Here is a 57,671-nt window from a genome sequence, read left to right on the forward strand (position 1 = left end):
CTGTCACAGCCCCAGCTTGATGAGTTAGAGGCCCTATATCGCAGTCTCAACCCCGCTCAACTGACCCGGCAGATCTTGACCTACCAGGACCGGTTGATGAGCCGGGCTAAAGATAAAACCCTGGCCATGGTCGCCAACATCGAAGACAAACAACACGCCCGCACCGCCCGCCAGAAAACTGGGGTCAAAACCAAAACCGCCTGACCCGGCCATTTCGCGCTCAAATACTGTGAGGCACAACAACCCGCTCACTTGAGCCTTGGCGCTCACGATCTATGAGGCACCACTTAGCGTTCGCGCTCACCTTGACATGAGGCACTCCGGGTTGGTGTAGATTCCTGCAGGGGCCGGAGCTTGTGCTCCACTTGGGCAAGGAGCCTAATGAAGAACGGGGTAGGTGGCGTTATGCAGTATTAGTCTTCGTCGGTATCCGCAGAATCGCCGTCTGAGCTGCTTCCGTCGCCGGAGATGTCATAGCGCGACATGTCCTCGGGGTCGTCGTGAGGCGAGTCCTCTGGTTCGGTGAATTCCTCGGTTGGATATTCTGGGGCGACCTCGTTCATGTACTTCAGCCACATTGGACCGGCTAATTCCGAGCCCCACAGGTTCTCGTAGTATTCTCCGCCAATGGTCGAACCGCGTAGAGATTCGAGATCGGTGTAGCGTCCAGCCCACGCCGAGGTGGACAGTCCAGTGGTGTAACCGTTAAACCATGTGGAGGATTCGAAGTTATTCGTTCCCGTCTTGCCAGCCATTGGGTATTGCGGGTTACCGTCGGCCGTGCGCTCCTCCGCGATGGCTATGAGTGTCTCATTCAATTGTGCAACGATGTCGGAATCAAGGGCCTGTTCACAGCTTGCTTCTGGAACCTGGTATTCGTTGCCTCGAGCGTCGGTGACCTCCACCAAGGCCCGTGGGGTGCAATATTCTCCGTCGTTGGCAAGCGCTGCGAAAGCCGAGGCCTGGGTCAACGGTGACACTTCCGTACTGCCCAATACGAACGACGGGTGCGCTGGACTGATCTCGGTGCCATCATCGCCCCGGACGTAGCCAACTCTGCTGAGCAGATCCGTGATATCACACAGATCTGTTGCTTCGGCGACTGCCGTGGTGGCTGTGTTGATGGACCAGTAGAGGCCAAAATCGGCCGTCATGTCGCGTTTCATATCCTCGATGGCGTTATTGACTGTCCAGCCGTCCTCGTCATGGATCTGCACGCTGCCACCATCCTGGCAAGAGGCGGTCCACTCGTTGCCTCGTTCCCATTCATCTTTGGACGCGTCCACCATATCGGTCATGGAATTGCCGTCTTCCAGCCAGGCTGCGAAGACGAAGGGCTTTAGCGTCGATCCGCCCTGGAAGCCGTTGCCGCCCCCATCAGCAGAGTCGACGTTGAAGTTGAGTTCTGTGTTTCCATCGCCCTCTTCCGGGGTGTAGTTGGTGTTCTGCGCCATGGCACGAATCTCACCGCTACCGGGCTCGACACTGACCAGTGCGGAGCCCGCGCCGGAGGGGTCAGCGTTTGGAACGGCGTTCAACACTTGTTCTTGAGCTACTTCTTGAGTCGTCGAATCCAAGGTGGTGGTGATTTCCATGCCGCCGCGGTTGAGTAAACGTTCGCGGGCCTCCCGGTCTTCGCCGTACGCATCATCGGCAAGGATCTGTTTGATGACATAGTCGCAGAAATACGGGGCGGTCGTGGCTGCAACACAGCCAGCGTCTGCGGCGTGGATGTCGAGGTTCAGGTCTGACGCCACTGCCTGATCATATTCTTCTTGTGTGATGAAGTCGTTGCGCAACATCGCACCCAAGACCGTATTGCGTCGCTCCTGTGCTGCTTCGGGATTCGTTTCGGGGTTGTAGCCATTGGGGTTCTGCACAAGCCCGGCGAGGGTGGCGGATTGTTGGATGTTTAGCTCAGCAGCCGAAATGCCCCAGTAGTGCTGGGCTGCGGCCTCAATGCCGTAGTTTCGGCCACCAAAAAAGGCCAGGTTGAGATATCCTTCTAAAATCTCTTCCTTGGACATCTTTTCCTCGAGATCGGTAGCGACCCGCGCTTCATTCAACCGATCCGCTATCGAGGTGGTGCCACCGGCGATGAGCTCATCCTTGCCGCGCAGGTAGTCGGCGTTGAGCAATTCGAGGCTGACATATTGGTGAGTCAGCGTTGAAGCGCCCTGCATCGAGTCGCCGATGAGATTATTGATCATCGCGCGGCCAATCGACCGCAGGTCGGTCCCATCGTGTTCGTAGAATCGTTCATCTTCAATCGCGACGATGGCATCTTGCATCTCTTGTGAGATCTCGTCAATTTCGACAGGGTCACGGTTCTCCGCATAGAACTGCGCTATTTCAGTTTTGCCGTCAGCCGCGTAGAGCGTCGACGGTTCAGATAGCGGTTCTTGTCGAAATTCTGGCGGATGCGCTGCGAGCAGCTCTGAACCGGTCGTGGCTGTTCCGCTAACAATCGTTGCCACAGGCCATAACGATCCAGCGGCAACTGCACCGCCAACAACGCTCAAACCCACAAACAACAGCAGTCGCCATATCGTCGTCCTCGGGGTGGGGGCCCCTGAACCGCGATCATCATGCACGGGCGTGCCTACTGGGAGCTGCATTCGGTGGTCTCACCTCGGTGAACGGCTACATCTATCTATGTTCATTGTGACAGGTATCGCTCCATTTACCTATACGACGAGTGGCCACAAGCTACCTGCGAGAACGCGTTTGGGTGGGGTCCCTCGGCGATATTGGTCAGCTCCCCAACGCACTATTGATAATGAGACTCAATTGCAGTAAGCTCTAGTTGCGCCGACGGTGGTTGTCGTTCAGGCGTCGCAAATCGCTCACAATTTCGTCCATTCATTAGACCTCAGGAGTACTATGCTTTCCCGTTCGAAAAACTCTCTAGCTGTGGTGGGAACTTCCGTTGCGGCAGCCCTGCTTCTTGCTGCTTGTTCAAGTGATGCAGGGGAAGCGACGGGGGACGCCCGGGAAAGCTCGTCAGCGAATGTGGTGGCCACAACCACCCAGGTAGGCTCATTGGTTGAACAAATTACAGCGTGCGGCGGTGGTGAGGCCCAGACATTGATGACTGCAGGCGATGATCCGCACCAGTTTGAAGTGTCGAGTGCACAAGTTGCTGACATGGTGAGCGCGGATCTTGTCATTTCCAACGGGCTGGGCTTGGAGTCTGCAATGCAGCGCTCGCTTGATAATGCTGTTTCGGATGGCGCAGAGCTATTTGAACTTGCACCAGAACTAGACCCCTTGCCGTATGGCGGCGATCACGAACATCACGGCGAAGAACACGATCATGATGAGCATGATCACGACCACGGAGAATACGACTCGCACGTCTGGTTAGATGTCTCGCGGATGGCAGATGGTGCAGAGTTGATCGGTCAGCAAATCGCTGCAGCTAGCGGTGACGACGCCTACATTGACTGTGGTCAAGAAGTGGCGACCGAATTACGTGAGGTCGATGCCGAGGTCGAGGGGATTCTCTCGGCTCTTGACACCCCTCGTCTTGTCACGGATCACGCGGCGTATGGGTACTTCGCAGACCGTTACGGGGTGGAAATCTCGGGGGTGGTCATCCCAGGTGGCTCCACGGATGGCGAGCCATCATCGAAAGAGCTGGCCGAGCTGACGAATCTACTCAATGAGCAAGGGGCTGATGCGTTGGTGACTTCGCAAGCCAATACAAATCCGTTAGTTACTGCCCTAGCTGAAGAGACAACAAATGATGTGCCTGTCGTAGCGCTATATGAAGGCGGCATTGGGGAACCCGGATCGGAAGCCGACACTTACCAGGACGCTATGTTGTACAACGCCAAAGCGCTCGTTGATGCTCTGCAGTGATTGATCATCCGCCCATGAGTCTGCCAACGGGTTCAACGACGGCTTGGTGGTCTGACCCCATTTTTTAGGTCCAATCGTTATGTGAGTCCATAAACCCCGTATTTTCGGGGAGAATGGACCATACCATGAGTAGACAACGAAAGCGCCACACGCCGGAACAGATCGTTCGGAAACTTGGCCAAGCAGACCGCCTTCTCGGTGAAGGCCAAACCGTGGCTGACGTGTGCCGCGAACTTGAGGTTGCTGAGCAAACCTATTATCGGTGGCGCAACCAATACGGTGGTATGAAAGCCGACGACGTCAAGCGACTCAAAGAGCTTGAAAAGCAAAACGCTTCGCTGAAACGGCTCCTGGCCGAGGCAGAGCTAGAGAAGGCTGCGTTGAAAGAGCTTGCGGAGGGAAACTTCTAGGCCCAGGCAGACGCCGCGCCGCGATTGCTCACTTACTCCGGTCGTTTTCGAACAGTGAGCGTATGGCATGCCGTGTGGCTGGGCTGTCCCGATCTGCCTGGCGCAGACCCCTGAACCTGTGAGCAAGGCAAAGTGCTCAAGATCTGCTCGATCGTGGATGAACACACCCGCGAATGCATCGGCGGACTAGTCGAACGATCCATCACGGCAGACCAATTCATCGACCCCCTCGAAGAACTCATCGTCCAACGCGGCACTCCTGCAGTGCTGCGAAGCGACAACGGGCCAGAGTTCATCTCTCAAGCGGTGCTGTCCTGGGCAGCCGACCGGACAGCGTTGTCATATATCCCGCCAGGCCAGCCATGGCAGAACGGTACGTTGAATCATTCAACGCCAGATTGCGTGATGAGTGTTTGAATATCAAGAGTTTCTACTCGCTGCTGCATGCCCAAGTCATCATCGGCGACAGGAAACAACAATACAACCACCAGCGAAAACATTCATCACTGGGACATCGGACTCCACAGCCGACTATGCTCAACTCTGTACCCACGTAAGAAGAATAAATTGACTCACATACCGCCTGGACCTAAACGCGGGGGCGGCTCACTTGCGAGCGAAGTTCTAGGACAAACTTCGCTCGAATGCTCCGTATCATTATATGAGATTCCCTCCGTCACGTGGAATTGACACATTGCGGCAGGAGCTTAGATCTGGGTGGCTCTGAAAGCCACCATTGATAGCTCCGAACGAGCTCAACGGTTAAATTAAACCGTGGCTCTCACCGGCACCATGAGTGGACTCCAGTACTGCAAATATTCAATAGGACGCGACGCAGCTGTCAGTATATTCTGTTCGTGCCCAGGTTTCTTGAAAACGTTTGACGAACTGTAGACTTTCGACTTTTGGGCATAAATTTACCGGCACCATCAAGACTCTCCGCCTTGTCAGATGCCGGTTTGTGGTGCGCCCTCCGGGACTCGAACCCGGGACCTACTGATTATCGGTTAGCCGACAAGTGGATAGTGGCAATGTCAAAAATGTTGCTCTGGACGTTGGAAACTTCTTTGCATGTCAACTACAGTTGACATATGGTTGAGGTTGTTAGATCGGTGACTTTTGATCGATGGTTACGAAAGCTAAAGGACCGTCGGGCGGTTACTCGAATCCGGATTCGGGTTGACAGGTTGGTGGCTGGAAACCCCGGTGATGTGAAACCAGTCGGTCGAGGAATTTCTGAATTGCGTATTCACTATGGTCCGGGATATCGCGTGTATTTTTTACAGGACGGCGAGCACTTAATCTTATTACTGGCCGGAGGGGACAAATCAAGTCAGAGTGCAGATATCGTAATGGCTCGAGCCATAGCAGAAACATGGCAACGAAGACGAGGAGGGACACCATGAATCACGACGCTGAAACTTTTGACCGTTATGACTCGGCGGACTATGTGAATACTTTTGACGACGTCGCTTTTTACCTAGAGGCTCTCATTGATGAGGGCGAGGATGACCCGCGTATGATTGCACACGCGTTAGGTACCATTGCTCGATCACAGAACTTTAGTGAGATTGCACGTCAGGCTGGTATGAGCCGCGAGGGGTTATATAAGGCGCTCTCGCCTGATGGCAATCCAACGCTGGGGACTGTGGTAAAAGTAGCTCATGCTCTTGGGCTTCGCTTGCGTTTCGAAGCTATTGCATAACGGGGTATTAACTGAACACCCACGTCTCATTCAGCTAGCACAACTCGATAGTTAGCAGATTAGATAGCCATACTGGCACTTCGGACTCATGAGCAGCCACAGAAATACCTCGCAAAACCAGAGTTTTGCGAGGTATTTATTTGTGATGAACTCTCTGGAAATCGAACCCGAAACCTGCCGATTCAGTGAAAGATAATCATCACTTTAGAACCCTTCTTGAGATCGTTGTTACGAACGTCATTTATGATCTAATCTTGATCTTTCCTTGGTTGCAACTGGTTCGCTGCGAATTTTTCTACGTAGGCTGCGTACTCATACGCACGTTGCATGTTGCCGGGCAGCGGAGGATCCACTGGCTTCCATGGAGTGGCGCGGTCTTCTGCTACTTGTGTTAACAGGGGCAGCCATACAGAGTCGAGCACACTTCGTGCCCACTGAATTGCAGCGGCTTTGGAAGCGACTTTGCCCGTCATCATGGTATAGAGCACCCGACTATAGGTCTGCACGATATACTTCTGCGTCCAAGTATGATTCATATCAGCCCACTCGCGTATCCCTTCCAACATGCCAGGCAGGGCCTGACGTGCTGCTTCCCGCATAGCTTTTTCTGAAATGGGGTCGATTAGATAGCGGGTCGGAGGACCGCCAAGCACGATACCATGATTGCGTAGGATCCATCGTGTATGGAGGTTGTTGCAGTGTTCGTCCCAAGTCATGTCTCGATGAGCCCGATCAACGAACAGCCATTCCTTGCCCAGACCTCCAACCCCACGCAATGAGTCTGCATCGGCGTAGGAACCCTCGATATTGTCCGACCAAAAGCCTGGGCGCGTGGGTATAGCGGCGTGCAAGCGTCGTAAGTCAGCTTCTATCTGCCCGCTGGGAGTTTCGGTTGTGACGATAATGAAGTCCGCGTCGCTTTGTGCATCGCCGCTGCCGAGCGCAAAAGAACCTTGCAAATACCCGCCAACGTAGGTGTCTTGTAAAATTTCACGCGCGGTCTCGTTCAAGTCGCGTAACAGAGCATTCAGTTCTGGAAAAGGTGTAAACAAAAGATTTGCTCCTCGACACTCGTGGAATGACAGATCGCGTTCAACGGGCACGACGAGGCGTGTAAGGTATCGCCGCCCCGTTAGGAGCAGCGATGACGCGCAGCAAAGAAGCAAGAGAAAGTCATAATGACATGCTAGCAATCAGTGCCGAACGGAGTGAGCCATTGTCGTGATTCGGAGCCTTGCGCTTCGTAAGAGAAACTCGTTGGGACGTTGACTCTTGGTCTGTGGTTCCTGGCTCGGGCATGGAAGTGCTGCATTTGGCTGGGGGCTTGCCGAACCTCACCTCTATTTGTCCGGAGGCGAAGGATCGAGATCATTACTCCGGAAATACTGTTCCAGCTCGAAGACAAGGAGTCTTGTGACGTGCGAAAGGTCTAGGACGAAGATTGATTTGTCAGCTCCGCGCCGACCGAGAACAGCGACATGTTCGATCGTCGAAAGCCTACCTGCGGTCGTGCGTCACTGCGCCTTGTACCGACCTTGTTTTTGTTCGGAACCCTAGAGTACTCGTTACCCAGACTGGTAATGCCGATAGTCGCTAAGTCATTTTGTCTGCACGCAGCTTTTGGGTATAAATTTACCGGCATCTGCAAGATTGTTTTATGTTGTCAGATGACAAATTATTGTGCGCCCTCCGGGACTCGAACCCGGAACCTACTGATTAAGAGTCAGGTGCTCTACCAATTGAGCTAAGAGCGCTAATCGCCTTTTGGCAACGAAAAGAGACTTTATCAAAGAATTGCCAAGAGGCAAAATCCATACAGCACTTCGATGGTGCCGAGTATACCGACTTCCCACAAGGCCTTGTTCCTAGCCTGTTGTGTGAGACACGATCGGTCACGTGAAGAGTTGTAGGACAGTGGCTTAGTAAGATTTGGTCCATGACGTCTAAAAACCCAGAAATTGACATGAAGCCGCGTTCTCGCGATGTAACCGATGGATACGAACGTGCTCCGGCACGCGGGATGCTGCGTGCGGTAGGTATGGGCGATGGTGACTGGGACAAGCCACTGATCGGTGTTGCTTCGTCCTGGAACGAAGTCACCCCGTGCAACCTTTCGCTGGACCGCTTGGCTGAAGCCGCCAAGACGGGTGTGCACGCAGCCGGTGGGTACCCGCTGCAGTTCGGTACTATCTCGGTTTCTGATGGTATTTCCATGGGCCACGATGGCATGCACTTTTCGCTGGTCTCCCGTGAAGTTATTGCAGACTCGGTTGAAACCGTGATGATGGCCGAGCGCCTTGACGGCTCGGTCCTGTTGGCAGGGTGTGACAAGTCGCTGCCGGGCATGCTCGTTGCTGCAGCTCGACTGGATCTGGCATCGGTATTTGTCTATGCCGGTTCGATTGCCCCGGGCTATGCAACGCTGTCCGATGGGGTGGAGCGCCAGGTGACACTGATTGACGCTTTCGAAGCGGTCGGTGCCTGTGCTCGCGGCACCATGTCGCTGGAAGATTTGGACACGATCGAACGCGCTATCTGCCCGGGCGAAGGGGCCTGTGGCGGTATGTATACCGCGAACTCGATGGCATCGGTGGGCGAGGCCTTGGGTATGTCTCTGCCAGGCTCGGCTGCGCCACCGTCCTATGACCGCCGTCGTGATTATGATGCTCGTCGGGCTGGCGAGGCCGTCATCAACATGCTTGAAAAGGGCATTACCGCCCGCGACATTTTGACGAAGAAGGCGTTTGAGAACGCGATTGCCGTCATGATGGCCTTCGGTGGTTCTTCCAACACTGTGCTGCACCTCTTGGCGATTGCCTACGAAGCCGGCGTCGATCTATCGCTGCACGACTTCAATCGCATTGGTGACAAGATCCCACACATCGCCGATATGAAGCCGTTTGGCGAATACGTTATGACCGACCTGGATCGTATCGGCGGTGTTCCTGTTGTGATGCAGGCGCTGCTGGATGCCGGTCTACTGCACGGTGACGCACTGACCGTTACCGGTAAAACCGTGGCCGAAAATCTGGAGGACCTCAAGCCGAAGAAGCTTGACGGTGCCGTCCTGCGTGAACTGGACAACCCGATTCATAAAACCGGTGGTCTGACCATCCTGCACGGTTCAATGGCCCCAGAAGGTGCCGTTGTGAAATCAGCAGGCTTCGACGCTGAAGTCTTCGAAGGTACCGCACGCGTTTTTGAGCGTGAGCAGCACGCCATGGATGCCCTGGCCGCCAATGAGCTGAAGAAGGGCGACGTCGTCGTCATTCGTTACGAAGGGCCAAAGGGCGGGCCGGGCATGCGTGAAATGCTGGCCATTACCGGTGCCATTAAAGGCGCAGGGCTCGGCTCCGATGTTCTGTTGCTCACCGATGGTCGCTTCTCCGGTGGTACCACCGGGTTGTGCATTGGTCACATTGCTCCAGAAGCAGCAGTGGGCGGCCCGATCGGGCTGGTTGAAGACGGCGATATCATTCGCGTCGACATTGCAGACCGCTCGATTGAACTCGATGTCTCCGACGAAGAGTTAGCTCGCCGGAAAGAAAACTGGCAGCCCATTGAACCGAAGTTCACCACCGGTGTACTTGGAAAATTCGCGTCACTTGTACAGTCGGCCGCAGAAGGCGCACACTGTAATGTGAAGGTAGAACTCTAAGCGCTTGTTGCTCGGGGAGCCTGATTTGACTTTTTCAGGCAAAACGACCATTATTAGGGCATGTCGAAGACCCTAGTAGTCGTTATTTAGCAGCGCATGGACTGAAGTATTCAGACGGCGGCAACGCCCTCCATGCGCTGAACCCCGAGCAGGCAAACCCGCCGAAGCCGGGGTTTTTTTATGGGTACCGCACACCGCGAAGCACCCTACGACGTGAACGACGTCGACAGCAATAACTGCACAACTTACGACTGATCGAGGCGCACTAAATGAGTTCCGGATCAAATATCACCCCCTCGGTGATGCCATCTCATCCGCCACAGCGGGAGAAAACCGTACCCGACACCGACGTACAAGCCGTTCCAGGCTCAAATCAGGTAGTCGAACCCACCAGCATGACCGGCGCCCAAGCCATCGTCCGCTCGCTCGAAGAGCTGGACGTGACCGACGTCTTCGGACTGCCAGGCGGCGCAATTCTGCCCACCTACGACCCACTGATGGATACCTCGCGAATCCGCCACATCCTAGTGCGGCACGAACAAGGTGCAGGCCACGCAGCCCAGGGCTACTACCTGGCCACCGGCAAAACCGGTGTCGCCATTGCAACCTCCGGCCCCGGTGCCACCAACCTGGTGACCGCCATAGCCGATGCCAACATGGACTCCGAAGCCGTCGTCTTCATCACCGGCCAGGTCGGATCCAAGCTCATTGGCTCGGATGCGTTCCAAGAAGCAGACATCGTGGGTATCACCATGCCCATCACCAAACACTCCTTCCTGGTACGCCGTGCAGAGGACATCCCGCAGGCCCTGGCAGAAGCGTTCTATATTGCCAACACCGGCCGGCCGGGTCCAGTGATCGTCGATATCACCAAGGACGCACAGGAATCCCAGATGGAATTCTCCTGGCCGCCAGTCATGGATCTGCCAGGCTATCGACCAGTAACCCGCGGGCACTCCCGCCAGGTTCGCGAAGCAGCAAAACTCATCCAGGATGCCAACCGTCCAGTCCTGTATGTCGGCGGCGGTACGATGCGCGCACAAGCATCCGAAGAGCTCGCCGAACTGGCCAAACTCACCGGGGCTCCCGTCGTTACCACGTTGAACGCCCGCGGTGTTTTCCCAGACAACGACCCACAGAACCTCGGTATGCCGGGGATGCACGGGACCGTATCGGCGGTATCGGCACTGCAGATGTCTGACCTGCTGATCACCCTCGGCGCGCGCTTTGACGACCGCGTGACCGGGCAGCTCACCTCATTTGCTCCGAATGCCAAAGTGATTCACGCGGATATCGACCCCGCTGAAATCTCCAAGAACCGCACCGCAGATGTCCCGATTGTCGGTAACGTGAAATCGATCCTGCCTGAGCTGACCGAACAACTGCGGGAAAGTTTCGCAGCGCGCGGTACACCGGATCTGACCGAGTGGTGGAAGATCGTCAACCATACACGCGAGACGTACCCGCTGGGCTACACCCCAACTGAAGACGGGTTGGTGGCGCCGCAAAAGGTTATCGAAACCCTTTCCGACATTGCCGGACCCGAAGCCATTTATGTCGCCGGCGTGGGCCAGCACCAAATGTGGGGCGCACAGTTTGTGGGGTATCAGCGACCCAACCAGTGGATGAACTCTGCTGGTCTGGGCACCATGGGTTTTGCTGTTCCAGCAGCCATGGGTGCACAGGTTGCCGAACCCGACCGTGCGGTCTGGGCCATCGACGGCGATGGCTGTTTCCAGATGACCAACCAAGAATTGGCCACTTGTGTGATCAACGAAATCCCCATCAAGGTTGCGCTGATTAACAACTCGTCGCTGGGCATGGTCCGGCAGTGGCAGACCTTGTTCTACGATTCCCGGTACTCCAACACCGATCTGAACACCGGCGCAGACTCGATTCGCGTGCCCGACTTCGTGAAACTCGCTGAGGCTTACGGCGCCGTCGGTATTCGAGTCGAAACAGAAGAAGACATCGCCCCGGCCATCCGGAAGGCCATGGAAATTAACGATCGCCCCGTCGTCGTCGACTTCGTGGTCTCCGCAGACTCCATGGTGTGGCCGATGGTCCCATCCGGTGTTTCGAACGATCAAATTCAAGTAGCCCGGGACATGACCCCGGAGTGGGACGAGGAGGACTAACATGCAACGCCACACCCTTTCGGTACTGGTCCAAGACGTCCCGGGTGTCCTCACCCGTGTCGCCGGACTCTTCGCCCGCCGCGCATTCAACATCGAATCGTTGACCGTTGGTCAATCCGAAGTCGAAGGCCTCTCTCGTATGACCGTCGTGGTCGAAGCAGAAGGCGACGCCCTAGAGCAGGTCACCAAACAGCTCAACAAATTGGTCAACGTCATCAAAATCGTTGAACTCATACCGGAACAGTCCTCCCAGCGCGACCACATCCTGGTCAAAGTCCGCTCCGATGCCTCCACCCGCGCATCGGTAGTCCAAGCTGTAGAACTGTTCCGCGCCAACGTGGTGGACGTATCCACCGACGCAGTCACAGTAGAAGCAACCGGTGCCGCACAGAAACTGGAAGCCCTGCTGGAAGTACTCGAACCCTTTGGCATCCGCGAACTCGTGCGCTCCGGCACCATCGCAGTTGCCCGCGGCGGCAAATCCATGACCGACCGTGCACTGACCAAATAACCAACCCACCAAGGAGAATGACACTCTCATGGCCAAAAAATACTACGACGACGACGCCGACCTCTCACTACTGCAGAACCGCAAAGTAGCCGTCATTGGTTACGGCTCCCAGGGCCACGCCCACTCGCTGTCCCTGCGCGACTCCGGCGTCGACGTACGCATCGGCCTGGCCGAAGGCTCCAAGTCCAAGGCCAAAGCTGAAGCCGAAGGCCTGAAGGTCCTCACCGTAGCTGAAGCCGCCAAAGAAGCCGACGTCATCATGATCCTGGTCCCAGACCAGCACCAGGCCAAGGTCTTTTCCGAATCCATCGAACCACACCTCGAAGAAGGCAACGCCATCTTCTTCGCCCACGGTTTCAACATCCGCTACGAATTCATCAAGGCTCCAGCCGGTGTTGACGTTGCCATGGTTGCACCAAAGGGCCCAGGCCACGTTGTTCGTCGCGAATTCGAAGCCGGCCGTGGTGTGCCAGCGCTGATCGCCGTTGAAGAAGACGCATCAGGCAACGCCAAAAACCTCGCTCTTGCATACGCTAAGGGTGTCGGTGGAACCCGTGCAGGCGTCATCGAGACGACCTTCACCGAAGAAACCGAAACCGACCTGTTCGGTGAACAGGCTGTACTGTGCGGTGGCGCATCCCACCTGGTCCAGGCAGGATTCGAAGTGCTGACCGAGGCCGGCTACCAGCCTGAAATTGCGTACTTCGAGGTACTGCACGAACTGAAACTGATCGTTGACCTCATGGTCGAAGGTGGCCTGGCCAAGCAGCGCTGGTCCATCTCTGACACCGCTGAGTTCGGTGACTACGTTTCCGGTCCACGCGTCATTGATGCTCGTGTTAAAGAAAACATGCAGGAAGTCCTCAAAGACGTCCAAGACGGTACCTTTGCCAAACGCTTCATGGACGACCAGGCCGCGGGCGCGCCAGAGTTCAAGAAGCTTCGCGAACAAGAAGAAGCACACCCAATCGAAGAAACCGGCCGTGAACTTCGCAAGATGTTCTCCTGGCTGGCAGAAACCGACGACGACTACACCGAGGGCACAGCCGCTCGCTAAGACGTCACGGTACAACACCGCATATTCGAAGGACGCCGGCCGCATCATAACGTTGATGGGTCGGCGTCCGGCGTTCAAGGTTATCTAGAATCGGTCGAGATGCCCGAGCCTATAGCTAATAGGGTGGGAGTCCGAATGCGCTAGCTAACGGACCACGACTTGAGCGTTAATGGGGGATTCTCACTCGCGTCAATAATGATGACGGTGGGATATCGAGATCTGTCTCCGATAATTCCTTCATGATTTTCCCAGCGGTACTGTGACTCCTGGGTTGTCCTGCTTTCACCGCCCAGTCGCTGGGCATTTTTACCAACCGTTGGGCGGTCACCCCAGATTCTAGGGATGCCACCCTGATCGACTCGGTGATGAGGCGGATGTGCATAATCGAGGCCTGAACGAGTACTGGGATATCTCTGCGGTTACTGAACGTCAGAAGATCTTGCATCAGCTGTGGAATCTCTTGCGGTGGTGGCGGAACATGTAAAGCGCCCCGTGGCGAGTAGTCCGAACCTGCAATCCAGTTCTGCACCTTTCGGTACCTGCTTGCATACATGGCCTCTACGCCCGCATTTGCCATGAACATTCTGTGCGATTCCAGTAGGGTCGCATCACTTATGCTGTTGTTCAAGAGGTAATCGATTGCGTCGGTTGCGTGGACCATGGCTAAGGCCGAACGATTTGACCTGCGCTCTGATGTTGCGTCTGTGGTAGGTAGTTGTGAGTCCTCATCGGTCATAGTCGGACGAGAGCTCATAAGTCCCAGATATCAAAGAAAGTGGGACTATAAAAAGTTTAGTCCCACTTTCCAAGGTTCACGGGTGAGCTGACAGGTCCAGGTGCAGATAACTCAGTAGATGTCAGTGGTGTGAGAGGTGGGCAATAAGCTCGCCCGCCGATTCGATGGTTGAAGGCTCAGGACGTGGGTGCCTTGCTCGCGTATTCTTTGAGCGAGGTCAACGCATTGTCCCAGGTGTCATAGAAAGCTCCGTCACCAGGTTCACCCGACACTCCTTTGAGTTCGAAGGTCACGTAACAGCCGTCGTCGATTTCTTCGATCAGCACCGTCACGACCGGAAGATCCTCTGGGTCGAACCCCGGGGCGCCCCATGTAAAGACGAGGCGCTCAGGTGGTGAAACCTCTTGGAACGTACCACCAGAGACTGAACGCTTATGCGTCTCGTTATCGATGCTGGTGTAAATGTATGAACCGCCAACTTGGACATCGTATTCTAGCTCTTCACGCGGGGTCGTGGTATTCGGCAAGTGCCACCACTGGGCTATAGCTTGCGGCGCCGTCCAAGCGTGCCAGACATCCTCCGGGGTAGCAAGTACGTAGCGGATGATGGAAAATCGTTGCTGCATATCGGTCTGGACCATCGGGACATTCCTAATCAAGTCGAATGTGAGCTGCACAATATGTACATTTTGCGCTCGACCAAGGAGTGAAGCAAGACTTGGTGCCTGATTGTCAGCCCACTCAAGAGTGCCTTATGTCAGGTGTTCTTCTAGCACATCGAGCGCTTCAGCCCAGCCGTCATAGACGAAACCATCGCCCGGTTGACCAGCGAAGCCCCGGAGTTCAAATCTCATCTGGGTGCCACTTCCGGAAGGCTCTAACGTCACCGTAACAACTGGTGTGTCTTCCGGGTCTGAGCCTGGTTCGCCCCAGGTAAATACCAGCCGTTGAACAGGGGAGACCTCCTTATAGACTCCAGCTGTCACGACTCGCTCACCAGTGTCGTCATTGACCATCGTGTAGGTGTAGTGCCCGCCCACTCTTACATCAACGTCGACTTCTTCGCGTGGTGTGCTCGTATTATATGGATGCCACCAATCAGCAATTGCATCTGGATCAGTCCAAGCGTGCCAGACCTGTTCTGGAGTCGCATCAAGTGTGCGGGTGATCGTAAATCTTTGGGTCAAGTCGGTGTTACTCATCGGATTTCTCCTTTTCGAGGTGTCCCTCGAGTCGATCGAACCGTTCATTCCACACCGTCTGTTGAACAGCAAGCCAGCTGGCTACGTCCAGGAGACCCTCGGGCGTCAGGGCGCACTCGCTCCACTGAGCCCGTCGATTCCGCTGTACTAGTCCAGCCCTCTCCAGAACTGAGAGGTGCTGTGAGATAGCAGGTCGGCTGATGGGATAGTGCGCTGCAAGCTCGCTTACCGTCAGGGGCCCCGCCCGTAGGCGATGCAGAATATTTCGACGAGTCACGTCCGCCAAAGCAGCAAACGCCGAACTCAGTCGTTCATCGTCATTCATGGTAAGTAACCTCTTACGTAAGTGATTACTTACACGATACTCAGAGGTGACGTTCAACACAAGAGTTTTTGTGTGGATCTGGGACTGGCATGCCACGCGCAGTACAGGCTCCGTGGACCACGTACTTGCCATGCGGAATATGATGGGTATATGAACCCGTCCAATATGAGTGCAGACGACCTGAACGACCCCACTATCGATGCTGAAACGCTGCGGCAGATTGCACTGGCGAGACCAGACCTGCGTGGCCTAATTCTGCAGCACCCCAACTGTCACGCGGAATTGGCGAACTTTATAGAAAACCTGCCGGAAGGTTCTCAGTCGGGCTACCCGGGGGAGCAGGCGTACTCTGGACACCCGCCGTATGGTTACGGCGCAGGTCCTTATATGTCGTACGCGCCACAACCGCCCGTTTCTATAAGCGACGAGAAGACCTGGGGCGTGCTCATGCACGTCGGCAGTCTCTTTATCGGCTTCCTCGCACCTCTGATCGTTTGGCTGATTTATCGTGAACGCAGCCAGACCTTAGATCAACAGGGCCGTACCGCACTGAACTGGCAAATCAGTGCTCTGATCTATGCGATCGTATCGTCAGTGCTGATGATTGTTTTGGTCGGATTCTTCACTATTTTTGCGGTGGCCATCCTGGACATCGTCTTCTGCATCATTGCGGCGGTGAAAGCAGGGGACCGCGAGGCATGGAGATACCCGCTGTCCATTCCGTTTTTTCAGGACAATATTGAGTCTCCACCACAAAACGCCCAATATTACTAAGGCTGGACGATAGTGCGGCGATACACATGCGGCGGCGAAGAATCAGTACAAGCTGTTCTTCGGCGCCGCATGTTCTGTCAGGGGTTGTGCCCTGATTTAGTCTGCGAATGCTGCCTCCATGCAGCGCATGGCTGACAGGGTTTTCGGTACACCGATGTAGGGCATCAAATGCACGAAGCATTCGGCGACCTCTTCTTTGGTCATGCCAGCAACGTCGACGGCAGTTTTGATGTGGCCGGTGAGCTGAGGCTCGGTGCCACCCATCGCGGCAAGTGCCGCCATGTTCAGCATCTGACGGTCGCGGAGTTCGATGCCTTCGCGCTGGTACGTTCCACCAAATACGGCGCCGACCACCCAGTCGGACGCACCCGGCGCATATGCATCAAGCTGCTGTTTCCACGCCGCTGAACTTTCCGGGGATTGAGTGTCCTCGACGAACTGGTTGCCTTTATCCATGCTGAGTTCCATGGTCCTCCTTCTTGAGATGGATGAATCACCAGAAGGCTATCACCGAGTCCATCTCGATCGACCGTAGGTGTAGTTCGTTCGCGCGTGATACGATCCACGAAGGTGACGTAGGCCATATTCGGTATTCATGTGGAGGGCTCGAGATTGGCACAGATAGCTGGCGTGAACACGGTGCAACTTCAGCAACTCATTGAGTCGGTCAGTCAGGGGACTGTTATAACCAATCCGGCTACGCTTGATAACTACCGTTGGGACCGAGCCAATGACCCCAGCGCCGGAACGCCGCTTGCCGTGGTGCGGGCTGCATCGGCTCATGATGTCCAGGCAACGCTGCGTTTCGCCAATGTCCACGACATTCCCGTTGTGCCCCGAGGTGCAGGTTCAGGCCTTTCGGGTGGCAGTTCAGCTGTCGAGGGCGGCATCGTCTTATCGCTGGAAAACATGCGTGAGATTGACGTCGATCCACTCACGCGCACTGCCGTCGTACAGCCTGGAGCATTGAATACTGAGGTGAAGGCCGCCGCGGCCGAACATGGCCTGTGGTATCCGCCGGATCCGTCATCATTTGAGTTCTGCTCGATCGGCGGCAATATCGCCACGAACGCGGGTGGCCTGTGCTGCGTAAAATACGGCGTCACCGCCGACTATGTGCTGGGGCTACGCGTCGTACTCGCTGACGGCAAAGAAATTACACTGGGCGGCCCCCGACTCAAAGACGTGGCGGGCCTGAACCTAACCCAACTGTTTGTCGGCAGTGAAGGAACACTGGGTGTGATCACCGAGGTCACACTCCGACTGGTGCCCGCGCAACGTCCGCCGACAACGCTGGTTGCCACTTTTGCAACACTGGATGACGCAACCAGTAGCGTATTGGCGATTGCTTCAACGATGCGACCGTCGATGCTGGAGTTCATGGATCGCCCCACGATTAACGCGGTCGAAGATGCCACCGGTATGGGGTTGGACCGCGAGGCAGCTGCAATGTTGATCGTCCAATCCGACGAGCCCGCAGAGTATGCAGCTCATGAGATCGCAGAAATCGACGCGCTGTGTCAGCGGCACAACGCATCCGAAGTTTTCGCTACCTCCGATCCAGAGGAAGCCGAAGCCATTATTGTGGCGCGCAGAATGGCGATACCTGCGGTCGAGCGACACGGGACTCTGTTGCTCGAAGATGTCGGCGTTCCACTACCTCGCCTCGGCGATCTTGTGCGCGGGATTGAGGGCATTGCGAAGCAGCAGAATGTGACCATAGCGGTCATCGCCCACGCCGGCGACGGAAACACGCATCCACTGTTGGTCTTCGACCCTACCGACGACGAGCAAAAACAACGAGCACATGATGCTTACGGTGATGTCATGGATCTGGCGGTACAGCTTGGCGGGACCATAACCGGGGAACATGGGGTGGGACGACTCAAGCGACCATGGCTGGTGGACTCGATTGGTGACGACGCTCTGGAACTGAATTATCAGGTAAAGAAAGCATTCGACCCCAAGAACATTCTCAACCCCGGGGCCATCTATGACCCCGCGGTGCTACAGGAGAAATAACGTTAACGTCCGAGATGTCCATCACGTGCGTCAGAATTTCACGACCTCGAACGGCTTCACCGAAAGTACCAGTGCAAAACCAGCGAGCTATACGCCGTAAGATATGTGCGGTGAGCAGTGCGCTCACGACAATGTTTTCCTATTATTGAAAGTGTGTCGTTCGTGTCCAAACCAGTAGTGCTAATCGCAGAAGAACTCTCTCCGGCCACCATGGATGCCCTTGGGACCGACTTCGAGATTCGCCACACCGATGGTTCCGACCGTGACCAGCTGCTGCCAGCACTCGCTGAAGCTGAAGCTGTGCTGATTCGTTCAGCTACCACGATGGACGCTGAAGCAATTGGTGCGGCAAACAACCTCAAGGTCATTGCACGCGCCGGGGTAGGGCTCGACAACGTCGACACACAAGCCGCCACCGAAGCCGGCGTCATGGTCGTCAATGCGCCAACGTCGAACATCATCTCTGCCGCAGAACTGACCTGTGGCCACATTCTGTCGGCGGCACGCAATATTGCCCCGGCCAACGCTGCGCTCAAAGATGGCGAGTGGAAGCGCTCGGCATATAAGGGCATCGAACTCTATGAGAAGACCCTGGGCGTGATCGGGCTTGGCCGAATTGGCTCGCTGGTTGCCGAACGCATGAAGTCCTTTGGCATGAATATCGTCGCCTATGACCCCTATGTCACAGCCGCGCGTGCGCAACAACTCGGTGCGACCCTGCTGAGCCTGGACGAGCTGCTCGAGACATCCGACTTCGTGACCATCCACATGCCACGCACCCCGGAAACCATGGGCATGATTTCCGATGACCAGTTCAAAATCATGAAGGACTCTGCCTATGTCGTCAACGTAGCCCGCGGGGGTCTCATTGATGAAGCAGCACTGGGTCGGGCACTGGATGCCGGACTCATTGCCGGTGCCGGTATCGACGTCTTCGTTGAAGAGCCAGCCAAAGACCTGCCATTCTTCAAACACGACTCTGCAACCGTTACCCCGCACCTGGGTGCTTCCACCGAAGAAGCCCAGGAAAAAGCCGGTGTCGCCGTCGCAAAATCCGTGCGCCTGGCCCTGGCTGGGGAACTCGTTCCCGACGCCGTCAACGTTGCCGGTGGGGTGATTGACCAGTACGTTCGCCCGGGTATCCCGTTGACCGAAAAGCTCGGGCGCATTCTGTCTGCCGTGATGAAGGGTGTTTCGGTTTCGGGCATCGAGGTCGAAGTCGCCGGCGAACTAGCCGAGAAAAATGTCGACTCGCTCAAACTGGCTGCACTCAAGGGTGTGTTCACCGACGTCGTGTCCGGTCACGTCTCCTACGTCAACGCACCGGTGCTGGCAGAAGGTCGCGGGATCGAAACGCGTCTGTCGACCACCACGAACTCCCCGCACTACCGCAACACCATTACGGTCAAAGCGGTCTCCGCAAACGGCCAAGAATTCAATGTGACCGGCACCTTGACCGGACCACAGCAAGTTGAAAAACTAGTCGGTATTAACGACTATGAGTTCGAAGTTGCCATCGCTGACCACATGTTGGTGCTGGAGTACCAAGACCGCCCGGGCGTCATCGGCACCATGGGTATGCAACTGGGCGACCGGAACATCAACATTGCCACCATGGATGTGGCACTGCGCGCTGATGGGTCGAAGGCTCTGGCCATTCTGACGCTGGACTCGGTTCTGCCAGCAGGCCTACTTGACCAGGTCGGCGAAGCGATCCACGCAGAAAAGACCGCTGAGGTTGATTTGGAGGAAACCGGCCGGTGAACACCTACTACCTGACAACGGCGATTGCCTACCCCAACGGCGAACCACATATCGGGCACGCATATGAATACATCGCCACCGATGTGATGGCTCGCTTCAAACGCCTCGACGGTTTTGATGTTCGGTACCTCACCGGAACAGACGAACACGGTCAAAAAATGCAGCAAACCGCCATCGAAGAGGGCATCACGCCCATGGAACTGGCAACCCGCAACGCTGACGTTTTCAAGAAAATGGACGACGAAGTCCTGAATGTTTCCTACGACCGTTTCATCCGGACCACCGATGCCGATCACCAAGCCTCCGCCCAAGAGATCTGGCGTCGAATGGAAGCCAACGGCGATATCTACTTAGACACTTACGCCGGCTGGTACTCGGTGCGTGACGAACGGTTCTTTGCCGACGACGAAACACACGTCAACGACGACGGCGTGCGGTTGGCCACCGAAACCGGCACGGAAGTCACCTGGACCGAAGAAGAGTCCTACTTCTTCCGACTGTCCAGCTACGCCGAGAAATTATTGGCACACTACCAGGCCAACCCGGAGTTCATTGCGCCGCAAACCCGCGCCAACGAAGTCATGCGATTTGTCGAAGGTGGGCTCGAAGACCTGTCGATCTCGCGGACCTCCTTCGATTGGGGTATTCCCGTACCGGAACCCACGAACCCAGAGCTAGCCACCGACAAAAATCACGTCATGTACGTGTGGGTCGACGCGTTGACCAACTACATCACCGGTGCGGGCTTCCCGGATGCTGACAGTGAACTGAAACGCTACTGGCCGGCCGATCTACACGTCATCGGTAAAGACATCTCACGGTTCCACTGCATCTTCTGGCCCGCTTTTTTGATGTCGGCCGGTATTGAACTGCCAAAACGCGTGATGATCCACGGGTTCTTAAATAACGAAGGCGAGAAAATGTCCAAGTCGGTGGGCAACGTCGTCCACCCGGCAGACTGGGCTGACCGCTACGGGCTGGACACCGTACGGTTCTTCCTGCTGCGTGAATTCCCATTTGGATCCGACGGTTCTTACTCGCACGACGGTGTGCTGCGACGCAAAAACGCCGATTTGTCGAATAACCTGGGCAACCTGGCCCAGCGTAGCCTGTCGATGGTGTACAAAAACCTCGACGCCCAGGTGCCAGAACCAGGGGAGTTGACCGACCAGGACACCAAACTGTTGGCGGAGGCTGCCGCGCTGCTGGAAACCTGGCGAAACCATTTTGAAGTCCAAGATTTCTACCGTGCACTGGGTGCCGCCTGGAAAGTACTGGACGACACCAACGCGTACTTTGCCGATCAGCAACCGTGGGTACTGCGCAAAACGGATGAAGCCCGTATGAAAACCGTGCTCTGGGTGACACTAGAAATTGTGCGCCGCGTGGCGTTGCTCGTTCAGCCGGTCATGCCAGAATCAGCCAGCAAATTATTGGATGCACTCGGTATTGAGGCCTCAGCTGACGCCGGTAGGACCAATGCCTCAGGACAAGGTCCACGTTCCTATGCTGCCTGGGACACGCAACTGGCGCCGGGCACACCGATTGATAAACCCACCGCAGTATTCCCACGCCACGAAGAAGAATAAGAAGGTAGAGCATTGAGCGATAACGTATTAGATCTTGCCCTCATCCCAGGCGATGGCATTGGGCCAGAGGTCACTGCTGAAGCCCTCAAGGTCATCAAAGCAGTCCTCGGTGACGACCAGGTGAAAACGACCGAATATGGTCTCGGTGCTGAGCACTGGCTGGCCACCGGCGAAACGCTGACCGAAGAAACCATGGACGCCATTCGCGGCCACCAGGCAATACTTTTCGGCGCGGTGGGCGCCGCCCCGAACGATACGCGCATTCCATCTGGCCTGTTGGAACGTGAAATCCTGCTCAAACTGCGCTTTAGCTTCGACCACGCCGTGAACTTCCGTCCATCGGTGCTGTACCCGGGAGCAACGTCACCGCTTGCTGATCCGGGCAATATTGATTTCGTCGTCTTCCGCGAAGGCACCGAGGGGCTCTATGTGGGCAACGGTGGCTCGATGCGCACCGGTACTGACCAGGAAGTTGCGAACGAAACTTCGGTCAACACCGCCTACGGTGTCGAGCGCGTGGTGCGTAAAGCGTTTGAATACGCTCAGGATCGTGAACGTCAACATGTCACCCTGGTCCACAAGCACAACGTATTGGTCCATGCAGGACACCTCTGGAACCGCATCGTCAATGAAGTGGCCGCAGAATTCCCCGACGTCACCCACGACTACCTGCACATCGATGCGGCGACGATCTTCATGACTACTGATCCCGCTCGGTTCGACGTCATCTTGACCGATAACATGTTCGGCGACATCATCACCGACCTGGCCGCAGCGGTCACCGGTGGTATTGGGCTAGCCGCCTCGGGCAACCTGAATATCTCGGGTACCGCGCCGTCGATGTACGAACCAGTCCACGGTTCAGCCCCGGATATCGCTGGAACCCAGCAAGCCGACCCAACAGCAGCCATCCTGTCGGCAGCCATTCTGCTGGAACAAGAAGGCTATGCGGATGCGGCACTGCGGGTACATAAGGCAGTATGGGAAGACCTCGCCGCACGGGACACTACCCAGCGCACCACCGCGCAGGTGGGCGACGCGATTGCAGCACAGATTTAAGACAGCTCAGCGCAGCGGCACAGGCAGCACGTTTTGGCCCATTCAAGGGCTCAGGAAGGTCAATCATGGAATTTAGGTTAGAACCCAATCCGGCTCCGGCATCCGATGCCCGACGCGACGAAATTCTCGCCGCCCCGGGCTTCGGTCAGTACTTTAGTGATCACATGGTCACCGTCGATTGGACCGCCGATCTGGATGCCCAGAAAGCGGCTTTCGAGGCCGGCGACTACCTGAATATGGCCGGTGACTGGTCCAATGCACGGGTGGAACCCTACGGACCACTCTCCATGGATCCTGCTAGTGCTGTGCTGCACTACGCCCAGGAAATCTTTGAGGGCCTGAAAGCCTACCGCCACGACGACGGCTCCATCTGGACCTTTCGCCCCTACGCCAATGCCGCCCGCATGAACCGTTCCGCCCATCGCATGGCGATGCCACAGCTGTCAGAAGAGGTTTTCGTCAAAGCGCTAGAACAGCTGATGGCGCAGGATCGTGCTTGGGTACCCAACGGTGAGGGCCAGTCCCTTTACCTGCGACCCTTCATGATCGCCACTGAGGTCTTCCTGGGCGTCCGCCCGGCACGTGAATTCAGCTTCCACATCATCGCCTCCCCGGCGGGCAACTACTTTGGGGGAGAGCTCAAACCCGTTAGCATTTGGGTTTCGCGTGACTTCGCCCGAGCAGGTGAAGGTGGTACGGGTTCCGCAAAATTCGGCGGCAACTACGCAGCCTCACTGGCCGGTCAACTCCAAGGCGCCTCGCGCGGACACGACCAGGTCATCTTCTTAGATCGCAGTCCCGAGGACTCACTGGAAGAGCTCGGCGGGATGAACGTCTTTTTCGTTACCAAAGACAACAAAATCATCACCCCGAAACTCACCGGCACCATCCTGGACGGCATTACCCGCAATTCCTTGATGCAGTTGGGCGAAGAATTCGGCCTCGACGTCCAAGAACGTCACATCACCTTCGATGAATGGAAAGACGGGGTGGCATCCGGAGAAATCTCCGAGGTCTTTGCGTGTGGCACCGCCGCCGTGCTGACCCCGATCGGCCGGGTAGCCGACGGCGACGAAGTCTACGAGACCCCATCGCAGGACTTCCCGGTCTCCACGGCTCTGCGCAACCGTCTGGTTGGCATCCAAACCGGCGCAGAAGAAGATACCTACGGCTGGATGCACCGTCTAGCCTAAAACCGTTCCAAAGGAAGGGGATCACCGTGCGCATTGCACGTTTTGTCTACCGCGATGAGTTTCACTACGGAGTAGTCCAGGATGAAAACATCACGGTCCTGGCCAATGATCCGCTGTATGCCGGTATAGTGCCAACCACCGAAACGCTGAAACTCGACGACGTGCGCCTGGTAACCCCGGTCCTGCCACGCTCAAAAGTCATCGGTGTTGGCCGCAACTGGGAAGCTCACGCACAAGAACTCGGCAACGAAGTTCCCACCACACCGCTGCTGTTCTTCAAACCCAATACCGCCGTTGTTGGGCCCGATGAACCGGTCATGCTGCCGGACTGGACCGAAGAAGTCTCCTACGAGGCTGAACTTGCTGTGGTGATCGGGCGCATCGCTAAAGACGTTCCCATCGATCGCGTGGACGAAGTGATCTTCGGATACACCGTGGGCAATGATCTCACGGCTCGAGATACCCAGCGTGCCGAGGATCAGTGGGCCCGTGCAAAAGGCTTTGATGGCTCGTGCCCGCTGGGCCCGTGGATTGAAACCGAACTGGACCCAGACAACCTGCAGATCCGCTCGTGGGTCGATGGCGACCTGCGCCAAGACGGCAACACCGAAGACATGATCTTCGATGTCCGCACGCTGGTCTCCTACATCTCCGAGGCGTTCACACTGCTACCCGGCGACGTCATTCTCACCGGAACGCCCGCAGGGGTCGGCGAAGTCGACAACGGACAGATCGTGGAATGTGAGATTGAAGGCATTGGCACACTGTCCACCACCGTGCGCCGCCCAACCGTTGGCTAACCGCTAGAAACACGGTCACGCGCACACCGGACCTCGGCGTATCGGGCTAGACTTGGACACCATGAGCCAGCTTCGTAATCCTGACGATATTCCTGCAGTCCCCACCGACGCCGAGGTCCGTGTGCGCTTTGCACCCTCCCCAACCGGCACCCCGCACGTTGGACTGATCCGCACCGCCCTATTCAACTGGGGTTGGGCCCGCCACACCGGCGGAAAAATGATCTTCCGCGTCGAAGATACCGACGCCAAACGAGACTCCGAAGAGTCCTACCACCAGCTCCTTGACGCCATGGAGTGGATGGGCATCGACTGGGACGAAGGCGTCGAAGTCTCCGGCCCACACGAGCCCTACCGCCAATCACAGCGCGGTGAGATCTATCAAGAGGCCATCCAAAAACTCAAAGACGGCGGATTCATTTACCCGTCTTATACAACCGCCGAAGAAACCGAAGCCCGGCACAAGGCCGCCGGCCGCGATCAAAAACTCGGCTATGACGGCTACGATCGGCACCTGACCGAAGAACAGATCGCCGAATTCGAGGCCGAAGGTCGTAAACCCGTCTGGCGGCTGCGCATGCCAGACCACGACCTCTCATTCACCGACACCGTTCGCGGCGTCATCAACTTCAGCGCAGGATCGGTAGCCGACTTCGTCGTCGTTCGCGCCGATGGCTCACCGCTGTACACGCTCGTCAATCCTCTCGACGATGCACTGATGGGCATTACCCACGTCCTACGCGGCGAAGACTTACTGTCGTCCACCCCGCGGCAAATCGCCCTGTATCGCGCGCTGTACGCCGTCGGGATCGCAGATTTCCAGCCGACCTTTGGCCACCTGCCTTATGTCATGGGCGATGGCAATAAGAAACTCTCCAAACGCGACCCACAATCCAGCCTCTTCAACCACCGCGATAATGGCTTCATCCGCGAAGGCCTGTTGAACTACCTGGCACTGCTGGGCTGGTCATTGTCAGCAGACGAAGATATCTTCACCCCAGAAGAGTTCGTGGAGAACTTCGATATCCATAACGTGCTGGCCAACCCGGCACGTTTTGATGAGAAGAAAGCCATTGCAATCAACGGCACCCACATTCGTCGTCTCGAAGCCGAAGATTTCCGCAACCGGTTGATCCCGTATCTGCAAGACCGCGACCTAGTCGGGGATGAGCTGACCGACCGGGAAAACGAAATTCTCACCCAGGCTGCACCACTGGTTCAAGAGCGTGTGCACCTGCTCGGAGAGGCCGCAGATATGCTGGCCTTCCTGTTCACCGAGACCGTTGAGGTAGAGCAAGCTGCGATGAAAGGCATGCCACAAAACCTCGTAGAGGTCCTCACTGCGGCAGAGAACGTCCTGTCGGATCTGGAAACCTGGGAACTGGAATCCATCGAGTCCGCGCTGCGTACCGCACTAATCGATGAGCTGGAATTGAAACCACGCCATGCCTTCGGCCCGGTTCGCACAGCTGTTTCCGGCCGGAAAGTATCGCCACCGCTGTTTGAATCCCTGGTGATCATGGGCCCCGAGACGGCCCTGGAACGTATTGCTCAGTTTAAGACCGACCAATCCTAGTCCAAGCAGTACTCTTCGATATCGATGACACCCTGGTCAACCTTGCCGGGGCGCAGCAGGTTGCCTTCCGCAAGCAGCTGACCACCCAGTTTGGTGAGCAGGTGTCATCGCATCCTGCCTTCGATGTGGCAGTAGAAGCCTTCGTACATGACCCGAAAAACTTCTACAACGCCTACATCAACGGCAAAATGTCGTTTGCCCAACAGCGGCTCTCCAGAGTGAGCGATGCCATGCGCATTCTGCAGCTGCAAGGCGCACCCGCTGAAGAACTCTGGATCGCAGGCTACGAAGAAGTGGTGTCCCAGCACTGGGTGCGCTTCGACGACGTTGCGCCATTCCTTGCGGCCTTAGACGAGCGTGGCATTGCCTATGGTGCGGCAACGAATAACGTGACGCACTATCAGCGGCTGAAATTAGAACAGACCGGACTGGCATTTGAGGTGGTCATCGGTACCGATATCACAGGCAAGCCAAAACCAGATTCATCGATGTTCCTCGAAGGGGCACGTCAGCTGGGATCTAGCGTTGAAAACACCTTGATGATCGGGGATGACGTGATTAACGATGGACTGGGTGCACGTGACGCGGGGCTTATCTCACTGCTCGTTGACCGTCAAAATACATTGCAGAACCCCGACCGCGTATATAAAGTTGGATCATTGAGTGATGTTCTGCACATTCCTTCCCTCCGTTTTGACAACACCATAAATTAGGGTAAAGTTATCTCTCGTTGCGTTCAGCGCAGCAAGCCCATGGGGTATGGTGTAATCGGCAACACAGCGGTTTCTGGTACCGTCGTTCTAGGTTCGAGTCCTGGTACCCCAGCGATATTCCTCACAAGGGAATTTCAACCCGCTTCCAGTAATGGTAGCGCGGCCCCATCGTATAGAGGCCTAGTACGCCGCCCTCTCACGGCGGTAGCGCGGGTTCGAATCCCGCTGGGGTCACATATATAATCGGCACACACTCGATAAAGTGTGTGCCGATTTTTTGTTTTCCACACTACCGTGGCATGCGGGGAAAGTTTGTCCTTGCTCTTAGCCATCAGACTTGGCAATGTGGTCTTGATATTGGGTCGCAGCAGAGTGTCTTAAGGGGCTGGCCAGTGGAGATGCCTTCGAATAGCCAGATTAAAAAGGTTGGATCTCGCATTCGAGGATATTTGCGGGGTAGTCTTTCGGAGCATGCATATCGACAAGCGCTAATAACAATGACGGCATATAGAGCTCAATTTAGTCGCCCGACAGCCGCCATCAATAGTGCTTTGAGACGGCACGCTAAACAAGCTGATGTTGATGCCCGCGTTACGCAGAGGCTGAAGAAAACTCCAACCATCATCGATAAGCTTGCACAACGTGAACAATCGCTGAATCTGCTGGAAATGCACGATATTGGTGGCTGTCGAGCAGTAGTCAAAGATATTAGTGCGATGGATCGATTAGTAGATACCGTTGTTAACCGAAGCAGTGAAAGACTCCTGAAACATAGAGATTACGTTGAATCCCCGAGAGATTCTGGATATCGCGCTCACCATTTGATCATCGAGTCATCAGCAGGATTGCCGATTGAGTTGCAGATACGTACGACTTCCATGCACGCTTGGGCCGATACAGTCGAAGGGTTTTCGACTGAGCTTGGGATAAACTTTAAACAAGATGGTGAGGGTCCTATGTTTGAATTTCTCAAGATCGTCGCCGAGATATATTGGCATGAAGAAATTGACACACCCGTAGGCCCAGAATTATCTACGAGGTACAATGAATTACTAATCGAGGTAAACGACTTCATTGCGAGGCAAAAGCCTGTGACATACGGGCAGCAGAAGCTGCCTTTCTAGAGGAGGATGACCATGGCTGCAATACGGCATTTTCTCCTAGTTTTTGATCATGTTGAAGATGTCTTACTTCAACAGCTGGATTTCGGTAATGATCTAGTAAAAGCGACTGAAGAGTATTCACGTCTTGAACATGAATTCTCTCATAATCAAGCAATTGACATCGTACTGGTTGGTTCAGATTCGATCGAAACCGTAAAAGTAACCCATTCGAATTACTTTGCAGGTAGGTCCAAAACCTTGATGGATCGAGCCCTAAATCTCGTAGTCTCCTAAAGTCTCTTCGTGATGTTTTGAGCACACATACGACGCAGTATTAGTCACCGCGAGACTTTTGTCGCGGTCCACATTTATGACCGCGATTGTTGGCTTGGATCGCGTGAGTTGTCTGAGGTCGCTGGTGACAAGAGTTCTAGTATTCTAGAACGCATGCCCTCAACCCACACGCAAAACATGTCTGTCGGCCAGCTCGGTGAAGCTGGCATCCTCGAGCTACTCAATGCCAGCTTTGCTGTATACGCGACAGGAGAGGGCGTCCTTGGCCCGGGCGACGATGCTGCGATCATTCCGGCGCCTCGGGGTAACTTCGTCATCTCCACAGATGCGATGAATGAGGGGCATCATTTTCTGCGAACCTGGCCCTCGGGCATCATTGATAACGGGTTTTCGACAGGCTGGAAATTGGTCGCCCAAAACGTCTCAGATATGAATGCCATGGGGGCCGTTACTTCCGCGATCAGCATCTCACTGTCGATGCCCCAAGACACCCCCGCGCACTGGGTGACGAAATTTGGCCAGGGGATCGCAGCTGCGCTCTACTGGCTGGGCGCCGAGCAAACGATTATTTCCGGCGGAGACCTCTCCCGAGCTGAGCAACTCGGGGTTGCGTTGACGACGACGGGCAACAGCGTTGGAACCCCCACACTGCGGAAGGCCGCCGAAAATGTGGATGGCTTTCATCTGATCCACACCGGGAATGTTGGATATTCCGGAGCCGGTCTCACGGTGGCAAGCCAGGGCAACAAAAACGATCTCACGAGGGCCGAGCTCGCTGCCTTACGCCTCTTTCTGCGGCCAAGACCGTGGCTTGTTGAAGGGCCCGCCGTCACTGGTACGGTCTCAGCCATGATGGATGTCTCCGACAGTATCCTCACCGATGCTGATCGATTAGCCGACGCTAATGGTCTCAATGCGGCCATCGACCAAGGCTGGATGAAACAGCGTGCTAAACCGTTGGCTGCAATAGCGCAAAAATATGGTGTTGATCCCCGCGATTGGGTGCTGACCGGGGGAGAGGACTATGGGCTACTGGCCGTGTTGAACCCAGATCTACCGGTCCCGTCCGGTTGGGAAATCATCGGGCAACTCACTCAAGAGCCGCAGGCCCGCCCAACAGTAACTGGTTGGGACCACTTCTAGCCGTCGTGTTGTAAAATTTGGCTGAGACGTGACGCCGCGGTTACCACGGTTGATCCATGATACCGACCGGGATTGCGGGTCAGGCGTTCCACTGGTCCAGATATTGAAATCGCTGCGATAACCGGCCCCTGACCATTGCGAACCGGTGCAGAAACTGATGCCACACCGGCTTCGCGTTCACCGACAGACTGCGCCCAGCCACGTCGACGAACCGATGCTAGGGTAGCGCTAGAAAATGCGGCCTCTTGCAAACCACCAGCCACCGATAAATGGTCCTGCCAGGCCAGCAACACTTGAGCGGCAGAACCGGCCTTCATGGAAAACTCCGAGCCCACCGGAATCGAATCTCGCAGTCCAACGGGGCGTTCCACCGATGCGACGCAAACACGGGTCTGTCCATAGGCCCGATAGATCTGCGCTGATTCGCCGGTGGTTTCGCGCAGCCAATTCAGGACAGGCTCAGCAAGCGCGGTCAGACGATCCGTGCCCGCTGCAGTGGCCAGCTCGTTGAGCCGTTTTCCTAAGATGTAGCGCGACGCACCATCACGCGCTACCACCCGGTGGTGCATGAGCGCCGCTGCGAGGCGATGCACCGTTGGACGGGCAATGCCTGTGGCTTCGACTAATTGCAACAGCGTGGCAGGGCCTTCTTCAAGGCGCTCCAGAATTTTGATGGAGCGATCGATGACTCCAACACCGGAGGGATTCTCCATGAAATCCGCCTCTCGAATCCACCGAATAGTTCATGATGTGATATTCTCGTCTCACCTATTGAGACATACTAGACTACTGCTTGGCAAATTTTTCTCTCAAGTGCGAGATTATGAGCACGAGTATTTTGATCGGAAAGAAAGTAGGAACAACTCGATGAGTACGCCACGAACTTTGGCTGAAAAAGTGTGGGCCGACCACATTGTTGTTAAAGGCGAGCAGCAAGGTGACGTCCAGACACCAGACTTGCTCTACATCGACCTACACATGGTGCACGAAGTGACCTCCCCGCAGGCATTTGAAGGCCTCCGCCTGGCTGGCCGTCCGGTGCGCCGACCCGATCTGACCATTGGCGTTGAAGACCACAACGTGCCAACCATGAACATCAACGAAATGATTGCCGAGCCAACCTCGCGCAAGCAGGTTGATGCCCTGCGTGACAATGCCGAGGAATTTGGCATCCGCCTGCACTCGCTGGGCGATGCGGAACAGGGCATCGTGCACGTCGTTGGTCCACAGCTGGGGCTCACTCAGCCCGGTACAACGGTTGTCTGCGGTGACTCTCACACGTCTACCCACGGTGCTTTTGGCGCGCTGGCTTTTGGTATTGGTACATCTGAAGTCGAACACGTCCTCGCCACGCAGACACTGCCGATGACGCCGTTTAAAACCATGGCCATCAACGTTGACGGTGCACTGAAACCAGGCGTTTCGTCGAAAGATATCATCTTGGCTGTAATCGCCAAGATTGGTACCGGTGGCGGCCAGGGGTATGTGCTGGAATATCGTGGCGAAGCAATCGAAGCGCTGTCGATGGAAGCACGCATGACCATCTGCAACATGTCAATTGAAGCTGGCGCACGTGCCGGCATGATTGCTCCTGATGAGACGACGTTTGAATACCTCAAGGGCCGGCCGCACGCTCCAGAAGGCCAAGACTGGGACGACGCCGTTGAATACTGGAAATCCTTGCGTACCGATGACGGTGCAAGCTTCGACGCCGAAATTACGATTGATGCCGATGCACTGGAGCCGTTCGTAACCTGGGGGACCAACCCTGGCCAGGGCGTCTTTTTGTCAGACTCGATTCCGATGCCAGAATCCTTCGATGATCCAGCCGAAAAGGATGCCGCAGAACGTGCTCTCGAGTATATGGCGCTTGAAGCTGGTACGCCGATGAAAGACATTCCGGTCGACACCGTATTCCTGGGATCGTGCACCAACGCGCGTATTGAAGACCTGCGCATGGCCGCAGCCGTCATCCAGGGGCGCGAAAAAGCCGAAGACGTTCGCATGATGGTCGTACCGGGTTCAATGCAGGTTCGCCTACAGGCCGAAGAAGAAGGTCTGGATACGATCTTCAAGGATTTCGGAGCCGATTGGCGCTTCGCGGGTTGCTCAATGTGTCTGGGGATGAACCCCGACCAGTTGGCACCAGGGGAGCGTGCAGCATCGACCTCGAACCGAAACTTCGAAGGCCGCCAGGGTAAGGGCGCACGAACTCACCTGGTCTCACCGGTTGTTGCCGCAGCCACGGCGGTGCGAGGCACCTTGTCCTCACCCTCAGATCTTGGCATGACCGACTACATCGTCGCCCCGAACTAACCCGCGCCCACGATACGAAAGAGGCAAAGCTATGTCATTAGAAAAAGTCGTAACGCACACCGGTGTGGGCGTTCCCCTGCGCGAATCAAACGTCGATACCGACCAGATCATCCCGGCCCACTTCTTGAAGCGCATCACCAAAACCGGTTTCGAAGATGCCCTGTTTTCACGGTGGCGCACTGACGAAGACTTCATCCTGAACCAGGAACCCTACTCCAACGGCACCGTATTGGTGACCGGACCGGACTTTGGGACCGGCTCATCACGTGAACACGCCGTCTGGGCCTTACGCGACTACGGTTTCAAGGCCGTCATCTCTGCGCGTTTCGGTGACATTTTCCGCTCCAACGCTGGGAAACAGGGTCTAGTTGCCGCCCAGGTTGAGCAGTCAGATGTCGAACTCATCTGGAAAGAGCTGGAAAATAATCCAGGAGCTGAAGTCACCGTTGACCTGGAGAATCGTCTGATCGAATGCGGTTCGATTTCCACCCGGTTCCAGATCGATGACTACACGCGCTGGCGGCTCATGGAAGGCCTGGACGACATTGGCCTCACCCTTCGTAGCGCTGATGCCATTGATGAGTTTGAAACAACCCGTCCAGCGATCAAACCCACCACGCTCCCGGCTAAGCTCTCAGAAGTATAGGTTTCGTCGCCTATAATAGGCACGTTGCCAATTTTCAGAGCGCATCAGACCGGTGTGTGAGAAGCCTCGTCACGACGGGGTATGGAGGGTAGAAACATCAATGGCTAAAGTGTTGACCATTCACGGGGGAAAACCCCTCAAAGGATCGGTACCCGTTCGAGGTGCTAAGAATCTGGTCCCTAAGGCGATGGTAGCTGCCCTACTGGGCTCCAAGCCGTCAGTGATCCGCAACGTTCCGGAAATCCGGGACGTTGAGATTGTCACCGGCCTATTGCGCCTCCACGGCGTTGTCGTCGAACACGACACAGAAGCCGGTGAAATCTACATGGACCCCTCCGGCGTCAAAACAGCAAATAATGCTGAGATTGATGCTTTCGCTGGGGACTCACGGATCCCGATTCTGTTTTGCGGACCCCTCATGCACGCCGTCGGCGGGGCCTTTATCCCGGACCTGGGTGGCTGCAAAATTGGCGACCGACCTATCGATTACCACTTGGACGTCCTGCGCCAGTTCGGTGCCGAGGTCTCGAAAGAGCCAACCGGCACCTACATTCGCGCACCACACCGACTCACCGGTGCCAAGCTGGAATTGCCATACCCTTCCGTGGGCGCAACCGAACAGGTACTGCTTACCGCGGTGAAAGCAGATGGCATCACCGAACTCAAAGGTGCTGCCGTGGAGCCAGAGATCCACGATCTCATCCACGTGCTACAAAAAATGGGTGCGATTATCACGGTGCAAACCGACCGCACCATCCGCATTGAAGGCGTGCCGGAGCTCAGCGGCTACAACCACGTAGCTCTAAACGACCGCAATGAAACCGCTTCATGGGCCAGCGCCGCACTGGTAACCGATGGGGATATTTTCGTTGAGGGTGCAACTCAGCGGGATCTTACGGCCTTCTTGAATGTCTACCGGAAAATCGGCGGCGAGTTCGAAGTCGATGACGAGGGCATTCGCTTCTGGCGCGGCGGACAGGACCTGAATCCGCTGGTGCTGGAAACCGATGTGCACCCCGGCTTCATGACCGACTGGCAACAGCCCCTGGCCGTTGCACTGAGCCAAGCCAGCGGCGTCTCGATCGTGCACGAAACCGTGTACGAAAATCGCTTTGGCTTTACCGACGCGCTGATCCGCATGGGCGCTTCCATCCAGCTGCATCGTGAATGCTTGGGTTCGGTGCCATGCCGCTTCGGGCAGCGCAACTTCTTACACTCCGCGGTGATCTCCGGTCCAACCGACTTGAAGGGCACTGACTTCAACATTCCTGACCTTCGCGGTGGGTTCTCGCACGTGCTAGCCGCCCTGGCCGCCGAAGGTACGTCGAAAGCCACCGGCATCGAAGTCATCAATCGCGGTTATGAGAAGTTCTTCGAAAAACTCGAAGGACTCGGCGCCGATATTGAAGTCACCGAAAACTAACACCGGAGTCCCTTCACTGTGTCCTATCCATTAGGCCTGCGCGCCATGTACTTTGGCGCGGCATCACTGGTCAGGCCCCTGAACATGTTGATGATGCGCCGCGACTGGCAGGGCCAAGAAAACCTGCCCGATACCGGCATGATCCTGGTGCCAAACCATATCTCTGATCTTGATCCGCTGTACATGGGCCACATGGTGTATTCAACGGGCCGCCTCCCGCACTTTCTCGCGAAGAAAGAACTCTTCGAGCTCCCCGCCGTGGGCAAGCTGATCACCAACATGAAACAGATCCCAGTGGATCGTGCGGGGCGCAGCATCGACTCACTGAAAATGGCCGAAGACGTGCTGGGCCGCGACGGGGTCATTGTGATCTATCCGGAAGGCACGACCACTAAAGACCCGGATATGTGGCCGCAGGTTGGTAGGCTCGGCATGATACGCCTGGCGCTTACGACTGGTGCACCGGTGATCCCGGTTGGCCAGTGGGGTGTGCACGAAACATTGCCCAAGGGTGACAAAGTGCCGAAAATGTTTCCACGGCGTACCTCAGCAATCCGAGTTGGGCCCGAGTCAGATCTTGAGTGGCTCCGCACCATGGAACAGCCGGGGCAGCGAGATCTGATTGATGCAACCGAACAGGTGATGACAGAAATTACCAACCTGATGGCACCGCTGCGCGAGGGAACCCCGCCAGAAATACGATTTAATCCAGCTAAACACCGTTAAGGAGTCCCCATGACCACCGATCAAGTTACCGTGGCCATACTGGGTGCAGGGTCGTGGGGGACCACCTTCGCAAAGGTCTTAGCCGACGCCGCAGCCTTCCGAGAAGAAGACATCACCATCCGACTGTGGGCACGTCGCCAAGAAGTTGCTGACGATATCAACGCCAACCACACCAACAGCGAATACCTCGACGACATCGTGCTGCCCGACTGCATCACCGCCACCAGCGATGCAGCAAAAGCCGTACGCGGTGCAGAACTCGTCGTCGTTGCCGTTCCCGCCCAGCAAGCCAGAACGACACTGAACCAGGTGGCAGACGTGATCGATGAGCGAGCCATCCTCGTCTCACTGATCAAAGGCCTGGAACAATCAACACAAGCCACCATGTCCAAAGTCTTTGCCGAAGAGCTCAACTTGCCGGCCGAGCAATTCGTGGTGGTATCAGGTCCAAACCTGGCCAAAGAAATTGCCCGGGAAGAACCCACTGCCACGGTGGTCGCGTGCGAACATGAGCCGACCGCAGAGTGGGTGACGGCCATGACGGCATCGGACTACTTCCGGCCCTACCGCAACACCGACGTACCCGGAGTAGAACTCGGGGGAGTTGTCAAAAACATTATCGCCTTGGCGGTTGGCCTCACCGATGGTCAGGGCTTTGGCGACAACTCCAAAGCCTCGATCATTACCCGTGGGCTTACCGAAACCACCCGGTTGGCCACCGCACTGGGTGCCAATCCTGACACCCTGGCTGGACTCGCCGGTCTCGGCGACCTGGTGGCCACGTGTGCCTCACCGTTGTCGCGCAACCGAACCGCGGGCAAACTCTACGGTGAAGGCCACACGACCGAAGAAGTCATCGCCAAGATGCGCCAAACCGCAGAAGGCGTGAAATCTGTGCCCGCCGTGGTCACCCTGGCACATTCGGTCAACATCGAAATGCCCATTGCCGAAGCCGTGAACGCCATCGTTGCCGGCACCATCGAAATCAATGACATCGCTTCGCTGCTGCTTGGCCGCGATCTGAAACCGGAGGCACGACTATGACGAAAACAGTTCTCGTGTTGTTTGGCGGTCAATCGCCAGAACACCCAGTTTCCATTGTTACCGCAGCCGGTGTGCTCAACGCACTCGATACCGGTCAATACACCCCCATCCCGGTTGGGATAAACCAGCACGGTGACTGGGTGCTGGCCGGAACACACCAGCGCCAGGGCACCGAGTGGTCGGTGGCAACACTGACCAACCAGCAGCCCACCGAAAGCACCCCCACCACCGCCCTGTCGGACACGTTGCCGGAAGTGCCCGAAACCACCACGCCGGTGGCCTTACGCAAGGTCAACTCAGACAACCAGCTCATCGATGTCGACGGCAATGTGATCGCCACCATCGACGTCGCCTTCCCCCTGCTCCACGGCCCCAACGGCGAAGACGGTACAGTCCAGGGGCTCTTTGAGACCCTGGGCATCCCCTACGTCGGTGCCGGTGTCCTCGCCTCAGCGGTGGGCATGGATAAACACTTCATGAAGATCGCCTTCCAGTACGCCGGACTCAAAGTGGGCCCATGGGTGACCATCACCGACGCCGACTGGCAAAACACTCGTGACGACGCGCTGGCACAAGTCGCCCAACTGGACCTGCCGCTGTTTGTGAAACCCGCTCGTGGCGGATCATCGCTGGGCATCAAACGCATCTCCATGCTGTCCCAATTGGAAGAAGCCATCGAACACGCCCGCGAATTCGACACCAAAGTGGTGATCGAAGAGGGCATTCTGGGCCGTGAGATCGAATGCGGGGTCCTGGATAGCCTCGATGGGAGCAGAGCCAAAGCCTCATATCCCGGCGAAATTGTGGTCACCGGTGACGACAACGTTGAATTCCAGTTCTACGATTTCGAATCCAAGTACCAGTCAGCCGATAGCGCGGAACTCTCGTGCCCGGCAGAACTGCCCGAAGACGTCACCGAACTGGTACGCGACCAAGCGGTACGCGCTTTTGAAGCGGTCGACGCCGCCGGTCTGTCGCGCGTGGATTTCTTCTACACCTACGATGACGAACTCGTCATCAATGAAATCAACACCATGCCCGGGTTCACGCCGATCTCCATGTACCCACAAATGTGGCAACGTACCGGAGTAGAATACCCAGAACTGATCGACGCATTACTGCGCCTGGCTCAGCAACACTAACTACTCGCTCGGCGTTGTCTCCTGCGGGGCAACACCCTCGGGAATCTCATCGAGGTCGGCCTCACCCGGCACCACCTCGGTATCAGATGGATCCGTACAGCCGCCATCGGACGGAATACGTGCCGCGGCATTGCCAACATCCACCATCACGGATGATGACGACACGCGCTCACCATCAAAGAGCACTTCCATCGCCGGCTCGCGACCATACGTCGTGATTCGCCAGTTGGTCCCTTCCTCACGCACAACCCAGTCCACACCATTGGCCCCGACACACTCATCGGTGGTTGGCCCAGGATTCTGCACACCACAGCGGAAGACGGCCGCAGCGGGCTCACCCCAGGCGGCAGTTGACTGAGAATCCGTACGACGACGTTCATGCCCGGCAATCTCCTCGGGCATCGCCACCATAGCCTGAGCACACAACGGATCGGTGGCGTTCGGGGCCACTTCGATATCTGCCACCAACGAGGTACACGCGGTGAGCGTCAACCCACTGACAACAGCAAGTGCAGCACCACGGACAACGTGCGATCTTTTAGCCATACTGCTAGCCTAAAACACTTGGCTAATAGCCCTTGTCACTGTTCGCCCGTGGCGGGCGACAACGCGAACTCATCACACTCACAGCGCGCGCCAAACGTGACACCGCCGACAGGCGATACTATGGTGGCATGTGATAAAGGCCCGTTTCGGGCGGAATGAAATGATGCAACATGACTGAAGTGAAGCAAGAACCCTCAAGTACCGGTGCTCCAACGGACCACGGGTCGGCCAAGCTTATCTTCAACTGGTTAAAGCTGGCCGAATCCGCACTCGGGAACAACTCTGACCGGCTCAACGCCATCAATATTTTTCCTGTTCCAGACGGGGACACCGGGTCTAACCTGTATCACACAGTTGCTGCTGCAACCCGCGCCCTCGAAAACGTTGACGATGACGCTAGCGTGGGTGCCGCCCTCAACGTTGCCGCCAGCGCCGCATTGGATCATGCACAAGGAAACTCCGGCACCTTGATTGCCGTCATGCTCAACGCTTTAGCCGAACCACTGGCTGAAGCCCCACGGTTAACTGCACCGCTGCTGTCCAGCGGGCTGCAACGCGCCAGTGCTGCAGCATGGGCGGCCCTTTCGGATCCTCAAGAAGGCACCATGTTGACCATTCTGGATACCGTGGCCGCCACTGCCAGCAACTACCGTGCCTCCATCACCGACCTGCCGCAGGACTCCCAAAACTCGCGCAAAACCTTAGGGGAGATGTCCTCACGCATCGTGGAAACCGCCTGGATGGCCGTCGGTGAAACTGAGAACCAACTCGCCGAACTCACTCGCGCTCAAGTGGTTGACGCCGGCGCAACCGGCCTGCTGCTGGTTTTTGATGCCCTGCGAGCCACCATCTACGGTGAATCCATCGACCCGGAAATTCTCGAATCGATCCACGGTTTCCACGTGGCACACCCCCACGTCCACGAAGACATGGAAGTTGCCGAAGCCTACGAGGTCATGTGCTCACTCCAGCTCACCCCGCTGGACGCCGCCACACTGCGCATCGGACTCAACGAAGTCGGCAACTCGGTCATCATGAGCCCGATCAACACCGTTGAAGACGACAATGGCACCATCCGCTGGCGCGTCCACGTGCACGTCACCGAACCAGACGATGCCATGAAACTCATCAGGCCCCTGGGCGACACCGAAAACCTGGCCATCACACCGTTGCATATCAACAACTCCGAAGCAGCAGCCTGCAGCCCCAGCGCGGAAGCCATCACAGAAGAACACAACTAGTGGATCCGTTCAACCAACCACTCGGGCCCATTCTCGGCGAAAAAACCGCCGAGAAACTCGCCAAACACCTCGGACTGACCACCACTGGCCACGCGCTGAACTATTTTCCACGCCGCTACATCGAACGCGGCGAACTGACACCCATCACCCAGCTGCCCCTGGGCGAACAAGTCACGGTCATCGCCCGGGTCATCTCGGCGACCAAACGCCAAATGCGCTCACGCCGCGGATTCCTCATCGACGTCACCGTCTCAGATGAAGCCTCCGACACCGCACTACCCGGCATGTTGTCCATGGCTTTTTTCAACGGGTGGCCCGCAGAAAAACAGCTCACACCCGGCACCCTGGCCATGTTCCACGGCAAAACCTCCACCTACCGGGGCGATCTGACCCTCACCAACCCGGACTTCACGGTACTCGGCGACGAATATGACCACACCCAAGCCGATCTGGCCCCCATGCCCGTCTACCCGGCCAAAGCCAAACTGCCCACCTGGACCATCCGCTCGGCCATCGACACGGTAATCGAAGCCATCAACTGGTCTGCGATCTCCGATCCGGTACCCCAGGAATTCCTTGACACATTGTCACAGTCCCTCCCACCGCTATCGGTGGCCTATGAACATATCCACCGGCCCCAAGAGGTTAGCCAGGCCTATGCCGCCCGACGACGTTTCGCCGCCCAAGAAGCCCTAATCCTGCAAACGCTGCTGGCACGGCGCCGTCAACGCAACCGGACCACCACACCATCAACCGCATATCCACGAACCGATGACGGCGTCCTGGCTCATCTGGATGCTCAACTGCCCTTCGAACTCACCGCAGGTCAACACCGGGCCGGTACCGAAATCGCCGCCGAGCTCGATGCCACCCAGCCGATGTCACGACTGCTACAGGGTGAAGTGGGCTCGGGCAAAACGCTCGTGGCGCTTCGAGCCATGGCACAGGTCGTGGACGCGGCAGCACAAGCCGTTCTGGTCGCACCCACCGAAGTCCTGGCCGGGCAGCACTATCGCTCGCTGACCAAAACCCTGGGCCAACTGGCAACCGCTGGTCAACTCACATCGTGGCAGGGACCCGCCACCGAGGTTGTGCTCCTCACCGGGTCGATGACCACGGGACAAAAACAAGAAGCCCTACTGAAAATCACCACCGGACAGGCCGGCATCATCATTGCCACGCACGCGATCTTCTCCGATAACGTCCACTTCGCCGACCTCGGCCTGGTCGTCATCGATGAGCAGCACCGCTTCGGTGTAGACCAACGCGAAGCCCTGCGCCAGGCCAACCCCGGGGTGCACATGTTGGTCATGACTGCCACACCGATTCCACGGTCCGTGGCTATGACGGTCTTCGGGGACCTCGATGTCACCGTGCTAACCGGTTTGCCCTCGGGGCGACAACCCGTCACCACCCATCTGGCACGGATTGCCCACGGACCACGCATTATCAACCGGGTATGGGAAATCATCGCCGAAGAATTGGCAGCGGGACACCAAGCCTTCGTAGTGTGCCCAAAGATTGATCCCACCGATACCTCACGAGCCGAAGACGCCGACGACCCATCATCGGATGCCCATGCAGCCAACGTCATGGACATCACCGAAACCCTCGACGGCATGCCAATCTTCTCCAATGCCCGGATCGCCAGCCTCCACGGACGCCAAGATCAACAAACCCAAGATGAGATGATGAGCCAGTTCGTGGCCGGTGAGATCGACATCATCGTGGCCACAACCATCATCGAAGTCGGTGTGGACGTCCCCAACGCCACCGTCATGGCCATCCTGGACCCCGAATACTTTGGCCTCTCCACCCTGCATCAGCTGCGCGGCCGCGTAGGCCGTGGCCAAGCAGCCGCGCGGTGCTTCCTTGCCACCCGTCTACCGGACGGACATCCCTCCCTGGACCGGCTTGCCGTAATCGAAGAGACCGAGGACGGATTTGAAATCGCTAAAGCCGACGTTGAACAGCGAGGCGAAGGTGATGTCCTGGGTGCTGCACAGCACGGGTATGGAAGCCAACTAAAAGTACTGAAGGTCATCCAGCACGCCGAGATGATTAGCCAGGCCGCCACCTGGGTAGACGCAGCCCTTGCGACAGACGACCAGCTGAGTGCCTATCCACAGTTGGTCACCTCGGTCAAAGCCTGGGAGACTGACCATGAAGATTCGTCCGACTATCTAGAAAAGACCTAACGTATGTCGAAAATCGTCGCCGGCCAAGCCGGGGGACTGCCTTTGAAAGCTGTCCCCGGTACCTCCACCCGCCCAACTACCGAGCGAGCAAAAGAAGCTATCTTTTCCTGGCTTGAGTCGCGCGACTGGTTGGAGAACAACGCCGTGCTCGACCTCTACACCGGGTCCGGGGGGCTGGCAGTAGAAGCAGCCTCGCGCGGTGCCGCCAGCGTGATCGGTGTTGAAGCCGCACGGAAACCAGCACAGATTGCCGAACATAACGCGCAGATCATCAATGAAGCGTTGGGCCGTGACGTCGTGGTCATCAAACAGCTACCCGTGCAGCGTTTTCTCGGCTCCACTGAACCCTCCAGCTGGGATGTGGTCATCGCCGATCCGCCCTACGACATTGAGGCAGACGAGTTGGTAGCCACGATCAGCCAGGTATTTCAGGTGCTGATGGACGACGGGCTCTTCGTACTGGAAACCGCCTATAAATCTGCTGAGCCAGCCTGGCCCGAGGGTGTTTATGTGGTAGATGCACGCCGCTACGGTGAAGCAATGGTCTACTTCGTACGACGAAACGGATACTAACGATTCAGCAAGCCACGCTGCCTAAACATAGAAGCTCGGTTCAATATCCGATACATTGACATTTATGCAACGTGCAGTATGTCCCGGATCATTTGACCCTGTCCACAACGGCCACATCGAAATCATCATTCGAGCCGCCTCACTATTCGACGAAGTCATCGTCGCGGTATCAAATAATCCGGCGAAAAACTATCGGTTCGACCTGCAAGAGCGCATGGATATGATTTCCGAAACGCTCAAATCGATCCAAGGCGTTATCGTCATGCCGCTGGGTACGGGGCTGATTGCAGACTTCGCACGTGAGCACGGCGCCCAAGCCATGGTCAAAGGCATTCGCAACTCAACTGATCTGAACTACGAAATGCCCATGGCGACCTTCAATCGCCACCTCTCCAGCGTGGAAACCGTCTTCCTGCCGGCAGATTCTCGCTATCAGCATGTTTCCTCAACCCTCGTCAAAGAAATTGTTGGGTTCAAAGGCGATATCACCGATTTCATCCCGTTCGCCGTCGCACAACGATTCGGCCTGCGCTAGGACTCGGGCTATTGCTGTTCTGGTTCAGCGGTATCAGCCAGCATGTCAAAGATCTGCCCCACACGGTGATCCCAGGTTTCTCTGGCACGCACCAGGGGAATCCCTGGGGCACCTGTTTGAATCAGGGTATTAATCCCCGTTCTAATAGCATCTTCAGTCCGCTCCACAGCCTTCCCGAGCTGATTTGATTCGACGAAATTGGCAATCCCCATATCTTTGAAACAAATGATCGGATAGCCGCGTTCGATCATGGTCATCGTTTTGTATGGAAAGCTGTGCTTTGCATACTCGCTCTCCATCAAAATTGCGCCCAGCGTTTGCGAAGTGCGCGGTCTATAGAGATTCATCGTTGTATTGAGGATTCTTACTCGATCAGAATCTAACAATCCAATTCGGTTTAGCGCATCCCGAAGTTCAGGTTCCTCTGGCTTCCTGACGACAAAATCGATTAGCACATCGTCGTCTGTATCGCGCAAAGCCGCCAGATATATGTCCATGCTATAAATGCTTGAAATGCCACCGGCATAAAGCACGGTAGTTGCGTTGCGTGCTGAAATCCAATGATCATCGAAAACGTTCTGTGGTTGTACCCCTGGAGGGAGGGCAAACCAGTCTCGGTGTTTTTCTCCTACGGAGTCTAAGAGCTGGTTAAAGCCCTGCCCAGCGGCATTGCTTGGTGCTGCCAAAATGTCGACTTGTTCTTCGAGGCGATGTAGCTCATGCAACCCATCTATTCGGAGTTGCTGAGCAAGTTGGTCGGGCCACGGATCTTCGTCGAATGCACCGAGCCAATGCACATCACGAACGAACCACATAGCATTGCCACCTTGGTGGATAAAACCATCAAGAAATTCTGCTAGTAAATCGGCACGGGGCATCGGCATGGGGCGTGTCGAATTTTCACCATAAAATATGCCTGGGGCCCGTCCACTTCGGATCAGTTCTTGCGCTAATCGAACTCTTCTCTGGAGAGAATGGTCAGATGAGCCATAAATAGCCAGTGCATCCTTCGGTCTAAAGGCTTCATACATGTTTCTGACGCGTTGGTGTCGCGCACCATTCACCCTGTCCTGAAGCAGACCCGATGAAAAAAAGATGTTGAGTGGTTGCGTGCACGTCGTAGCCGGAAGTTCTTCGAACCAAGGTTCTAAATTCCTACTCCAAAGTTCGTCGAGGACTTCTAGAAAATCTTCTTGGTCTCGATATGGAGCCGATACTTGCTTATTGAGTGAAAGTCTCTCCGGAGATTCAATAACTTCTGTCATTTTCTGGACACATTGCAACCCCCGTGCTCGATGGGGCAGATCTAGATCCCTGCTCAACTCAGCCATCCCGATCGTTTGATCGACTACGATACGGTCGGCGTCATACTGGAGTGCATGCAAAATGGTGGAATGATGTGGTCCGGTACCAACGATGATTGCGTAGGAAAACCGACCGAGTCTTTCTGCTAGCGCATCATAGAGATCGCGGCCGTCTACGAGATCGCTGGAAGTATATAGAGATGTCACATTGACTAGCTCGATTCGACCGTTTTGCGCTAGTCCATCCTTGCTAGCTCGAAGTAATTGGTGCGCTTCATTTTTTGCAGACGTCGGATAGATGATCGCGATATCGCCAGATGGTGACGTCAGGTAATTTCGGTCCGCTGGGGTGGGATATCTCATCCGAAGATGGGGGAGAGGTGAGTGCTTCTCAAGTGCTTTGTCCATTTCCCAGGGGTCTTCGAGCATCAAGCGGTCTGTTGTTCCCAGGACATCCGCGAATGCTTCGTTTTGGGGGCTCTTTGAAACATCGAGTGCGCCGCGCCAGAGCAGGGGATAGACGCGACCATCGAAATTTCGTGCGGCAAAGGACGAAGCCATCAAGCCAGAAGATATACAAAGATCAATTTGTTTTGCCGCGCTTGTTTTGGCGAACCAATTGCGTGCCATCGGTGAACGGCGCGTATGCTGTCCGCCCATCCACAGAGGCACATTGTCATCCTGAGGAATCCAGCGACCAGAAGTGTGATAGGTGAACACGACATGCCCGCTCGATACTAAAGTGCTATAGATCGAACCTTCTGCCGGACCGACATCTCCAGTAATAAATAAAATGGTAGCCATGCTCAATTAGTCTCCGAGACCGAGTATGAACAACTCGTGGTCCAAGGTCGCCCGTTGCTTCGATACATCTGAGGTTTTCCGGTCTGGGAGAATATGTACGCGGTTTGACGGGAACGGTGTACGCAAATCATCGTCTGCCGCGCGAAGCCACCAGGGGGATCTGAATATGAATGTCTTCGGTTGAGATGGATGCGAGAGGACGTCCTGCCAAAAATGCTGGGATTCGATCGACCGTTCGATGGCTTGTTCTAGCTGCTTTCCGTCTTTATACGTCGGAATGTTGCGAACCCACCTGGACGTCTCACGTCCGTGAACGAATATGTGAACTTCCAGGACGGGTAGGAATGGTTTCAGCGCCGTCCAAATATCAGCAGTCAAGAAATGTACACTCACCGACGTGTAATGTTCATGTGCCAGTAGAGTCGCGATGTCGCGACCTTGCCCAAATAGCAGCCGCACTCCATTACGCTCTATGATGCTGGAATCGTTGGTAGAACCAGTAACCACCGTATCGACCGCAATGCCTGCTGCAAGATAACTCTTAATTCTTTGATGTAAGTGGTTATGCTGACGCTTCTTCGTATGCGAAGGATACTGACCCGTGAGGACGAGATGACGAGGCGTGCTATTCCGTTGTCCCTCGAGATATTTATCAACAAGGGTATTATCAGCTGAACTGTCCTGGTCTTGATTTTTCTGAGTCTTCCGTGAATTGTTCTCGTTGAGGCGTTTACGTAATCGCTGAGTCTCTTGCCTAGCGTTTCGCAATTGCTTGTGCAGTAGATCGTGCTCGAGCGCTAACATTGGCAACACCATGTCCGAGTTGTAGGTGCTTCCAATATCGTCCGGTGACATGGCAATCTTCTGAGCATTGCGATCGAGGTCGTGTGCAACGTTCGTCTTCGTGGTGGCAGAAGGTTGACTCGTTGGTTGTGGCAGCGACTCGGCTACAATCCGTTTGATTCTGTTGCGTACGCTCTCTGGAGCTCTCCGGTATAAACCTTTGACAACCTTCGACGCTGTGCTTTGGGAGGTTTTCTTGGACATCGATCTTCTCATTTACCTTGAGTCTGAAGCTGGTCGGCCGATGACCAGATGTGTTACACCGCTCCATGTTTTCGAATCGGTGATGTTGCGGCCATCGAGTAGCGTCTTGATCCCTGGTAGGTCCTTGGGAGTGAGCGAACGATATTCAGCATGATCGGCCTGAATCACAGCAGCATCGATATTTTCTCCGAGTTGATAGGGAGCGAAGCCCATTGCAACGAGTTCTTGATCCGAATAGAGCGGATCATGAACCGACACGAGGGCACCTCGCGTACGCAATTCCTCAACGGTCGGGAATACCCCAGAAAACGCAGTCTCTTTTACTCCGCCTCGGTACGAAGCACCAAGAACTACAACATGCTGATTTCGAATCGAACCATGAGCCGCATCTAATATATTCACCGCGGTCTTGGGCATCGTCATGTTGGTCGCACGGGCCGTGCGGACGATCTCAGCCTCCGGATCATTCCAGAGGTAAAGACGCGGATAGACGGGGATGCAGTGGCCACCGACCGCTATACCAGGACGATGGATGTGACTATATGGTTGCGAGTTCGAGGCCTCAATAACGCTGTAAATGTCTATACCGTGCTCACCTGCAAATCGCGCAAATTCATTCGCCAGACCGATATTCACGTCTCGGTAGGTTGTCTCTGCTAATTTTGCCATCTCAGCTGCTTCTGCAGAACCTAAGTCCCAAACCCCATTGGCTCTCTCCAGATCGATCCGGTCATCAAAATCCAACGCGGTTTCGTAGAATTGCTGTGCTTGCTTTGCTCCGACTTGAGACAGGGCACCGATGAGTTTCGGATAGCGACGTAAATCTTCGAAGACCCTACCGGTTAGAACACGTTCTGGGGAAAAGACAAGATGAAAATCTTCGCCTTCGACAAGCCCAGAGGTTTGCTCAATCATGGGTTTCCAGCGTGTACGTGTGGTTCCCACCGGCAGCGTCGTTTCATAGGAGACGAGCGTTTGTTTGGTGAGGTGTCTCGCCAATTCTTGTGTAGCAGTGTCCATCCACGCGAAGTCCGGCACACCTTCAGTGTCAACGAAGAGTGGAACTACGATAACGACTACTTCGGAATTGGGAATAGCCTTTTGGTATGAAGTGGTGGCCGAAAGCTTTCCATCGTTGATGACATGTTGGAGTTTTTCCTGAAGATACGCTTCTCCAGGGAAAGGCTCTTTGCCCTCGTTGATTGTGTCGACAGTGTTTTGGTTGATATCGACGCCTGTAACTTGATGACCCTTCGAAGCAAACTGCACCGCTAGGGGAAGGCCAATTTTGCCTAGCCCAATCACTGAAACGTTCGTCAAAATCGGCCCTTTCGTATCATCGGGGGACAGTATTGTTTATCTATCCCCGGCGGACGGAACTTAGCATAGGGGTCATAGATAGCCGTGGCTTGTGGTGTGGCACGTGATCACAGCACTAGTGTAGCAACGTAAGTGCGCCACATGACTGAAAGGAACTCAATGTCGTTCATCCATAGTAGTGCGGAGGTTTCTGACGCGGCAGATATTGCTCGCTCAGCCTATGTGTGGCACATTGCCCAAGTCAGAGAAGGCGCTCGCCTTGGAGAAAACGTTGTTGTAGGACGGGGCGCCTACATTGGTTCTGGGGTTTCTGTCGGGGACAACTCTAAAATACAAAATTATGCGCTGATCTATGAGCCTGCGGTACTGGAGCATGGGGTATTCATTGGGCCTGCTGTTGTACTCACGAACGATCAATACCCGAGGGCGTGTAATCCCGATGGTTCTTTGAAGTCTGCTTCTGATTGGGAGGCTGTTGGTGTCACGATTAAACATGGAGCTTCGATAGGAGCTCGGGCAGTTTGTGTAGCACCTGTGACCATTGGGGAGTGGGCTTCTATCGCCGCGGGGGCTGTCGTGACACGCAACGTACAGCCGCATGCTCTCGTAGCAGGTGCTCCTGCCCGTAGGATTGGTTGGGTCGGCAAATCAGGGGTCCCCTTGGAAGCTGACGACGACATGAACCTCAGGGACCCAGTGACGGGGGACATCTATGCTGCGACCGGTGAAGAGCTGGCACTGATAGAGGAAAATATTGACTGATTTCGTTCCAATTGCCAAACCCATTATCGGTGCGGAAGAGCATCAAGCCGTCGAAGCCGTCTTGCGATCCGGCATGCTCGCACAGGGTTCAAAGGTTGCGAGTTTCGAAGCCAATTTTTCTAAACGATTTGGCATCGATCGACCGAGCGTTGCGGTCAACTCCGGAACGTCAGCATTACACCTTGGACTTCTCGCGGCGGGGATCGGAGCGGGTGACGAAGTTATCGTACCGTCGTTCACGTTTGCGGCTACGGCAAATGCAGTCGCTCTTACCGGGGCGACGCCGATTTTTGCAGACATTAGCTATGTCGATTTCAACATTGATCCTGATTCTATTCGTGCAGTTGTCACAGAGAGCACGAAAGCGATTATGCCTGTCCATTTATACGGGCTTCCGGCAAGAATGCACGAAATTCTTGAAATAGCGAAGGAGTACGACCTGCTCGTATTCGAGGACGCAGCCCAAGCACACGGTGCGTCTTTAGGTGGAGTAGCTGCTGGTTCTTTTGGCACGTTCGCAGCATTCTCTCTTTATCCTACGAAGAACATGACATCTGGCGAAGGTGGGATAGTAACGTGCGCGACTCCTGAGCTACAGCACAAGATACAGCTTTACCGTAATCAAGGCATGGTGCAGCAGTACCATAACGAAGTCGTGGGATTTAATAATCGGATGACTGACATCCACGCTGCTATTGGACTGGTGCAACTGACAAAGATTGATGCCTGGACTAAAAAGCGTCAGCAACACGCTGCGTTTTACGATAACCACTTAGTGGGAGTCGTAACTCCTCCGGTGGTCTCAGATGCAGTACACGTTTATCACCAGTACACGATTCGTATTGAAGACGACCGTGATGGATTCGCAAAAGCACTAAAAGACGAATATGGCGTCGGCACTGGCTTGTTTTACCCGGTGCCTGTTCATCGCCTAGCGGCATTTCAGTCCGAAATGCATCTTCCTGAAACGGAACGCGCTGCGCGAGAGTGTCTCTCAATTCCGGTGCATCCGTCGGTGACGAAAAGGGAGCTGGAGCGTGTTGTTAAAGCCGTAAATACTTTGGCTGAGGCGGGTTCATAGTGGCTGAGCTTCGAGCGGGTCTCATTGGTTTAGGCTATATGGGCCGCCACCATGCCCGGATATTGCGATCATTAGAGGGTGTAGAGCTGGTAGCTCTCGCGGACCAATATGGCGATCCGTATGCTGTTGCACGGGATCTTCCGCTATTGCCAGATCTCGATGCATTATTGGACGTGGGTGTTGACTACCTAGTCATTGCGACCCCGACTGAGTCCCATGAAACGCTTGGTTTGCAGGCTGCAGCTGCGGGAATTCCCACGTTGTTGGAAAAGCCATTGTCGAAGAGTTACGCTGCGGCGAGCAGGTTGGTTACTGCCTTCGCTGATCGCGGTGTGCTTGGTGCCACCGGGCATATAGAGCGATACAATCCAGCTCTTCAAGAACTTCGAAAGCGACTGGAATTTGGGGAACTGGGTGAGATCTATCAGATTGCCACGAGACGACAGGGCCCATTCCCGAACCGTGTTAGTGATGTGGGCGTAGTTAAGGATCTCGCCTCCCATGATATAGATATTACTGCTTGGGTCACTCAAAGAGATTATGAAGTGGTAGGCGCCCGTACAGTGTTCAAGACTGGCCGAGACAATGAGGATATGCTGAGCTCTACGTGTCAGTTATCTGACGGTCTCGTGTCTAATCATCTGGTCAATTGGCTCACGCCTACGAAAGAACGAGTTACGATCATCACAGGTGAGAGGGGTATGTTCGTTGCAGATACCCTTACTGCCGATTTGACCTTTTACGAAAACGGAAGTCACCCCACGGTATGGGACGATTTAGCACAATTTCGTGGGGTATCTGAAGGTAACGTGACACGTCTGGCTATCCATAAACCAGAACCCCTCGTGACAGAGCATGAAAGTTTTCGAGATGCAGTTCTGGGTAAGCATTCTGACGTAGTAACACTGGAACAGGGAGCTCAAGTGCTGAGAGTATGTGAAGCCATGATTAAATCTGCCACTAACAATACCTTTGTAACTCTCGAATGATCTGCTCAACGGGTGGGAGCCGATATTGACCGCTCCGACCCGTTGAAGCAAATCGCCATTCGTTATGTTGTAAATATGTATGTCATGAGCTTGCCATCTGGTGCTATAACGAGGAGCTTATTCTCTCCTCCGGAACTGTCGCCTGGCATGATGGTCAGCCCGTCCCATTTTTGCCCGATCTGAACACTGTTACTAAAGTCATTCTGAATCGGATCTGACATGAAATGTAAATAGCCTGCATCCGTCACGTAGACCATGTCGCTATAACCAGTATTATCCCAATCGCCTACGGGAACGGCTCCGTGGAGGTGTGAGAAGTTACTGCCTACGACAGGACTATCGGTGAAGCTGCCCCGTCCATCTGTCTGGTAGACGCGAAGGATACCATCATTGGTGATCCCCACAATGGCCGGATTTTTACCCGGCCCTTCTTCGAAGACCATGTGATGTTCAAAGTTCCACCCTCGTCCAATTTGGTCACCCTCATGCACGCCACCGCGACCGTTCCCGGAATAGCGAAACAGTTGCTCCTCTTTGTCGATCCCGAGAATGTCTGGAACAGAGTCACCGTCGAAATCAACACCGGTATAGAGTTCTGGAAATATATTCCAGCCGCGACCAATCTGCACAGGACTGCGGAAACTGTTATCGCCGCGCCCTTCATAAACGTGGATGTACCCTTCGGGGTCTCGCAGTAAAAGGTCCGTGGTGTCGTTAGTAGTGAGGTCTCCCACGGACCACGCGTTGTCTAGGGGCCATTTGCTTCCCGAACTTTCTGCGCGGTCGAATACCGGCCTTTGAGTAGGCGTGGGTGTTGGGTTGGGAGCGTAGTCATCAATCTTTGACGCCACGGAATTTCGAATAGTTCCCAAGCGCGGATAGATGTTTCCCGGACAGATCGTGGCTGAGATATTCCGGTGCCCTGAGATTGCATTTGTTGATACGTTATTACCGCTCGAGTTGCGATATGTGAACGTGCCCTTGGGGTCTATGTCGGCCATCGCAAACTGCCAGGCAATGATTTCGGAAATAGTATCCAGCACGGTGGATGAAGGATTGGTATTGCCGGTATAAGAACCTAGAACCGAAACTCCGACCGATCCCGTATTCGCAGGTGCTGCATGCGCACCGATGGCCATTTCTCCCGCTTTTGAATCCACGGATCCAGATCGTCCTTCATAGACGGTGCCGTATTTATCAATTAGGAAGTTATAGCCAATGTCGCCCCATCCACGTGTGAAAGTATGATAGCTCCAAATCCCCTTGACAATGTTGGGAGCCTGGGCTCGTGTATAGGAATTAGTGCCAGCAGTGTGATGGACTATCGCACCCTCCAAAGACGCGTATCGTGTGCGCCAGCTTGCATCACGTGGCGCGCCCCACTGCGTGCGGGACACAATGTTTTTGGAGAAGGGGACAGCTTTGATGTTGGCTGAGAGGCGATTTGAAGCCAGCTGTGTTTGAGGTGTTTCGTCAACTGTTGTGTTGGACAGTAGAAAGTTATGGTCATTGCGACTCGTCGTTGCACTAACATTCTCTGCTGGTTTGAGTTCAGTGTCCTGCGCTGGCTGATCTTCGGCCTCACTGGCCTTAGACCCCTTTTCTTCGCCAGTGCTACCGTCGCCAGTCATAAGATGCACGTTAAAAGCATCTGGTAAGATCTCGCCAGATGCACGCACCTGGATGCCGTCAGAACCCGCGGCCATGATTGGTTCGGTACCGTCAGTTCCTTCGTCGGTCTCGTCGATCTCAAGATTGAGCCACTCGGACCACCCGTCGTTGCTATAAGCGCGGATGTCAATTTGTTCCGGAGCTGTGCCTTCCCACGTTACTCCCGCGACGTGGAATGCTTCGGTCTCCAAAGGATCTGTGAGAAGAGAATACGTACCGGTTGCAGATGGACTTTCCTGCTCGTCTGGTACGGGTTCGGTATCTGGAACTTGCTCTTCTTGCTGTTGAGGGGTTTCTTCAACGGTGTTGTTGTCGGGACTTTCCCCTGAAGTCTCATCCTCTCCTAGGCTTTCCTCTTGGACACGACTGTGGCCCTCTTGGAGATGCTCAACTTCTGCCTCGGAATCTTCTTCTAGTTGGGCCGTTGAATCAGTAGAAACCGGTCTTCCTTGTGGAATGTTTGAACGGGCGGCGCTTTCGATCTCAAATTCTTCGGGGTTTTCTAATTCCGCTAGTTCTTTGTCGATAATTTTCGATTCCTGAAGTAGGTCGATGACATAACTACTTGGAGCAGTATCAGTAGTCGCATGTGCGGTTTCTGTAGCTACTAGAGACGATGCTGTGAATGAGAGAAGTACTAGCGGCGTAATTTTGCGCATGGAAATCCTAAGGATTGTGAAAAAGACACGTGGCCTATTTTAGGTTAGGGTATTAATATTTCTCCGCAAGAGGTATTACAACCTTCAAGATAGTGTCGTTTTTGTTGGCGCGCTGCCTCGAGCCCTTTTTACAATCTTGCTTAAAGTCTCGTCGCATTTCATTGGTAACTTGCAACGAACCAGGCCGTACATTCGTTCGAGCTGGAACAAGACCATCTGCAGTGCATGCAGAATAATGGTCATCGCGGTGAGTTTTGCTTCATGTGGCGGCAATTTTGTCATGGGTGCAATTTGAGCTAGAGTGGTCAGCTGGCCTTGACTGAGATACACTGACGCCAAAATCGTCTAGCGACTCAGGTGTTGCCTGTAAGTATTAGACTCTATATATGAGCAAACCAGGAGGTGGAGCTCATGTCCGAAACCAGAATTCATTCAGGAGTAACACCTTCTGATGAAACTAAACCATGGGTTATATCGATCAGCGAGCTGGTTGATAGACCAGGTGCATCTGAAGAACTTCAGGTGACCTGGCCGGCCCCCGCTGAACTCGCGGTTCCGCTCCTCGGAGTCGAAAAAGATTCAGCAATGCAGGTGGATGTTCGACTCGATTCAGTCCACGAAGGCATTTTGGTATCCGGCACCGTTGATGGCACGCTCACAGGGCAGTGCTCGCGTTGCTTAGATCCCATTACTCAAGCCGTCACCATCGAGATACAAGAACTGTTCCAATTCGAGTTCGACCCCATGGTTGATGAGGACGAACAGCACATGGTGGAACACGGCTTCGTCAATGTTGAACCGATAATGCGTGATGCCCTGGTATCCTCGTTACCGTTCCAACCCACGTGTTCACCAGACTGTGAAGGTCTCTGTGATCAGTGCGGCGTCCGCCTCGAAGACGCGGGTCCGGACCACTATCACGAGCAATTGGACCCCCGGTGGGCTGCATTGGCGAACTTTGTTTCCGGTGATGCAACCGACGAAACTTCATCAGATAACTCCGAGCAACAAGAAAAGAGATAATCGTGGCTGTACCAAAGCGGAAAATGTCCCGTTCCAACACCCGTTCACGTCGGGCCCAGTGGAAGGCCAGCGCTCCAAAACTGGTCAAAGTCGTAGAAAACGGCAAAGTAGACTACCGTCTGCCACACCAGGCCCACGTTGTATCCGACTCGGCCGGCACTCCACTCTTCATGGAATACAAAGGCCGCAAAGTCGCAGACATCTAAAGTGGCCCGCTCAGCAAATTCCACGCCCCAAAATTCGTGGGCCGCTGAGGACACAATAGAACACTTGTCGAAGCATCTCGGCGTCACATTTGACACCGAGATGCTTCGACTTGCGTTAACCCACCGTTCCTACGCATTCGAACACGATGGATTACCCACGAACGAACGGTTAGAATTCCTCGGCGACGCAGTACTCGGTGTCCTCGTGACCGATTACCTCTACAAAACATACCGAGACGAAGCAGAGAGCGAACTCGCCAAAAAGCGTGCCTCAATCGTCTCTACCGTAGCTTTAGCCCACGTCGCACGCCGAGCGGACATCGGCCCGCACATCTTTTTAGGTGAAGGTGAGATCCGAACTCACGGCGGCAATAAAGACTCCATCCTGGCAGACACCTTCGAAGCGCTCATCGGCGCAACCTATTTGCGCGGGGGATTCGATGACGCTTGGATCATCGTGGAAAAACACGTGATCCCCTTGCTCGAAGATGAGCATATTATGGGTGCCGGCAAAGACTGGAAGACCCTGGTCCAGGTTGCCGTCGATAAGCATAATATGGGGGCAATCGAGTACCGAGTCTCCGGTACCGGACCAGACCATGACCGGACGTTTGAAGCAACCTTAAGCGTTGGCGGCATTCCATATGCCACTGCAGAAGCGAAAACGAAGAAAGACGCTGAACGACTTGCCGCCTGGCACAGTCTCAGCGATATCGAAAACCGCACCCATGCCTGAACTACCAGAAGTTGAAGTCGTACGACGTGGTATCGAACAGTGGGCCACCAACGCGCAGATCATCGCCGTTGAAGTCCTCGACCCGAGAAGCTTGCGCCGCCATACTGGCGGGCCAGAAAACTTCATGGCACGACTGACTGGGCAGCGACTGGCAGAAGGCAAACGCCGCGGGAAATACCTCTGGATTCCCATTGACGAAGGCTACAGTGCCATCGTGGTGCACCTGGGCATGTCCGGTCAGATGCTGGTATCTGAACCCGAAATCCCAAACCAAAAGCACCTCAAGATCCGCATCACCTACACGACGGGGCAACGACTCCAAGAGCTGCGTTTCGTGGACCAGCGCATCTTTGGCGGACTCTATCTGGATACCTTAGTCCCGACCGAGGATCACCCAGGCGAGCTGATTCCCAGTACCGTGGCGCACATCGGACGCGATCCGCTGGACGAACACTTCGACACCGAAGAAATCTTCCAAAAACTTCGCCGACGCAAATCAAGTCTGAAACGTGCACTGCTGGATCAATCACTTTCCTCAGGTATCGGCAATATTTACGCTGATGAGGCGTTATACCTTGCCAAGTTGCATTACGCACGACCAACGGAGACTTTGACTCGCAAGGAAGTTTCTAGGGTCTACCAAGCTGCTGAACAGGTCATGAGATTAGCGTTAGCTCAAGGTGGGACGTCCTTTGACGCGTTATACGTAAACGTCAACGGGGAATCCGGCTACTTCGACAGGTCATTGAATGTCTATGGTCGAGCAGGTGAAGCCTGCTATCGGTGCTTGGATGCAGGTGAAGAGACACTTATCACACGTCGGAAGTTCATGAACCGTTCCTCGTACTATTGTCCGAGATGTCAACCTGTGCCTCGACGTGCACGCTGGTAAAAACGTCTATACTCGTGCCTAACTGTGTGCCCAACAGAAAGAAGCTGCCTAAAGATGCGCAAACCGCCAACGCCTAAGCGAGCTGGCCGTGTCCGCTCGCCCCGTCGCGGAGCAGCTTGGTCGATTCTCGCATCGACTGCATTGGTGACAGGCACAGCAGTTGCGGCCGTATCAAGTTTCTCAACACAACTTGCAGAAGATTTCGATACCAACCGAGAGACCGTCGAAACCGGTATCGATCAAACCAGTGAAGCCTTTGAAGATGGCGAAATGAACATCTTGGTGCTTGGCTCGGATGCTCGCGAAGGTGAGACGCTGGAAGATCAGCGCTCTGACACGATGATGCTGGTGCACATCCCAGAAACTCGTGATGAAATGTATGTCATGTCGATTATGCGTGACCTCTGGGTTGAGATCCCGGAGGTGGGCATGTCGAAAGTCAACTCTGCGCAATCCCACGGGGGTTACCCACTGACGATTCAGACCGTGGAAGGACTCACCGGTGCTGGTATCGATCATATGGTGATTGTCGACTTTGACGGGTTTAGCGATCTGACCACAGCCCTGGGTGGAGTCGAAATTGACAACGACATGGCCTTTTCTGCGGGGCAGGCCAACCCGTCCTATTACCCAGAAGGCACCATCCGACTAGAGGGTACCGATGCTTTGCGTTTCGTACGCGAACGGAAAGCCTTCACCGACGGTGACTATCAGCGTGTCAAGAACCAGCAAAAATTCTTGACCGGTATTGCTTCGCAGGTCCTAGACTCCTCGACGCTCACCAACCCATCAAAAATCTCGGATATGGTCAGCTCCTTTACTCCCTACCTGACCGTTGATGAATCACTCGATGCCCAGACCCTGGTGAACTACGGTATGTCCATGAGTAAGATGCGGGCATCGAACATCACTAGCTTCACCATTCCAAACGCCGGTACCGGTACTACCCAGGGCGGTGCCTCAGTGGTATGGCCCGATGAAGAAGAACTCGCCAATATGCGAAGTGCCATGGAAAACGGCACGATGGATGTATACGTAAAAGAGCTGGAAGAGCGCCAAGAAGAACAAGTTGACGGTGCCATCGATGAGTCCGGCGAAGATGTAACCGAAGAACCCGGGGTGGAAGCGCCACAGTGACCCGCCGTCTCCTACTGATTACCCATTCCTATTCGCCAGAATCTACCGCACCTCAACGACGGTGGAAGAAATTTCTGGCCGGGCTTTATGACGCCGGGTGGAGCGTTGAAGTTCTTACCCCACCGGCAGATCCTCGCTACGTTGATGAAGCTCAAGATCCTGAGCCCTACGTGACCATCCGTAGAACACCGCACGTAAGTTCATTACCGGATAGTCGGGCAGGACGACTTGCCAAAGCAGTTATCCATGCAGCAACCTCTGTGCCACTGGCCCTAAGAGAAGATGCTGACGTAGTTGTGGCAACCGTACCTGCGCTCCCGAATTTGGTCGCAGGTCGGATCATCGCCTGGATCAAAGGTGTGCCTTACGTGGTGGAAATGCGTGATGCTTGGCCGGACCTGATTTTCGAGTCAGAAAGCGGGGGGAAATTTTTCGGCACGCTGGTCGCTGAAGTCATAACCCGCATTCAACGCTCCGCAGATCAGCTCATCACCGTAACCAACGGTTTCGCAGCCACACTCGAACAGCGCGATATGCCTCCGATTGAAGTGATTTCCAATAGCCGGGCGATAGAACAGATGCCGCAGCTTGAGGCACGAAAACGCTCAGTTGGGCAGCTCAATGTGCTGTATTTGGGCAACCACGGTGAGTCACAACAACTCGAACTGATTATTGAGGCGGCTAGGATTGCCCGCCAGCAAAATCCAAATATTTCGGTCCGGTTTGTGGGGGAGGGGACCCAGAAGGCGAATCTCGAGATACTGAACGCTCAAGCGGGTCATCCGGTAGCCATACTGCCTGCTTCCTATGGTGAAGCGACACTTCAGCACTATCGGTGGGCTGACACCTGTCTGGTGACACTACGTTCTGACTGGGCAAGTTTTGCACACACAGTTCCCTCCAAGACATATGAACTACTGTCTTATGGAAAACACATAACAGGCATTGTCTGTGGTGAAGCAGCAAGCATACTGAACCAAGCAGGGGAACACGCCATCGTCGAGGATGATGCCCAGGCCCTCGCTGAAACCTGGTTAGGCTTAGCTACAAACCCACACTCAACACCGACACAGGAAAATGCACGTGCATGGGTGTCAGCCCATGCATCCGATACGGCACAAATTGAGAAACTGGACTCAGTCTTGAAACGAAACGCCCCAGCACGCAAGACCACGGGATTGTTGCAGCGTTCCACAACCGCTGCTTCAATCTCTACTACGGCTGCGCTTGAACATCTCAAAAACAACCGTGCGCTCTTTGGTCTCCTTGTGCTCCGTCGGTTGCCTCAGAATTTGCGCGAACCTATAGCAAACGCCGCATCCAAATTGCGCGGAGGCCCGCTGGATACGCTCTCCGCTGTAGGCAAGGCTGTTTCGGGTCGCAATGTTGAACTGATCGATCAAGCGAAAGAACTCCTGGGACAACGTGGCGCGGATCGAAAAATCGTAGACTACGCCCGAGTCTTTATTGCACTTGGTGATCGTGATACTGCTGAATGGCTACTCGACAGAGTGAAACCAAATACCAAAGGTCTCCAGGCCGCGCGTGCTTGGACCGCCTGGACCTCCGGCAGCATGGTCGAAGCCGTTGAGCTAATGACAACAGCAAAGCGTGAACGAAAGACAGTAGAACGCTGGTCTTCCGAACTTGAAAGCTTCCAAGGCGCCAAGCCACTGCTCGATTCTGTAAGCACGTATCATCCGGTCAAGAATCGTGTATTGCACGTACTGACTAATTCGCTGCCACATACCCCATCTGGCTATGCGCAGCGTTCACATTCCATCATGCTGGCGCTCCGGGACCGAGGGTGGGACGTATCTGCGGTGACACGGATCGGTTGGCCGATTACTACCGGAGCGCTTCTTGCAGAATCCCGAGACGAGGTAGAAGGCATTGGGTATCAGCGGCTTCTACCGTCACAACTGGCGATGCACTTTGGTGACCGCATCCAACAGAACGCCGAGATGCTGTTGGAATATGTACTAAAGTGCCGCCCAGCTATGCTGCATACAACTAC

Annotated in this window: 51 protein-coding genes, 3 tRNA genes and 1 pseudogene (1 of these 55 running past the window's edge); 41 read left to right on the forward strand and 14 right to left on the reverse strand. The window is 55.2% G+C overall.

The features are described from left to right. Positions 1-204: hypothetical protein (locus tag G583_RS16800; protein ID WP_040895895.1), on the forward strand; the 204-nt coding region annotated here is incomplete at its 5' end. A 209-nt stretch (positions 205-413) separates the two neighbouring features. On the opposite strand, the gene G583_RS16005 is transcribed toward G583_RS16800, so the two are convergent. Continuing rightward, a complete protein-coding gene (locus tag G583_RS16005; RefSeq protein WP_022871564.1) occupies positions 414-2,618 on the reverse strand; it encodes a transglycosylase domain-containing protein in 2,205 nt (734 codons plus the stop codon). Positions 2,619-2,883: 265 nt separating this feature from the next. Here G583_RS16005 and G583_RS0112740 point away from each other — a divergent pair, with 265 nt between their 5' ends. The 4 genes and pseudogenes from G583_RS0112740 to G583_RS0112755 all read left to right on the forward strand — a co-directional run bounded on the left by G583_RS0112740 (position 2,884) and on the right by G583_RS0112755 (position 5,979). Further along, complete coding sequence (locus G583_RS0112740) at positions 2,884-3,864, forward strand: metal ABC transporter substrate-binding protein (protein WP_022871565.1); 981 nt, start codon at positions 2,884-2,886, stop codon at positions 3,862-3,864. A 125-nt stretch (positions 3,865-3,989) separates the two neighbouring features. Continuing rightward, positions 3,990-4,845: pseudogene (locus G583_RS16660) on the forward strand (integrase core domain-containing protein). Positions 4,846-5,365: 520 nt separating this feature from the next. After that, the gene (locus tag G583_RS16665; RefSeq protein ID WP_084677394.1) at positions 5,366-5,680 is read left to right on the forward strand and encodes a type II toxin-antitoxin system RelE/ParE family toxin; all 315 of its coding nucleotides are present in this window, start codon (positions 5,366-5,368) and stop codon (positions 5,678-5,680) included. Continuing rightward, complete coding sequence (locus G583_RS0112755) at positions 5,677-5,979, forward strand: addiction module antidote protein (RefSeq protein ID WP_022871567.1); 303 nt, start codon at positions 5,677-5,679, stop codon at positions 5,977-5,979. The genes G583_RS16665 and G583_RS0112755 overlap by 4 nt, the downstream gene beginning before the upstream one ends. 248 nt (positions 5,980-6,227) lie before the next feature. Here G583_RS0112755 and G583_RS0112760 read toward each other — a convergent pair whose 3' ends face one another. Both G583_RS0112760 and G583_RS0112765 read right to left on the reverse strand, forming a co-directional pair. Beyond that, positions 6,228-7,031, reverse strand: a complete 804-nt coding sequence (locus tag G583_RS0112760) for an aminoglycoside adenylyltransferase domain-containing protein (protein ID WP_022871568.1) — start codon at positions 7,029-7,031, stop codon at positions 6,228-6,230. Positions 7,032-7,660: 629 nt separating this feature from the next. Then, positions 7,661-7,733, reverse strand: a tRNA-Lys gene (locus tag G583_RS0112765). Between the two features lie 182 nt (positions 7,734-7,915). Between G583_RS0112765 and ilvD the strand changes: the two genes are divergently transcribed. The 4 genes from ilvD (at position 7,916) to ilvC (ending at position 13,343) form a co-directional block, all read left to right on the forward strand. After that, complete coding sequence (ilvD, locus tag G583_RS0112770) at positions 7,916-9,637, forward strand: dihydroxy-acid dehydratase (RefSeq protein ID WP_022871569.1); 1,722 nt, start codon at positions 7,916-7,918, stop codon at positions 9,635-9,637. Between the two features lie 302 nt (positions 9,638-9,939). Then, entirely contained in the window at positions 9,940-11,775 is a 1,836-nt protein-coding gene (locus G583_RS0112775) for an acetolactate synthase large subunit (RefSeq protein ID WP_022871570.1), read from the forward strand. Between the two features lies 1 nt (position 11,776). Beyond that, complete coding sequence (gene ilvN, locus G583_RS0112780) at positions 11,777-12,286, forward strand: acetolactate synthase small subunit (RefSeq protein WP_022871571.1); 510 nt, start codon at positions 11,777-11,779, stop codon at positions 12,284-12,286. A gap of 28 nt (positions 12,287-12,314) precedes the next feature. Then, positions 12,315-13,343 carry a ketol-acid reductoisomerase gene (gene ilvC / locus G583_RS0112785; RefSeq protein ID WP_022871572.1) on the forward strand — a complete coding sequence of 343 codons (1,029 nt, stop codon included), beginning with the start codon at positions 12,315-12,317 and terminating at the stop codon, positions 13,341-13,343. 166 nt (positions 13,344-13,509) lie between these two features. On the opposite strand, the gene G583_RS0112790 is transcribed toward ilvC, so the two are convergent. From G583_RS0112790 to G583_RS0112805, 4 genes are all read right to left on the reverse strand, one after another. Next, on the reverse strand, positions 13,510-14,097 hold the full coding sequence (locus tag G583_RS0112790; RefSeq protein WP_084677395.1) for a Fic family protein: 588 nt from the start codon (positions 14,095-14,097) through the stop codon (positions 13,510-13,512). Between the two features lie 158 nt (positions 14,098-14,255). Next, positions 14,256-14,720: an SRPBCC family protein gene (locus G583_RS0112795; protein ID WP_022871574.1), complete on the reverse strand. Its 465-nt coding sequence runs from the start codon at positions 14,718-14,720 to the stop codon at positions 14,256-14,258. Positions 14,721-14,831: 111 nt separating this feature from the next. Then, positions 14,832-15,281 (reverse strand): SRPBCC family protein, encoded by a 450-nt coding sequence (locus G583_RS0112800; protein WP_022871575.1) that lies wholly within the window; start codon positions 15,279-15,281, stop codon positions 14,832-14,834. Then, positions 15,274-15,606: an ArsR/SmtB family transcription factor gene (locus G583_RS0112805; RefSeq protein ID WP_022871576.1), complete on the reverse strand. Its 333-nt coding sequence runs from the start codon at positions 15,604-15,606 to the stop codon at positions 15,274-15,276. Before G583_RS0112805 ends, G583_RS0112800 begins: the two co-directional genes overlap by 8 nt. 150 nt (positions 15,607-15,756) lie before the next feature. Between G583_RS0112805 and G583_RS16465 the strand changes: the two genes are divergently transcribed. Further along, positions 15,757-16,380, forward strand: coding sequence for a DUF4870 domain-containing protein (locus tag G583_RS16465; protein WP_022871577.1), 624 nt, complete (start codon positions 15,757-15,759; stop codon positions 16,378-16,380). Between the two features lie 96 nt (positions 16,381-16,476). Here the strand turns inward: G583_RS16465 and G583_RS0112815 are convergent, their stop codons facing one another. After that, the gene (locus tag G583_RS0112815; RefSeq protein ID WP_022871578.1) at positions 16,477-16,848 is read right to left on the reverse strand and encodes a carboxymuconolactone decarboxylase family protein; all 372 of its coding nucleotides are present in this window, start codon (positions 16,846-16,848) and stop codon (positions 16,477-16,479) included. Between the two features lie 144 nt (positions 16,849-16,992). On the opposite strand from G583_RS0112815, the gene G583_RS0112820 reads away from it, so the two are divergent. From G583_RS0112820 to G583_RS16030, 12 genes are all read left to right on the forward strand, one after another. Continuing rightward, a complete protein-coding gene (locus tag G583_RS0112820) occupies positions 16,993-18,402 on the forward strand; it encodes an FAD-binding oxidoreductase (protein WP_022871579.1) in 1,410 nt (469 codons plus the stop codon). A gap of 162 nt (positions 18,403-18,564) precedes the next feature. After that, positions 18,565-20,166: a phosphoglycerate dehydrogenase gene (gene serA, locus G583_RS0112825; RefSeq protein WP_040895907.1), complete on the forward strand. Its 1,602-nt coding sequence runs from the start codon at positions 18,565-18,567 to the stop codon at positions 20,164-20,166. Then, the gene (gene metG, locus G583_RS0112830) at positions 20,163-21,755 is read left to right on the forward strand and encodes a methionine--tRNA ligase (protein ID WP_022871581.1); all 1,593 of its coding nucleotides are present in this window, start codon (positions 20,163-20,165) and stop codon (positions 21,753-21,755) included. The genes serA and metG overlap by 4 nt, the downstream gene beginning before the upstream one ends. Positions 21,756-21,767: 12 nt before the next feature. Continuing rightward, positions 21,768-22,814 (forward strand): 3-isopropylmalate dehydrogenase, encoded by a 1,047-nt coding sequence (locus tag G583_RS0112835; RefSeq protein WP_022871582.1) that lies wholly within the window; start codon positions 21,768-21,770, stop codon positions 22,812-22,814. Between the two features lie 65 nt (positions 22,815-22,879). Beyond that, entirely contained in the window at positions 22,880-24,007 is a 1,128-nt protein-coding gene (locus tag G583_RS0112840) for a branched-chain amino acid aminotransferase (protein WP_022871583.1), read from the forward strand. A gap of 26 nt (positions 24,008-24,033) precedes the next feature. Next, the gene (locus G583_RS0112845; RefSeq protein WP_022871584.1) at positions 24,034-24,807 is read left to right on the forward strand and encodes a fumarylacetoacetate hydrolase family protein; all 774 of its coding nucleotides are present in this window, start codon (positions 24,034-24,036) and stop codon (positions 24,805-24,807) included. A gap of 61 nt (positions 24,808-24,868) precedes the next feature. Beyond that, on the forward strand, positions 24,869-26,380 hold the full coding sequence (gltX, locus tag G583_RS0112850) for a glutamate--tRNA ligase (RefSeq protein ID WP_022871585.1): 1,512 nt from the start codon (positions 24,869-24,871) through the stop codon (positions 26,378-26,380). Further along, complete coding sequence (locus G583_RS16020; protein ID WP_084677396.1) at positions 26,374-27,093, forward strand: HAD family hydrolase; 720 nt, start codon at positions 26,374-26,376, stop codon at positions 27,091-27,093. The genes gltX and G583_RS16020 overlap by 7 nt, the downstream gene beginning before the upstream one ends. Positions 27,094-27,133: 40 nt before the next feature. Beyond that, positions 27,134-27,205: transfer RNA gene (locus G583_RS0112860), tRNA-Gln, on the forward strand. Positions 27,206-27,254: 49 nt separating this feature from the next. Further along, a tRNA-Glu gene (locus tag G583_RS0112865) sits at positions 27,255-27,327 on the forward strand. Between the two features lie 263 nt (positions 27,328-27,590). After that, on the forward strand, positions 27,591-28,217 hold the full coding sequence (locus G583_RS16470) for a RelA/SpoT domain-containing protein (protein WP_169558796.1): 627 nt from the start codon (positions 27,591-27,593) through the stop codon (positions 28,215-28,217). A gap of 426 nt (positions 28,218-28,643) precedes the next feature. Next, positions 28,644-29,633 (forward strand): thiamine-phosphate kinase, encoded by a 990-nt coding sequence (locus G583_RS16030; RefSeq protein WP_022871589.1) that lies wholly within the window; start codon positions 28,644-28,646, stop codon positions 29,631-29,633. Here the strand turns inward: G583_RS16030 and G583_RS0112885 are convergent. Then, positions 29,630-30,346 (reverse strand): IclR family transcriptional regulator, encoded by a 717-nt coding sequence (locus G583_RS0112885; protein WP_022871590.1) that lies wholly within the window; start codon positions 30,344-30,346, stop codon positions 29,630-29,632. The two genes, G583_RS16030 and G583_RS0112885, sit on opposite strands and share 4 nt — an antisense overlap. A gap of 154 nt (positions 30,347-30,500) precedes the next feature. Between G583_RS0112885 and leuC the strand changes: the two genes are divergently transcribed. From leuC to G583_RS16035, 6 genes are all read left to right on the forward strand, one after another. Next, a complete protein-coding gene (gene leuC / locus G583_RS0112890) occupies positions 30,501-31,949 on the forward strand; it encodes a 3-isopropylmalate dehydratase large subunit (RefSeq protein WP_022871591.1) in 1,449 nt (482 codons plus the stop codon). A gap of 31 nt (positions 31,950-31,980) precedes the next feature. Next, positions 31,981-32,595 carry a 3-isopropylmalate dehydratase small subunit gene (gene leuD, locus G583_RS0112895; RefSeq protein ID WP_022871592.1) on the forward strand — a complete coding sequence of 205 codons (615 nt, stop codon included), beginning with the start codon at positions 31,981-31,983 and terminating at the stop codon, positions 32,593-32,595. Positions 32,596-32,695: 100 nt separating this feature from the next. After that, positions 32,696-34,018: a UDP-N-acetylglucosamine 1-carboxyvinyltransferase gene (gene murA, locus G583_RS0112900; protein WP_022871593.1), complete on the forward strand. Its 1,323-nt coding sequence runs from the start codon at positions 32,696-32,698 to the stop codon at positions 34,016-34,018. A gap of 18 nt (positions 34,019-34,036) precedes the next feature. Beyond that, a complete protein-coding gene (locus tag G583_RS0112905) occupies positions 34,037-34,744 on the forward strand; it encodes a lysophospholipid acyltransferase family protein (RefSeq protein WP_022871594.1) in 708 nt (235 codons plus the stop codon). A gap of 9 nt (positions 34,745-34,753) precedes the next feature. After that, complete coding sequence (locus G583_RS0112910; protein ID WP_022871595.1) at positions 34,754-35,788, forward strand: NAD(P)H-dependent glycerol-3-phosphate dehydrogenase; 1,035 nt, start codon at positions 34,754-34,756, stop codon at positions 35,786-35,788. Beyond that, positions 35,785-36,930: a D-alanine--D-alanine ligase family protein gene (locus G583_RS16035; protein ID WP_022871596.1), complete on the forward strand. Its 1,146-nt coding sequence runs from the start codon at positions 35,785-35,787 to the stop codon at positions 36,928-36,930. Before G583_RS0112910 ends, G583_RS16035 begins: the two co-directional genes overlap by 4 nt. Here G583_RS16035 and G583_RS16040 read toward each other — a convergent pair whose 3' ends face one another. Then, positions 36,931-37,476 carry a DUF3515 family protein gene (locus G583_RS16040; RefSeq protein ID WP_022871597.1) on the reverse strand — a complete coding sequence of 182 codons (546 nt, stop codon included), beginning with the start codon at positions 37,474-37,476 and terminating at the stop codon, positions 36,931-36,933. A 170-nt stretch (positions 37,477-37,646) separates the two neighbouring features. Between G583_RS16040 and G583_RS16045 the strand changes: the two genes are divergently transcribed. The 4 genes from G583_RS16045 to coaD all read left to right on the forward strand — a co-directional run bounded on the left by G583_RS16045 (position 37,647) and on the right by coaD (position 42,023). After that, entirely contained in the window at positions 37,647-38,717 is a 1,071-nt protein-coding gene (locus G583_RS16045) for a DAK2 domain-containing protein (RefSeq protein ID WP_022871598.1), read from the forward strand. Further along, the gene (locus G583_RS0112930) at positions 38,717-40,915 is read left to right on the forward strand and encodes an ATP-dependent DNA helicase RecG (RefSeq protein ID WP_022871599.1); all 2,199 of its coding nucleotides are present in this window, start codon (positions 38,717-38,719) and stop codon (positions 40,913-40,915) included. Before G583_RS16045 ends, G583_RS0112930 begins: the two co-directional genes overlap by 1 nt. A gap of 3 nt (positions 40,916-40,918) precedes the next feature. Beyond that, positions 40,919-41,488: an RsmD family RNA methyltransferase gene (locus G583_RS0112935; protein WP_022871600.1), complete on the forward strand. Its 570-nt coding sequence runs from the start codon at positions 40,919-40,921 to the stop codon at positions 41,486-41,488. A gap of 64 nt (positions 41,489-41,552) precedes the next feature. Continuing rightward, on the forward strand, positions 41,553-42,023 hold the full coding sequence (gene coaD, locus G583_RS0112940) for a pantetheine-phosphate adenylyltransferase (RefSeq protein WP_022871601.1): 471 nt from the start codon (positions 41,553-41,555) through the stop codon (positions 42,021-42,023). 8 nt (positions 42,024-42,031) lie between these two features. Here coaD and G583_RS0112945 read toward each other — a convergent pair whose 3' ends face one another. From G583_RS0112945 to G583_RS0112955, 3 genes are read right to left on the reverse strand one after another with little or no spacing between them, the layout of a single operon-like run. Beyond that, complete coding sequence (locus tag G583_RS0112945) at positions 42,032-44,131, reverse strand: hypothetical protein (RefSeq protein WP_022871602.1); 2,100 nt, start codon at positions 44,129-44,131, stop codon at positions 42,032-42,034. 6 nt (positions 44,132-44,137) lie between these two features. Beyond that, a complete protein-coding gene (locus G583_RS0112950) occupies positions 44,138-45,178 on the reverse strand; it encodes a hypothetical protein (protein WP_022871603.1) in 1,041 nt (346 codons plus the stop codon). Positions 45,179-45,190: 12 nt separating this feature from the next. Next, a complete protein-coding gene (locus tag G583_RS0112955) occupies positions 45,191-46,498 on the reverse strand; it encodes a nucleotide sugar dehydrogenase (RefSeq protein ID WP_022871604.1) in 1,308 nt (435 codons plus the stop codon). A 159-nt stretch (positions 46,499-46,657) separates the two neighbouring features. On the opposite strand from G583_RS0112955, the gene G583_RS0112960 reads away from it, so the two are divergent. The 3 genes from G583_RS0112960 to G583_RS0112970 are packed head-to-tail and all read left to right on the forward strand — an operon-like array spanning position 46,658 to position 49,330. Next, positions 46,658-47,260 (forward strand): acyltransferase, encoded by a 603-nt coding sequence (locus tag G583_RS0112960; RefSeq protein WP_022871605.1) that lies wholly within the window; start codon positions 46,658-46,660, stop codon positions 47,258-47,260. After that, positions 47,250-48,341 carry a DegT/DnrJ/EryC1/StrS family aminotransferase gene (locus G583_RS0112965; protein WP_245540640.1) on the forward strand — a complete coding sequence of 364 codons (1,092 nt, stop codon included), beginning with the start codon at positions 47,250-47,252 and terminating at the stop codon, positions 48,339-48,341. Before G583_RS0112960 ends, G583_RS0112965 begins: the two co-directional genes overlap by 11 nt. Continuing rightward, complete coding sequence (locus G583_RS0112970; RefSeq protein WP_022871607.1) at positions 48,341-49,330, forward strand: Gfo/Idh/MocA family protein; 990 nt, start codon at positions 48,341-48,343, stop codon at positions 49,328-49,330. The genes G583_RS0112965 and G583_RS0112970 overlap by 1 nt, the downstream gene beginning before the upstream one ends. A gap of 62 nt (positions 49,331-49,392) precedes the next feature. Here the strand turns inward: G583_RS0112970 and G583_RS16475 are convergent, their stop codons facing one another. Beyond that, a complete protein-coding gene (locus G583_RS16475) occupies positions 49,393-51,660 on the reverse strand; it encodes an N-acetylmuramoyl-L-alanine amidase (RefSeq protein WP_022871608.1) in 2,268 nt (755 codons plus the stop codon). Positions 51,661-52,071: 411 nt separating this feature from the next. On the opposite strand from G583_RS16475, the gene G583_RS0112980 reads away from it, so the two are divergent. The 6 genes from G583_RS0112980 to G583_RS16480 form a co-directional block, all read left to right on the forward strand. Next, positions 52,072-52,683 (forward strand): YceD family protein, encoded by a 612-nt coding sequence (locus G583_RS0112980; RefSeq protein WP_022871609.1) that lies wholly within the window; start codon positions 52,072-52,074, stop codon positions 52,681-52,683. A gap of 2 nt (positions 52,684-52,685) precedes the next feature. Beyond that, the gene (rpmF, locus tag G583_RS0112985) at positions 52,686-52,889 is read left to right on the forward strand and encodes a 50S ribosomal protein L32 (protein ID WP_022871610.1); all 204 of its coding nucleotides are present in this window, start codon (positions 52,686-52,688) and stop codon (positions 52,887-52,889) included. A 64-nt stretch (positions 52,890-52,953) separates the two neighbouring features. Then, entirely contained in the window at positions 52,954-53,625 is a 672-nt protein-coding gene (gene rnc, locus G583_RS0112990; RefSeq protein ID WP_029629588.1) for a ribonuclease III, read from the forward strand. After that, on the forward strand, positions 53,618-54,517 hold the full coding sequence (gene mutM / locus G583_RS0112995) for a bifunctional DNA-formamidopyrimidine glycosylase/DNA-(apurinic or apyrimidinic site) lyase (protein ID WP_022871612.1): 900 nt from the start codon (positions 53,618-53,620) through the stop codon (positions 54,515-54,517). Before rnc ends, mutM begins: the two co-directional genes overlap by 8 nt. Positions 54,518-54,661: 144 nt before the next feature. Beyond that, the gene (locus G583_RS16055; RefSeq protein ID WP_169558797.1) at positions 54,662-55,654 is read left to right on the forward strand and encodes an LCP family protein; all 993 of its coding nucleotides are present in this window, start codon (positions 54,662-54,664) and stop codon (positions 55,652-55,654) included. Further along, positions 55,651-57,671 carry the 5' portion of a glycosyltransferase gene (locus G583_RS16480; RefSeq protein ID WP_022871614.1) on the forward strand. Its footprint extends 907 nt past the window's final position, so the window shows 2,021 of its 2,928 coding nt (coding positions 1-2,021); the start codon lies at positions 55,651-55,653; the stop codon falls past the right edge of the window. Before G583_RS16055 ends, G583_RS16480 begins: the two co-directional genes overlap by 4 nt.

It is taken from the genome of Yaniella halotolerans DSM 15476 (genome assembly GCF_000420805.1).
Classification (GTDB): Bacteria; Actinomycetota; Actinomycetes; order Actinomycetales; family Micrococcaceae; genus Yaniella; species Yaniella halotolerans.

Coding starts and splice junctions, on each gene's coding strand:
- G583_RS16005 (WP_022871564.1), bottom strand. CDS start 2,618: ATGCAGCTCCCAGTAGGCACGCCCGTGCATGATGATCGCGGTTCAGGG.
- G583_RS0112740 (WP_022871565.1), top strand. CDS start 2,884: ATGCTTTCCCGTTCGAAAAACTCTCTAGCTGTGGTGGGAACTTCCGTT.
- G583_RS16665 (WP_084677394.1), top strand. CDS start 5,366: ATGGTTGAGGTTGTTAGATCGGTGACTTTTGATCGATGGTTACGAAAG.
- G583_RS0112755 (WP_022871567.1), top strand. CDS start 5,677: ATGAATCACGACGCTGAAACTTTTGACCGTTATGACTCGGCGGACTAT.
- ilvD (WP_022871569.1), top strand. CDS start 7,916: ATGACGTCTAAAAACCCAGAAATTGACATGAAGCCGCGTTCTCGCGAT.
- G583_RS0112775 (WP_022871570.1), top strand. CDS start 9,940: ATGCCATCTCATCCGCCACAGCGGGAGAAAACCGTACCCGACACCGAC.
- ilvN (WP_022871571.1), top strand. CDS start 11,777: ATGCAACGCCACACCCTTTCGGTACTGGTCCAAGACGTCCCGGGTGTC.
- ilvC (WP_022871572.1), top strand. CDS start 12,315: ATGGCCAAAAAATACTACGACGACGACGCCGACCTCTCACTACTGCAG.
- G583_RS0112790 (WP_084677395.1), bottom strand. CDS start 14,097: ATGAGCTCTCGTCCGACTATGACCGATGAGGACTCACAACTACCTACC.
- G583_RS0112795 (WP_022871574.1), bottom strand. CDS start 14,720: ATGGTCCAGACCGATATGCAGCAACGATTTTCCATCATCCGCTACGTA.
- G583_RS0112800 (WP_022871575.1), bottom strand. CDS start 15,281: ATGAGTAACACCGACTTGACCCAAAGATTTACGATCACCCGCACACTT.
- G583_RS0112805 (WP_022871576.1), bottom strand. CDS start 15,606: ATGAATGACGATGAACGACTGAGTTCGGCGTTTGCTGCTTTGGCGGAC.
- G583_RS16465 (WP_022871577.1), top strand. CDS start 15,757: ATGAACCCGTCCAATATGAGTGCAGACGACCTGAACGACCCCACTATC.
- G583_RS0112815 (WP_022871578.1), bottom strand. CDS start 16,848: ATGGAACTCAGCATGGATAAAGGCAACCAGTTCGTCGAGGACACTCAA.
- G583_RS0112840 (WP_022871583.1), top strand. CDS start 22,880: ATGGAATTTAGGTTAGAACCCAATCCGGCTCCGGCATCCGATGCCCGA.
- gltX (WP_022871585.1), top strand. CDS start 24,869: ATGAGCCAGCTTCGTAATCCTGACGATATTCCTGCAGTCCCCACCGAC.
- G583_RS16470 (WP_169558796.1), top strand. CDS start 27,591: ATGACGGCATATAGAGCTCAATTTAGTCGCCCGACAGCCGCCATCAAT.
- G583_RS16030 (WP_022871589.1), top strand. CDS start 28,644: ATGCCCTCAACCCACACGCAAAACATGTCTGTCGGCCAGCTCGGTGAA.
- G583_RS0112885 (WP_022871590.1), bottom strand. CDS start 30,346: ATGGAGAATCCCTCCGGTGTTGGAGTCATCGATCGCTCCATCAAAATT.
- leuC (WP_022871591.1), top strand. CDS start 30,501: ATGAGTACGCCACGAACTTTGGCTGAAAAAGTGTGGGCCGACCACATT.
- leuD (WP_022871592.1), top strand. CDS start 31,981: ATGTCATTAGAAAAAGTCGTAACGCACACCGGTGTGGGCGTTCCCCTG.
- murA (WP_022871593.1), top strand. CDS start 32,696: ATGGCTAAAGTGTTGACCATTCACGGGGGAAAACCCCTCAAAGGATCG.
- G583_RS0112910 (WP_022871595.1), top strand. CDS start 34,754: ATGACCACCGATCAAGTTACCGTGGCCATACTGGGTGCAGGGTCGTGG.
- G583_RS16035 (WP_022871596.1), top strand. CDS start 35,785: ATGACGAAAACAGTTCTCGTGTTGTTTGGCGGTCAATCGCCAGAACAC.
- G583_RS16040 (WP_022871597.1), bottom strand. CDS start 37,476: ATGGCTAAAAGATCGCACGTTGTCCGTGGTGCTGCACTTGCTGTTGTC.
- G583_RS16045 (WP_022871598.1), top strand. CDS start 37,647: ATGACTGAAGTGAAGCAAGAACCCTCAAGTACCGGTGCTCCAACGGAC.
- G583_RS0112935 (WP_022871600.1), top strand. CDS start 40,919: ATGTCGAAAATCGTCGCCGGCCAAGCCGGGGGACTGCCTTTGAAAGCT.
- coaD (WP_022871601.1), top strand. CDS start 41,553: ATGCAACGTGCAGTATGTCCCGGATCATTTGACCCTGTCCACAACGGC.
- G583_RS0112945 (WP_022871602.1), bottom strand. CDS start 44,131: ATGGCTACCATTTTATTTATTACTGGAGATGTCGGTCCGGCAGAAGGT.
- G583_RS0112950 (WP_022871603.1), bottom strand. CDS start 45,178: ATGTCCAAGAAAACCTCCCAAAGCACAGCGTCGAAGGTTGTCAAAGGT.
- G583_RS0112960 (WP_022871605.1), top strand. CDS start 46,658: ATGTCGTTCATCCATAGTAGTGCGGAGGTTTCTGACGCGGCAGATATT.
- G583_RS16475 (WP_022871608.1), bottom strand. CDS start 51,660: ATGCGCAAAATTACGCCGCTAGTACTTCTCTCATTCACAGCATCGTCT.
- G583_RS0112980 (WP_022871609.1), top strand. CDS start 52,072: ATGTCCGAAACCAGAATTCATTCAGGAGTAACACCTTCTGATGAAACT.
- mutM (WP_022871612.1), top strand. CDS start 53,618: ATGCCTGAACTACCAGAAGTTGAAGTCGTACGACGTGGTATCGAACAG.